The sequence below is a fragment of the Streptomyces albireticuli genome, assembly GCF_021228125.1.
Lineage (GTDB): Bacteria > Actinomycetota > Actinomycetes > Streptomycetales > Streptomycetaceae > Streptomyces > Streptomyces albireticuli.
The window spans coordinates 1-43,422 of the sequence record NZ_JAJQQS010000030.1; the positions used below are offsets into that span (position 1 = coordinate 1).

Sequence of the window (43,422 nt, forward strand, 5' to 3'; positions counted from 1 at the left end):
AGTTTCGGTGGTCATAGCGTTAGGGAAACGCCCGGTTACATTCCGAACCCGGAAGCTAAGCCTTTCAGCGCCGATGGTACTGCATGGGGGACCGTGTGGGAGAGTAGGACGCCGCCGAACAAATTTTGAAGAAAGCCCCTTGGGGACCGAATTCGGTCCCCAAGGGGCTTTCTTGCGTTTCCCCTTCTTCCCCGCCGACCCCTCTGCACGGCCCGCCCCGGGCTGAGGGTAGGGTCATGGGGCATCGTTGGTACATTTCCCCCACAGGAGGCCCCCGGGTGGAGGTCCAGGAGACGCGAGTCCAGACCGACCGTGTCCTCACCATCCCGAACATCCTCAGCATGGCGCGCCTCGTCGGTGTCCCACTCTTCCTGTGGCTGATCCTCCGGCCGGTCATCGACGGCCACAACAGCGACGGATGGGCACTGCTGGTGCTCGCGCTGAGCGGCGTCAGCGACTACCTCGACGGAAAGCTCGCCCGGCGCTGGAATCAGATCAGCAGCCTCGGCCGGCTCCTCGACCCCGCCGCCGACCGGCTCTACATCCTTTCCACCCTCGTGGGCCTCACCTGGAGGGAGATCCTTCCGCTCTGGATGACCGCGGCACTCCTCGCGCGCGAGGCGATGCTCCTGGTCATGGTGTGGATTCTGCGACGTCACGGCTATCCACCGCCGCAGGTCAACTTCCTCGGGAAGGCCGCGACCTTCAATCTGATGTACGCGTTCCCGTTGCTGCTTCTCAGTGACGGTGGCGGCTGGCTGGGCTCACTCGCCGCGATTTTCGGATGGGCGTTCGCCGGATGGGGTACAACCCTGTATTGGTGGGCAGGGATCCTCTATGTGGTCCAGGTCCGCCGCCTAGTGAAGGCGGATCGCAAGTCCGACTGACCTCGCCGGAGTTCCGGAGCCTTACCAGGGCCGGTTGCCGTATGTGAGATACGCAGACCGGCCGGGGCGCGTGCAGTCGGAAATGACCGTCGTCTCCCGAGGAGGACGCTTCCGACATGAAGGCCGTCGTGATGGCCGGCGGTGAGGGCACGCGCCTTCGCCCCATGACCTCGAGCATGCCCAAGCCGCTCCTGCCGGTGGCCAACCGGCCGATCATGGAGCATGTGCTGCGACTGCTCAAGCGGCACGGACTCACCGAGACCGTCGTGACCGTGCAGTTCCTCGCCTCCCTCGTCAAGAACTACTTCGGCGACGGCGAGGAACTGGGCATGGAGCTCACCTACGCCAATGAGGAAAAGCCACTCGGCACGGCGGGCAGCGTCAAGAACGCCGAGGAGGCGCTCAAGGACGATGCCTTCCTGGTGATCTCCGGGGACGCCCTCACCGATTTCGACCTCACCGATCTGATCCGTTTCCACAAGGAGAAGGGCGCCCTCGTCACCGTCTGTCTGACGCGGGTGCCCAACCCCCTGGAATTCGGCATCACCATCGTCGACGAGAGCGGCAAGGTCGACCGCTTCCTCGAGAAGCCCACCTGGGGCCAGGTCTTCTCCGACACCGTGAACACCGGCATCTACGTCATGGAGCCGGAGGTCTTCGACTACGTCGAGGCCGATGTGCCCGTCGACTGGTCGGGCGATGTCTTCCCGCAGCTGATGAAGGAGGGCAAACCCGTCTTCGGGTACGTCGCCGAGGGCTACTGGGAGGACGTCGGCACCCACGAGAGCTACGGCAAGGCCCAGGCCGACGTCCTCGAGGGAAGAGTCGACGTCGACATAGACGGTTTCGAGATCTCCCCCGGAGTCTGGGTCGCCGAAGGCGCGGAGGTCCACCCCGACGCCGTGCTGCGCGGCCCCCTCTACATCGGCGACTACGCGAAGGTCGAGGCCGGCGCCGAGATCCGTGAGCACACCGTCGTGGGCTCCAACGTCGTCGTCAAGAGCGGCGCCTTCCTCCACAAGGCCGTCGTCCACGACAACGTCTACGTCGGCCAGCAGTGCAATCTGCGCGGCTGCGTCGTCGGCAAGAACACCGACATCATGCGCGCCGCCCGGATCGAGGACGGAGCCGTCATCGGGGACGAGTGCCTGATCGGTGAGGAATCGATTATCCAGGGCAATGTCCGCGTCTACCCCTTCAAGACCGTCGAGGCCGGAGCCTTCGTCAACACCTCGGTGATCTGGGAGTCCCGCGGCCAGGCGCACCTCTTCGGCGCCCGCGGGGTGTCGGGCATCCTCAATGTGGAGATCACCCCGGAGCTCGCGGTGCGGCTCGCCGGAGCGTACGCCACCACGCTCAAGAAGGGCTCGACGGTCACCACGGCCCGCGACCACTCCCGCGGCGCCCGGGCGCTCAAACGGGCGGTGATCTCCGCGCTCCAGGCCAGCGCCATAGACGTCCGTGACCTGGAAAACGTCCCGCTGCCCGTCGCCCGTCAGCAGACCGCCCGGGGCAGCGCCGGCGGCATCATGATCCGTACCTCGCCCGGGGTGCCGGACTCCGTGGACATCATGTTCTTCGACGAGCGCGGCGCCGACCTCTCCCAGGCCGGCCAGCGCAAGCTCGACCGCGTCTACGCCCGCCAGGAGTACCGGCGCGCCTTCCCCGGCGAGATCGGCGACCTGTCCTTCCCCTCCAGCGTCTACGACTCCTACACCGGCTCCCTGCTGCGGTCCGTGGACACCAGCGGGGTCGCCGAGGCCGGGCTCAAGGTCGTGGTCGACGCGTCGAACGGCAGCGCCGGCCTCGTCCTGCCCAGCCTCCTCGGCCGGCTCGGCGTGGACGCCTTCACCATCAACCCCGGCCTCGACGAGGCACGCCCGACCGAGACCGCCGAGACCCGCCGCTCCGGTCTGGTCCGGCTCGGCGAGATCGTGGCATCGGCGCGGGCCGCCTTCGGGGTGCGGTTCGACCCGGTGGGCGAGCGGATCTCGCTCGTGGACGAGCGCGGCCGCATCGTCGAGGACGACCGGGCCCTGCTCGTCCTCCTCGACCTGGTCGCCGCCGAGCGCCGCAGCGGCAAAGTGGCGCTGCCGGTGACCACGACCCGTATCGCCGAGCAGGTGGCCGCGTACCACGGCACCCAGGTGGAGTGGACGACGACGTCACCCGACGACCTCACCAGGGTCGGCCGCGCCGAGACGACGATCTTCGGCGGGGACGGGCGCGGCGGGTTCATCGTGCCCGAGTCCAGCAGTGTCTTCGACGGCACCGCCGCCTTCGTACGGCTCATCGGGCTGGTGGCCCGCACTCAGCTCACGCTCAGCCAGATAGACGCCCGCATCCCCCGGGCCCATGTGCTGCGCCGGGACCTGGCGACGCCGTGGGCCGTCAAGGGGCTCGTCATGCGGCACGTCGTCGAGGCGGCCGGGGGCCGCTCGGTGGACACCACCGACGGCGTCCGGGTGGTCGAGGCCGACGGCCGCTGGGTGATGGTCCTGCCCGACCCGGCCGAGGCCGTGACACACCTGTGGGCGGAAGGGCCTGACGACGCCTCGGCCCAGGCACTGCTCGACGAGTGGTCGGCGGTCGTGGACGGCGCCGGGCGCTGACGCCCCGACCCGCCGGGCCCCGGCTCACCGGGCCCGGCGGGTCGCGTTCTTCTCCGTATCCGGGATCCGGCACGCCGGTGGGGCCATTGGGAGACGGCACCCCCGACGTGCGACGATGTGCGGCATGTCGCAGCAGCCCCCCGTTCGGAGGACGGCAACGCCGTCCCCGCGCCCCGATGCCTCGATGTCGCTGCTGACCAATGTGATGGACCACAGCCTCGACGAGGGCTACGCGGAGGCGGCCGCCCGGCGTGCCGCGGAGGGCGGGCAGAAGCTGCCCACCGCCCTGCGCGCCAAGTTGGGGCTCGCGGCCGCGCTGCTGCTCGCCGCGGTGGTGGTGACGCTGGGCGCGGCCCAGGCGCGGATATCGGCTCCGACACTGGCCAAGGAGCGCCAGCAGCTCATCGACCGGATCCAGAAGGAGTCCTCCGACGCGGACGCGCTCCAGAAGAACGTCGACACCCTCCGGGACGCCGTCGGCACCAAGCAGCGCGACGTGCTGGAGAAACACGGCGGGGACAAGGCCGACTTGGTGGCCCTGCTCGCCGGGGCCACCGCCGTGCAGGGGCCCGGCCTCAAGCTGGTCGTCGACGACGCCAAGCAGACCAAGCAGAGCGGTGCCGGCGGACCGCGCGAGAGCAGCGGCTTCTCCGACACGGGCCGGGTGCGCGACCGCGACATGCAACGGATCGTCAACGGCCTGTGGCAGTCGGGGGCGGAGGCGATCGCGGTGAACGGGCAGCGGCTGACGGCGCTGTCCGCGATCAGGGCCGCCGGTGACGCCATACTGGTCGACAACAAGCCGCTGCCGCCGCCGTACACGGTGCTGGCGGTCGGGGACGGAGAGCGGCTGGTCACGGCCTTTCAGCGGAGCGCCGACGGGCACTACCTCCGCGCTCTCCAGGAGGGCTTCGGGGTTCGCACGAGCATCTCCGCCCAGAGCGAGGTCCGGCTGCCGGCCGCGCCGAGCCTGATCGTACGTAACGCAAAGCCGCAGGGGAAGGGCACATCGTGATCGCCGTATTGGGCCTCGTCGTGGGAGTCGTGGTCGGACTTGTCGTCCGCCCCGTGGTGCCGACGGCGGTCGAGCCCTATCTGCCCATCGCCGTCGTGGCGGCACTCGACGCGGTGTTCGGCGGGCTCCGCGCGATGCTCGACGGCATCTTCGACGACAAGGTGTTCGTCGTCTCCTTCCTGTCCAACGTGGTGGTGGCCGCGCTGATCGTCTTCCTCGGCGACAAGCTCGGCGTCGGGGCGCAGCTGTCCACCGGCGTCGTGGTCGTCCTGGGCATCCGGATCTTCTCCAACGCGGCCGCCATCCGGCGGCACGTCTTCCGGGCGTGAGCGGGATGAGCACCGACGACACCCCGGAGGAGCCGGGGCGCGACGAGAAGCCCGCCGGAGCGTCCGGAGTCCGGTCCGCCGGTACGCCGGGCGGGACGGCCGCCGAAGGCCCCTCCGGGGCCCCCGGGGGCGTTCCGGCCGACGGCGCCGGGGAGGCGTCCGCCGACGCCTCTGCCGGCGAGCCCGGCGCGGAGCCGGGGAAGGAGCGGAAGGCCGCGAAGCGGCCGGGAAAGCCGGAGTCGCCGCGTCCGCCGGCGAAGGCCGGCGAGCCGGAGCGGCCGGCCGGGGCCGTAACCCCGGAGCCGGGCCGCGCAACGGAAGCGGAATCGGAGGCCGGTCCCGAGACGAAGGCCGGGCCCGAGGCCGTGCCGGGTCCCGAGCCGGTGGCCGGTCCCGCGGCCGGTCCCTCGGCCGAGGAGGATTCCGGGCCGCTGCCGGGGTCCGCGCACGAGATCCCGCCCTCACCACCCGAGGCCGTTCCCCTGACGGGCCGTCAGCGCCTGGTGAACGGTCTGTGGCCGCCGCGGGTGACCCGGGCCCAGCTGACCGTCGCCGTGCTGCTCTGCGTGCTCGGCCTCGGCCTAGCCATCCAGGTCCGTTCGACCAACGACACCAGCGCCCTGCGCGGCGCCCGCCAGGAGGACCTCGTCCGGATCCTGGACGAGCTGGACAACCGCACCAAGCGGCTGGAGGACGAGAAGCGGCGGCTGGAGGGGCAGCGCACCGAGCTGGAGAGCAGCTCCAACCAGGCCGCGGAGGCCCGCAAGCAGACCGCGCAGAAGGAACAGCAGCTCGGGGTCCTCGCGGGTACCGTGGCGGCCGAGGGACCCGGCATCGAGCTCACGGTGAGCGATCCCAAGGGGGCGGTCGAGCCGGACAAACTGCTCGACGCGCTCCAGGAGCTGCGCGCCGCGGGAGCGGAGGCGATCCAGATCAACGACGTACGGATCGCCGCCGACACCTATTTCTCGGGCGCGGCGGGGAAGGTGGAGATCGATGGCAAAAAGGTCTCCCAGCCCTACCGGTTCAAGGTGATCGGCAAGCCGCAGGACCTGGAGCCGGCCCTGAACATCCCCGGAGGAACGGTGCAGACTCTGGAGAAGGAGCGGGCGGGCATCACGGTCCAGCGGTCTGAGAAGATCATTGTCGATGCCTTGCGCCCGGCGAAGCGGCCTGACTACGCTCGGTCGTCATCGCAGTGAGGCGGGCGGGCATGGGGGCTTCACGCGGAGGCCACGAGGTTGCGGGGGGTCGGCGCACCAAGTCGAGGGTGCGTGGTGGAAACTGTCTGTTGACCACGGACGTTGTATGGATGTCCAGGTCGGACGGTGTGTGCATCGAGGGTTTGTCCTGCCCCACGGGCGGGTCTGTTTCGGTCAAGGGGAATCGCCCGTGAAGTTGTTTGCGAAGTTGTTCGGCAAGAGCGCACGCCAGGAGGGCGGCAACGCCCGCCACCGGGCGTCGCGCCCCGCGGAAGGCGGGGAAGGCACCCAGGAAGGGCGCCCGCTGTTCCGGGACCAGGTGGGTGGGTCCGGCGATGTCCAGCACGGACACGGCGGGTCCGCTGTTGACCCCGCCGCAGGTGGGCCCATAGGTTTCGGAGCACCAGCGACCTCAAGCGCGGCTGGAGGGTATGCCTTGCCGGTATGTACGAGGTGCGGCCACCGGAACGCCGAGGCCAGCCGGTTCTGCTCCAACTGCGGCGCGCCGCTGCGGCCGGGTGCCGTCGCCGAGCGTGCCTCGGAGACCACGTCGACGATCTCCATCTCCGGTCTCGAGGCGTACGACTCGGAGGCCACCGGCCAGACGCCGATCCCGACGCTCTCGCCCGAGGCGCAGGCGGCGGTCGACGCCCTTCCGCTGGGCTCCGCCCTCCTGGTGGTGCGCCGCGGCCCGAACTCGGGCAGCCGCTTCCTGTTGGACGGCGATCTGACCACGGCGGGCCGGCACCCGCAGAGCGACATCTTCCTGGACGACGTGACGGTCTCCCGGCGCCACGTGGAGTTCCGCAGAGGCCAGGACGGCGGCTTCACCGTCGCCGACGTCGGCAGCCTCAACGGCACCTACGTCAACCGTGAGCGGATCGACTCGGTCGCCCTCCAGAACGGCGACGAGGTGCAGATCGGCAAGTACCGTCTGGTCTTCTACGGCAGCCAGCGAGGCATCTGATCCTCCCCCGGACGACGTCCGGGGGGACCTCCAGGAAGGGCCATGCTTCGAACTCCGTCGGGCGGTGCCGGATCCTCCGGCACCGCCGGCCCGGGCGGGCGGCTGGTGAGCATCGGCACGGTGCTCAATCTGCTGCGTGACGAGTTCCCCGAGGTCACCATCTCCAAGATCCGTTTCCTGGAGGCGGAGGGCCTGGTGGAGCCGCAGCGCACCCCGTCCGGCTATCGCAAGTTCAGCGAGGCGGACGTGGAGCGTCTCGGTTACGTCCTGCGGATGCAGCGGGACCACTATCTGCCGCTGAAAGTCATCAGGGAGCACCTCGACGCGCTCGCCAGGGGGGAGCAGGCCCAGCTCCCCGCCCCCGGCAAGCCCCGGGACGCCCTGGGCGCCCTGGAGGCCGGGGCCGAGGGCGCGGCGAGCCTGGAGGACCCGGCGCGGGCGGGTTCGGGGCGCCCCACGGCGGCCCGGATCGGCCGCGCGGAGCTGCTGAGCGCCACCGGCGTCACGGAGAGTGAGCTGGTGGAGTGGGAGTCGTACGGCCTGATCGCCGCCCACCCGGACGGCGGATTCCACGCCGACTCCGTCGCGGTGGCGAAGCTCGTCGCCGACCTGGGCCGTTTCGGTCTGGAGCCCCGTCATCTGCGCGCCATGCGGGCCGCCGCCGACCGCCAGGCCGACCTGGTCGAACAGCTGGTCGCACCGCTGCGCAGGCACCGCAACCCCCAGACCAGGGCGCATGCGGAGGCCACCGCGCGCGAGCTCGCGGCGCTGTCCGTAAGGCTCCACGCGGCGCTTGTGCAGGCCGCTCTGCGCGCGGGTTCGCACTGACCGGCGAGTGCCCGACTACCCAAACCTGCCGGGCACGTCCTAGGGTTGCTGTGTGAACGAGCTCGATGTCGTGGGTGTCCGGGTGGAAATGCCCTCCAACCAGCCGATCGTGCTCCTGCGTGAAGTGGGAGGCGACCGTTACCTCCCGATCTGGATCGGACCGGGAGAGGCTACGGCCATCGCCTTCGCCCAGCAGGGCATGGCGCCGGCCCGTCCGCTGACCCATGACCTGTTCAAGGACGTGCTGGAAGCGGTCGGGCAGCAGCTCACCGAGGTCCGCATCACGGACCTGCGGGAGGGCGTGTTCTACGCGGAGCTCGTCTTCGCCAGCGGGGTGGAGGTCAGCGCGAGGCCGTCCGACGCCATAGCGCTGGCGCTGCGCACCGGTACGCCGATCTACGGCAGCGACGGTGTGCTGGACGACGCCGGGATCGCCATCCCGGACGAGCAGGAGGACGAGGTCGAGAAGTTCCGCGAGTTCCTCGACCAGATCTCGCCGGAGGACTTCGGCACCAACAGCCAGTGAGGCGCGCACCGGGTCGCTGAACCCGGGGCGCAGGGGCGCATTCGAGTAGCCTTTCCCGGCGCGGGGATACGTAAAACCACTCTCTGGGTGATTATCACTCGGCGTGCCGAGTGTGGCGATCGTTGACGCACCCCGGGTGACTGCCTACCGTCGTGAAGGCAGGTCAAGGACGGAGGTCGGCGTGAGAAGCATGGGCGACGGTACGGCGGTCGGCAGTCCGTTTCCGCTGTACGGGGGAGCGGTCGAACAGCCCTCCCGTCATGTCATCCCGGCAGCGGCCGGCACACCGCAGGGGCCGGAGACCGACAAGGTCGGATATCGCGGGCCGACGGCCTGCGCGGCGGCGGGGATCACCTACCGCCAGCTGGACTACTGGGCGCGTACGGGCCTGGTCGAGCCGAGTGTCCGGCCGGCCTACGGCTCGGGCAGCCAGCGGCTCTACAGCTTCCGGGACGTCGTCGTCCTGAAGATCGTGAAGCGGCTGCTGGACACCGGTGTCTCGCTCCAGAACATCCGCACGGCCGTTCAGCATCTGCGCTCGCGCGGCATGGAGGACCTGCCGCAGATGACGCTGATGAGCGACGGCGCGACGGTCTACGAATGCACCTCTCCGGACGAGGTCGTCGACCTCCTCCAGGGCGGGCAGGGGGTCTTCGGCATCGCCGTGGGCGTCGTCTGGCGGGACGTCGAGGCGGTGCTCTCCCAGCTCCACGGGGAGCGCGTGGACACCGGGGAGACCCTCGTCGGCCACAACCCGGCGGACGAGCTGGCCAGGCGGCGCAACCGGGCCGGCTGAGGAGCGCCGCGCCCCGGCCGGGGCGTGGATCCCTCGAAGCGGGCACAGACGGGCTCGGATCGGCTCGGATCGGCTCTGTACGGGCGCGGGGCGGGTGCGGGGCCGGCGTGGCGCCGGTCCCGGAACCGCCGGATTCGCCGGAATCGCCTGGCACATCAGCGCGATTGTCAGTGGTGTGCGGCAGCATCGGTGGTGTGAGAGCCGCACCGACGATTCTGCACCTGGACATGGACGCCTTCTACGCCTCGGCGGAGCAGGCGGCCAAGCCCAGCCTGCGCGGGAAGCCCGTGGTCGTCGGCGGCATCGGCCCGCGTGGCGTGGTCGCCACGGCGTCCTACGAGGCGCGGGTCTTCGGCATCCGCTCCGCGATGGCCACGGCCCAGGCCCGCAGGCTCTGTCCCAACGCCGCCTATCTGACCCCGCGCTTTCCTGTCTACCGACAGGTCAGCGAGGTGGTGATGGGGCTGCTCGGCGCGCTGTCGCCGCTGGTCGAGCCGCTCAGCCTCGACGAGGCGTTCGTCGACCTCGAGGCGGGCGGCGTCGAGCCCTCGTCGGCCGCCGTCCGGGCCGTCGGGGAGCGGCTGCGGCGCGACATCGTGGCGGCCACGGGCCTCACCGGCTCGGTGGGCCTCGCCGGGTCCAAGATGCTCGCCAAGATCGCCTCCGAGCAGGCCAAGCCGGACGGGCTCGTCCTCATCGAGCCCGGCACCGAGCGGGAGCTGCTGGGCCCCATGTCGGTGCGCGCCGTTCCGGGCGTCGGTCCCGCCACCGCCGAGACGCTGCGCCGGGCCGGGATCACCACCGTCTCCGAGACGGCCGAGGCGGGCGAGGCGGAGCTGGTGCGGCTGCTCGGCAAGGCCCATGGCTCGGGGCTGTACGCCCTGGCCACCGGGCACGACGACCGTCCCGTGGTCGCCGAGCGGGACGCCAAGTCGGTGTCCGTCGAGGACACCTTCGAGGAGGACGTGACCGACCGGACCCGGGTCCAGCTGGAGCTCGCCCGCCTCGCCGACCGGTGCGTACGGCGGTTGCGTGACGCGGGCCGGTCCGGCCGCACCGTGGTGATCAAGGTGCGGCGCTACGACTTCTCGACGCTGACGCGCTCGGAGACGCTGCGCGGGCCGACCGATGACCCCGGCGTGGTGCGGGAGGCGGCGGCGCGGCTGCTGGACGGCGTGGACACCACGGCGGGCGTGCGGCTGCTGGGCGTGGGCGTCACCGGTCTCGCCGACTACACCCAGGAGGACCTCTTCGCCCAGGCGGCGAGCGAGGCGGCCGCGGCGGAAGCGGAGCTCCCGGTCCCGCCGGAGGGTGCGGAGGCGGTGGCGGGCGAGCCGACGCCCGTGGGTGAGGGGGCGCCGGAGGCTCCTGAACGGCCCCGGCGCTGGCTCCCCGGCCTGGATGTGCGGCACAGCGAGTACGGGGCCGGCTGGATCCAGGGCAGCGGCGTCGGCCGGGTCACGGTGCGCTTCGAACAGCCCTGGTCGGAGCCCGGCCGGGTACGGACCTTCGCCGTCGACGACCCCGCGCTGGAACCGGGCGAGCCGCTCCCGCTGATCAGCCCGCGGGCCTCCGTGAGCGGGGAGGACCCTGGGGGCGCCCGGAAGCCCGTAGCCGCGGAGGGCCACCCCGCGGACCCGGAGGCGCCTGTGAGCGGGGAGGCCCCCGTGGGCACGCAGGACCCTGTGAGCGCTGAGGGTCCCGTAGGCGCGCAGGGACCGGTGGAAGTCCGTGAGGCCGCCGTGGGCGCGGAGAGCCCTGTGAGCGGAGAGGGTCTCGCGCGCACGCAGGGGCCTGCCGGGGCCGAGGGTCCCGCAGCCGCGCGGAGCCTGGTGGGAGCGCGGCGGTCCCTGGGTGCGGAGCGTCCCGCGAGCGCGCGGACGTCCGTGAGGGCGGAGGGTCCGTAGCCGCGTGGGAGTCCCGGAGACCGGTGGGCTCGCCGAGGGTGCGGGGGGTCCGTACGGCCGGAGGAGGCCACGGTCCCGGAGGCCGCCGACAGGGCCCAGGGTCAGCCGTTCGCGCCGTTGACCGTGCCGAGGCCCTCGTCGGAGGGGGCGTCCGGTGCGGGGAGGGCGAGCCCGTAGTGGTGGTAGAGCTGGAGCTCCTGCTCCGGGGAGAGGTGGCGGCCGACCCCGAAGTCCGGCGCGTCCTTGATCAGCGCCCGCTCGTAGGGGACCCGCAGGGTGTCGTCCACGACCTCGCTGGGCTCCAGCGGCACGAAGGCGTCCCGGCTGAACAGCCCCGTCCGGACCGCCGCCCACTCCGGCTCCCCGGTCGCGTCGTCCAGATACACCTCGTCCACGGTGCCGATCCTCGCGCCGTGGCGGTCGAATGCCTTGCGGCCGATCAGGCTCTGCGGATCGATATCGCTCTGCACCGTTCCTCCCAAGAGTCGCGCGAAGCCCCGAGTGCCCCAGGGGCCCCGGCCGATCCCCGGCCCCCTGGCAACGTCCCCCGACAACAACGAAAAGCCACAAAGCGGGAACCGGCCACTCGAAGGCCCTGCCCAAAGCCACGCTGGTAGGCTGGCGAATGGCCGCAGACCCCGTGCGGGAGAGTCTTCCGAGAGCCCTCACCGGCTTCTCCGGAGGCGCCGAAGGAGCAAATCCTCCCCGGAATCTCTCAGGCACCCGTACCGCATGGACGAGGTCACTCTGGAAAGCAGGGCGGGCCCGGTCAGGCACGACGCCGAAGCCCGTCCTCACCGACGGTGAAAGCTGGGCTGTGTGAGGCGGCCCGGTGAAGCTCTCAGGTTGAGATGACAGAGGGGGAGGCCGTTCGGGTACCCGCGCCGTGGTACCCCTCGCAGGTCGCAACGACCAGGAGGCCTCCGCAGATGACAGCCCACCGCATCTCCCTTTCCGACCTGGAGCGGGGCACACCCTTCGAGCAGCGCCACATAGGGCCCGACGCCGGGGCCCAGGCCAAGATGCTCGCCCAGGTCGGCTTCGGCTCGCTCGACGAACTCACCGCCGCCGCCGTGCCGGACGTGATCAAGAGCACCGAGGCGCTGGCCCTGCCCGCCGCCCGCACCGAGGCCGAGGTCCTGGCCGAGCTGCGCACGCTGGCCGACCGCAACCAGGTCCTCGCCCCGATGATCGGCCTCGGTTACCACGGCACGTTCACCCCGCCGGTGATCCTGCGCAACGTCATGGAGAACCCCGCCTGGTACACGGCCTACACGCCGTACCAGCCGGAGATCTCGCAGGGCCGACTCGAAGCCCTCCTGAACTTCCAGACCGTCGTCGCCGAGCTCAGCGGACTGCCCACCTCCGGCGCCTCCCTGCTCGACGAGGGCACCGCCGCCGCCGAGGCCATGGCGCTCTCCCGCCGGGTCGGCAAGGTCAAGCAGGGCGTCTTCCTGGTCGACGCCGACACCCTGCCCCAGACCATCGCCGTGATCGAGACCCGCGCCGAGCCCACCGGGGTCGAGGTCGTCGTCGCCGACCTCACCGGGGGCATCCCCGAGGAGATCGCCGAGCGCGGTGTCTTCGGCGTCCTGCTCCAGTACCCCGGCGCCTCCGGCGCCGTGCGCGATCTCCGTCCGGTCATCGAGCGCGCCCACGAGCTCGGCGCGGTCGTCACGGTCGCCGCCGACCTGCTCGCCCTCACCCTGCTCACCTCGCCCGGCGAGCTCGGCGCCGACATCGCCGTCGGCACCACCCAGCGCTTCGGCGTGCCCATGGGCTTCGGCGGTCCGCACGCCGGATTCATGGCCGTGCGCGAGCAGTTCGCCCGCAGCCTGCCCGGCCGCCTCGTCGGCGTCTCCGTCGACGCCGACGGCAACAAGGCCTACCGCCTGGCCCTTCAGACCCGCGAGCAGCACATCCGCCGCGAGAAGGCCACCAGCAACATCTGCACCGCGCAGGTGCTGCTCGCCGTCATGGCCGGCATGTACGCCGTCTACCACGGCCCGGAGGGCCTCGCCGCGATCGCCCGTCGCACGCACCGCTACGCCACGCTGCTCGCCGAGGGGCTGCGGGCCGGCGGTGTCGAGATCGCGCACGGCTCGTACTTCGACACCTTGACCGCCCGTGTCCCCGGCCGGGCGGCCGAGGTCGTGGCGGCAGCCCGGGCGAACGGGGTCAACCTCCGCCTGGTCGACGCCGACCTGGTCGGCATCGCCTGTGACGAGACCACCGCCCGCGCCCAGCTGGCCGCGGTCTGGGCCGCGTTCGGGGTGGCCGCGGACATCGAGTCCCTCGACGCGCTCGACGCCTCGGTGGCCGACGCGCTCCCCGAGGGCCTCCTGCGCACCGACGAGTACCTCACGCACCCGGTCTTCCACCAGCACCGCTCCGAGACCGCTCTGCTGCGCTACCTGCGCCGTCTCGCCGACCGGGACTACGCCCTGGACCGGGGCATGATCCCGCTCGGCTCCTGCACCATGAAGCTCAACGCCACCACCGAGATGGAGCCGGTCACCTGGCCGGAGTTCGGTGCGCTGCACCCCTTCGCGCCGGTCGAGCAGGCCGAGGGCTACCTCACGCTCATCACCGAGCTGGAGGAGCGGCTCGCCGAGGTCACCGGCTACGACAAGGTGTCGATCCAGCCGAACGCCGGCTCGCAGGGCGAGCTCGCGGGCCTGCTGGCCGTCCGCGCCTACCACCGCGCCAACGGCGACGAGCAGCGCACCGTCTGTCTGATCCCGTCCTCCGCGCACGGCACCAACGCCGCGAGCGCCGTGATGGCCGGCATGAAGGTCGTCGTGGTCAAGACCGCGGACGACGGCGAGGTCGACGCCGAGGACCTGCGCGCCAAGATCGAGAAGCACCGCGACGAGCTCGCCGTGCTGATGATCACGTACCCGTCCACGCACGGCGTCTTCGAGGAGCACGTCGCCGACATCTGCGCGGCCGTGCACGAGGCCGGCGGCCAGGTGTACGTGGACGGCGCGAACCTCAACGCGCTGGTGGGCGTGGCCAAGCCGGGCAAGTTCGGCGGCGACGTCTCGCACCTGAACCTGCACAAGACCTTCTGCATCCCGCACGGCGGCGGCGGCCCGGGCGTCGGCCCGGTCGGCGTCCGCGCCCACCTGGCGCCGTACCTGCCCAACCACCCGCTCCAGCCCACCGCCGGCCCGGCGACGGGCGTGGGCCCGATCTCGGCCGCCCCCTGGGGCTCCGCGGGCATCCTGCCGATCTCCTGGGCGTACGTCCGGCTGATGGGCGGCGAGGGCCTCAAGCGGGCCACCCAGGTCGCGGTGCTCGGCGCCAACTACATCGCCAAGCGCCTTGAGCCGCACTACCCCGTGCTCTACACCGGCCCCAACGGTCTGGTCGCGCACGAGTGCATCGTCGACCTCCGGCCGCTGACCAAGGCGACCGGTGTGACGGTGGACGATGTCGCCAAGCGGCTCATCGACTACGGCTTCCACGCGCCGACCATGTCCTTCCCGGTGGCCGGGACGCTCATGATCGAGCCGACGGAGAGCGAGGACCTCACAGAGCTGGATCGTTTCTGCGAGGCGATGATCGCGATCCGCGCCGAGATCGAGAAGGTCGGCTCGGGGGAGTGGGCCAAGGACGACAACCCGCTGCGGAACGCCCCGCACACCGCCGCTTCGGTGACCGGCGCGTGGGAGCACCCGTACACCCGTGAGGAGGCCGCTTTCCCGGCCGGGGTGTCCGCCGACAAGTACTGGCCGCCGGTGCGCCGCGTGGACGGTGCCTACGGTGACCGCAACCTCGTCTGCTCCTGCCCGCCCATGGAGGAGTACGAGGGCTGAGGGACCCTCGGGGTCTGACGGGTCCGGTCAGGACCCGGGTCGGGGCCGGTTCGGCGAGTGCGCCGGGCCGGCCCCTTCATGTGCGTGGTGCTGTTCTTCTGTGTGCCTGTTCTTCTGTGCGTCTGTACGTTTGCGCGTCTGTACGTTCGTGCGGTGTCGCGCGTGCGGCCGTGCGTGGATGCCGATATCAGGCAGCGGTCACCACATGATCCGCGTCCAACGGTCGGTGCGGTGCGATGATCCGGCCGTCCGGCAGCAGCTCACCGGTGTCCTCGAAGCAGAGGACGCCGTTGCACAGCAGGCTCCAGCCCTGCTCCGGGTGGTGCGCCACGAGATGGGCGGCTTCCCGGTCGGTGGAGTCGGCGGTGGGACACGCGGGCTGGTGCTGGCACATGGAAGGGATCTTTCGCTCTGATGTGGTGGCTGTCCTGCGGCTCGATGCGGTGGTCATGCCGCCCCCCGTAGGCGAATCGGTTGGTCGATACCAGTGTTGCCCCACGGGCGTGATTCCGCAGGGATTTCCCGGCAGCGCTCCTCACTGGATGAGGACGCGTCACCCGTGCGGGCGGTTGCCACCTGCCGCACCGCCACTTCGGGTGGTCCGGCATGGTCGTCACGGGCTAGTCCGCGAGGGTGAGCACAGGTGTGCGCCCCGCGGCGTGGTGGCGGGCCGCGGGGCTTCGTCGCGCGTCGGACCCGCGTCAGGCGGGCGTCTTCAGCAAGGGCGGCGGTGTGAGCCGCAGCGAGATGACGGGCAGCAGCTCGCCGAAGCGGTGCGGCCGGTGGGCGGCGATGCCCGGTGGTGCCGGGGCGAGGGGCACCAGCAGGTCGCCGGGGGCCGGCAGCCCGGAGGCGGCGTCGGCCGTGACGTCGCCGTGCAGCCAGAGCGTGAGCATGTAGAGCTCCGGCACGGACAGCAGCCGGGGCTGGTAAGGCGTCGTCAATGCCTCGGCCTGGCGCAGTGCCCGCTCGGTCGAGGCGAGGTAGGGGCCTTCGAAGAAGTGGGAGAACGCCCAGCCGTCCGCCGTCGGTGCCGTGTCGGCCGCGGCCACCGCCCGCTCGCCGCCGCGGATGAGGAAGCGCCAGCCGGTGAGCCGGGTGCGTGGGGTGCCGCCGCGGTGGGTGTCCCGCTCCAGGAGGTGGACGGGCAAGGGGAGTTCGGGCGTCAGGGGCCCCTGCGCGGATTTCAGGGAAGGCGTGCGGGCCTCGCGCACGGCGGTCGGGGAGCCAAGGGCGGTGACGATGCTCAGCAGGGCAGGCGCGGGGGCAGGGGGGACATGCAGCGGCATGGTGGGTCGCCTCTCACTTCGGAGACACGTTGTGCTGGGCAGGTGCGGACGACGCTGTCAGCGTGCGGGGTCAGAGGGGGGCCGGGGACCGTACCGACACAACCGGGGCCGGGGCGCCTGCTCTCTGCCTCGTCAACGAAGTTTATACGACACATGTTCACATGGTGTTTCGGCTAGCCGTCGTGAGTATTTCCCGCAAGAGGAAATCCGGGCCCTGTCCAGGGGGGATTTCGGGGATTCTGTGCCGGGTCCGCGCGCGTCACCTCGTATGACATCCCGGGCAGGGTAGGCCGGATCTCATCGGTGTTTATCACCAGCGGCATGCGGAAATACGGAGTTTTGTTCCTTGCCTACGGAATGTGCCAACGCGTGCGTACTGCCGAGCCTACCGGGTAGGCGGGTCCGACGGGGCGTTATCGATCACAATGGCTGGGCATCATCGACCGTGACCCGGGCGGCCGGCGCCCCGGGTGACCCGTGCCAGGAAGGACGCCGCGATGGGTGAGAAGGTCGTGGCCGACAGGTTCGCTCTCCCCGACCGGCAGCGCCACCGGGACAAGCTCCGGCAGTGCCTGGACGTGTTGGCGAGGCTGCTGGCGGAGAAGCGATTCGACCGTCCCCGGAACCTTGTGGGCCTGGAGATCGAGCTGAATCTCGCGGGACCCGACGGTATGCCGAGCATGGTGAACACCGAAGTGCTGAAACGTATCGCCAGCGGGGATTTCCAGACCGAGCTCGGCCGCTTCAACCTTGAGGTGAACATTGTTCCGCACCGGCTGTCCGGGCGGGTGCTCGATCAGCTCGCCGAGGAGTTGCGAACGGGATTGTCGTATGCCGACCGCAAAGCGATGGAGGTCGATTCCGGCATCGTGATGATCGGAATTCTGCCGACCCTCCGGGACGGTCATCTGGTCTCCGCGAACCTCTCCGAGGCCGACCGTTACTCGATGCTCAACGAACAGTTGCTGGCCGCCCGCGGGGAGCACTTCACCATCGAGATCGAGGGCGTGGAGCGGCTGACCTGCACCGCCGCCTCCATCGCCCCCGAAGCCGCCTGCACCTCCGTGCAGTTGCACCTCCAGGTCACGCCGAGGCGCTTCGCCGCCGTGTGGAACGCCGCGCAGGCCGTCGCGGCCGCGCAGATCGCCGTCGGCGCCAACTCCCCCTTCCTCTTCGGCCGGGAGCTGTGGCGCGAGTCCAGGCCGCCGCTGTTCGTCCAGTCCACCGACACCCGCCCGCCCGAGCTCAAGGCGCAGGGGGTGCGCCCGCGCACTTGGTTCGGCGAGCGCTGGATCGATTCGGCCTACGACCTGTTCGAGGAGAACCTCCGCTACTTCCCGCCCCTGCTGCCGCTCTCCGACGACGAGGACCCGGTGCGGGTGCTGGCCGAGGGCGGTGTGCCCGAGCTCTACGAACTCACCCTCCACAACGGCACGATCTACCGCTGGAACCGGCCGGTCTACGCGGTCGCCGACGGGGTGCCGCACCTGCGCGTGGAGAACCGCGTGCTACCCGCCGGCCCCACCATCACCGACGTCATGGCCAACACCGCCTTCTACTACGGGGTGGTCCGGGCGCTCGCGGAGGAGCCCCGGCCGGTCTGGACGCGGATGCCCTTCGGGGTCGCCGCGGACAACTTCGACACCGCGTGCCGCCACGGCATCGACGCCTGGCTGCGCTGGCCGAAGCCCGGCCGGGTCGGTGGGCTCACCCGGATGCCCGCCGTCCGGTTCGTACAGGAGGAGCTGCTGCCCCTGGCGGCCGCCGGGCTCGACGCGTGGGGGGTGGAGCCGGCCGACCGGGACCGCTACCTCGGGGTGATCGAGGAGCGCTGCCGGCGCCGGGTGAACGGAGCCTCCTGGCAGGTCGACACCTACCACCGGGCGCTGGAGCGGGGCCTGGACCGGGACAAGGCGCTCGCCGCGACGACGCGCCGCTACTGCGAGCTGATGCGGACGGGGGAGCCGGTGCACACCTGGCCGCCGGGGATCGCGGACTGACGCGGCCCCGGCCGGGAGGCCATGGACACGGCCCCCGCCGGGAGGCCATGGCGTCGCCGCGCGCGGGCGCGTCCCGCCGGTCGCCGCCCGGTCGTCGCGGCCCGGCGCCGGGGTCGCTCCGAGGCCCCGGCTGTCCCGCAACCGGGCCGTCGTCCCGAAGCCGTCGCGGCCGGGCGCCGAGGTCGTCCCGGAGCCCTCACTGTCCCGTACCGGGCCGTCGTTCTGCGGCCCCCGCCGTCCGGCGCCGTCCGGCGCGGGCGTACCCCCTGCCGCGCCGCCGCGCGGCCGTCGGGCAAGCTGTGACGACGGCCCGGCCTCCCGGGCGGGCCGGGGCACGCGAAGTGGAGGCGGTTGTGCGGCGGAACGCGCGGGACGAGGGCGGCATCCTGGCGGAGGCGCCGGCCGGGCCGCCGTCCGGCGCGGCGTCCCGGCGGCGCCTGCTGGGCTCCGAGACGCTGCTCGTCCTGGCGCTGTCGCTGGGGGCGAGCGCGGTGTCGTCGCTGATCAGTTTTGTCGGCGTGCTCACCAGGCCGGGCGGGCTCAAGGACCAGGCGGCGCGGCTCAACACCTCGCACGCCCCCGGCCGGCCGTGGCTGGACCTCTCCTGGCAGCTCTTCGGCATCGCGACCGCGCTGGTGCCCGTCCTGCTCGTGGCGCACCTGCTGCTGCGGGAGGACCCGTCCCGCGGTGGCCTGCGGACGCTCGGCCTCGACCGGTCGCGCCCCGGCTTCGACCTCACCCGGGGGACGGGCCTCGCGGCCGCGATCGGCGGTACGGGGCTGTTCTTCTACCTCGGGGCCCGCGCGGCCGGCTTCAACCTCACGGTGGTGCCGGAGTCGCTGCCCGACGTCTGGTGGAAGCTGCCGGTGCTGATCGCCTCGGCCCTCCAGAACGCGGTCCTGGAGGAGGTCGTGGTCGTCGGCTATCTGCTGCGCAGGCTGGGGCAGCTGGGCTGGACCCCGGCGGCGGCCCTGGCGGCGAGCGCCGTGCTGCGCGGTTCGTACCACCTGTACCAGGGGGTCGGCGGGTTCCTCGGGAACATGGCGATGGGCGTGCTGTTCGTGCTGCTCTACCGGCGGTGGGGGCGGGTGGGTCCGCTGGTCGCCGCGCACGCGCTGATCGACATCGTGGCCTTCGTGGGTTACGCGCTGCTCGCGGGCAAGGTGGGCTGGCTGCCCACGGCCTGACGCCGCGGCGCGCCCCGGGGAGCCCGTGGCACGGTCCCGGCGCCGCACGCCGGGCGAGCGGCGCGGCCCTGTGCGTCGGGTGAGCGGCCCGGCCTCGGCCGTCGGGCGGGTGGACGGACCCGGTCGGGGCCGCCTCACCCGGCCCGATCCGGCCCGGCCCCGCGCGTGGCGCGAGGCATCAGACGAGCAGGTCGCCCTCGATGACGGTGACGGCCCTGCCGGTGAGCAGTGTCCGGTCGCCGCGCAGTGAGGTGCGTACGAACCCGCCGCGGGCGGACGCCTGGAGTCCCGTCAGGTCGTCGCGGCCCAGGCGGGCGGACCAGAAGGGGGCCAGCGCGGTGTGCGCGCTGCCGGTGACCGGGTCCTCGTCGATCCCGACGTTGGGGAAGAAGCAGCGCGAGAGGTAGTCGTAGCCGTTCGCGGGGTCCTCGGCCGCGGCGGTGGCGATGACGCCGCGCCGGGAGTGCCGGGCGAGCGCCGGGATGTCGGGGTCCAGGGCGCGTACGGTCTTCTCGTCGGCCAGCTCGATCAGCAGGTCGCCGACGTGCGGGCTCGTGTCGTACGCGCCGAGGGGCTCGGCGCCGAGGGCGTCGGCGACCCCGTCGGGGACCGCGGCCGGTACGAGCTCCGAGGTGGGGAAGTCCAGTGTGACGGAGCCGTCCTGATGGGCGGTCGCGGTGAGGATCCCGCAGCGCGCGGCGAAGCGGACGGTGCCGGTGGCGGTGCCCGTGGTGTGCAGGACGTGCGCGGTGGCGAGCGTGGCGTGGCCGCACATGTCGACCTCGGTGGCCGGTGTGAACCAGCGCAGGGCCCAGTCCGCCTCCCCGCCGGCCGGGAGCCGGTGGGCGAACGCCGTCTCGGAGAGGTTGAGCTCGGCGGCGATCCGCTGGAGCCGGGTGTCGTCGGGGAACTCCTCGGTGTCGAGGAGCTGGACCCCGGCCTGGTTGCCGGCGAAGGGACGGTCGGTGAACGCGTCGACGATTCGAATCCGCATGCCCGGACCGTATCGGAGCGGGCAAAGCCGCAGGCCAGAGCCAATCTCCGGAATCTGGCCCGCAAGGCGTTGCCGAACGAGCGCTACCGATATATCGTTGATGTATCGCGACTGATCAAGAGTAGTGATCGAAGGAGTTCCGCGACACCGATCGACGAGAGGGGATGCGCCATGTGGCGTACACACACGCAGGGACACGAGCACCACGGCCGCGGCCGCCGCGGACCGGGCGATTTCGAGGGGCGCCGCGCGGCCTTCGGTCCGTTCGGGCCGGGCTTCGGCGGGCCGCCGTTCGGTGGACCACCGTTCGGCGGGCCCCGGGGCCGGGGGCGCGGCGGCCCGGGCGGCCGGGCGCGGCGCGGTGATGTCCGCGCCTCGATCCTGGCCCTGCTGAAGGACCGTCCGATGCACGGCTACGAGATGATCCAGGAGATCGCCGAGCGCAGTGGCGGCGCCTGGAAGCCCAGCCCGGGCTCGGTCTACCCCACGCTCCAGATGCTGGAGGACGAGGGCCTGATCGAGAGCGTGAGCGAGGGCGGCAAGAAGCTGTTCACCCTCACCGAGGCCGGCCGTGCCGAGGCCGACGCCGGCTCCGCCACCCCCTGGGAGGAGGTCGGCCGGGGGGCCGGCTGGGAGGGCGCCCAGGAGATCCGGCAGGCCGGCTTCCAGCTGCTGGAGGCCCTCGGCCAGGTCTGGAAGACGGGCAGCGAGGAGCAGCGCCGGAAGGCGCTCGACGTCATCAACGACTCGCGCAAGAAGCTCTACCTGATCCTGGCCGACGAGAGCTGAGCCGAGGCCCGTCCGCACGCCCGTCCGCACGGGCCCGGCCGACGGGCCGGGCCCGCCGGTGACGGCTCTCCGGAGTGCCGTCACCCCTGAGACAAATCCGCCCTCATCCTCCTCAAGGATGAGGGCGGAGCCCTGTGTGCCCAACTGTCGTCGGAGGCGCGAATGCTTCCCGCCGGGGATGACCGGACGGGTACGTGACTGATGGGGTGGGAGGGTGCAAAGCCGTACACGTGACATCGGACCGGCCGGCACCGCCTGTGAGGACCGGCTCAGCGTCGAGCTGGCCTCGGTGGTAGCGGGCGCCCGCAGGCGCGCCGTCCGCGACGGCGACCGGCAGGTCGACACCGCGCATCTGCTGCACACCCTCCTCGAGGCGGACCCCGAGACGCGCCGCGTCCTCGACGGCGGTACGGGCCGGGTCGTACGGCTGCTGGGCTATCTCGTCCAGCGCGCCATCGGCTACGGGCTGCGCTGGAGCGGCACGGCCGAGGACTCCGGGGCCCTGCCCGTCCTCGCCGACAGCCGGGCGCCCGGCTGGTCGCCGCCCGCCGCGGCCGCGCTGGAGCGGGCGTACGCCCGGGCCCGGGCGCGGGGTGCCGGCCGGGTGGCGGGCGTGGACCTGCTCGCCGCGCTCGCCCGGGACCGCGACTGCCGCGCCGCCGAGGTGCTGCGCCGGGCCGGGATCGACCCCGGGGCGCTGGCCACCGGCTTCGACGGCGCCCACGATCACGGGAGCGGCTCCGGTGGCGGCGGACACGGGCGCGCGGAGACCGCCCGGAGAACTGCCATGAGTGAAAGGGATGACGGTCCTGTCATCGGCTGACATGATGCTCCGATGCACGCGTCTGAGGTTTCCCGGGGGAGGAGCGTGGGACTGGGCCTGGCCCTGGTGTCCGCGCTGGCGTTCGGCGGGTCGGGTGTCGCGGCCAAGCCACTGATCCAGGCGGGTCTGGACCCGCTCCACGTCGTCTGGCTGAGGGTCGCCGGGGCCGCCCTGGTCATGCTGCCCGTCGCCTGGCGCCACCGCGCGCTGGTGACCCGGCGCCCCGGACTCCTCGCGGGCTTCGGCCTGTTGGCCGTCGCGGGCGTGCAGGCCTGCTACTTCGCCTCGATATCCCGCATACCCGTCGGCGTGGCCCTGCTGGTGGAGTACCTCGCCCCCGCGCTGGTGCTCGGCTGGGTGCGGTTCGTCCAGCGGCGCCCGGTGAGCCGGGCCGCGGCCGTGGGGGTCGTCCTCGCCGTCGGCGGCCTCGCCTGCGTGGTGGAGGTGTGGTCGGGGCTGAGCTTCGACGCCGTCGGCCTGCTGCTGGCCCTCGGCGCCGCCTGCTGCCAGGTGGGCTACTTCGTCCTCTCGGACCACGGCAGCGACGGCGAAGAGCCCGCGGACCCGGTCGGCGTCATCGCCTACGGGCTGCTGGTCGGCGCCCTCGTCCTCACCGCCGTCTCCCGCCCGTGGGGCATGGACTGGTCCGTGCTCGCGGGGAGCGCCGACATGGACGGCACCCGGCTGCCCGCCGCCCTGCTGCTCGGCTGGATCGTGCTGATCGCCACGGTGACCGCCTACGTCACCGGCGTCCTCTCCGTACGCCGGCTGTCGCCGCAGGTCGCCGGCGTCGTCGCCTGCCTGGAGGCCGTCATCGCGACGGTGCTCGCCTGGGTGCTGCTCGGCGAGACGCTCTCCACGCCGCAGATCGCCGGGGGTGCCGTGGTGCTCCTCGGTGCCTTCATCGCCCAGTCCTCGACGCCGAAGGCACCGGCCGAGGGGCCCGTGGAGGGCTCGGGGACGGCTCCGGAGGTACGGGGCGAGGGCCCGGCCGCGCCCGCCGAAAGGGAGTTGTCGGCCGGATCACCGCGCACGTAGGGTCCTGATCATGCCGATGACCGTTCTGCCGCCTCCCGCCGCCTAGCGCGGGCGGCCGCTCCCGGAGGACCGGGCCCGGGGTGAGGCCCCGGGCGGATCGCCGCTGCCCGCACGAGGGACACCAGGCCATCCACCACCTGTCTTCCGCGGGAGAACAGTCATGCCCGAAAACCTTCCCCACTCCGACGCGCCCTCGGCCGTGACCGGCATACCGGTCGGCCGGGGGCTGCTCTACGTCGCCGTGGCCGCCGCCTCCTGGGGCACCACCGGTGCCACCGCCGACCTGGTCATGGAGGCCGGCGGGCTCGGCCCCGTCGCGCTGACCTTCTGGCGCACGGCCGGCGGTCTTCTCCTGCTGCTGGCGGTACGGGCCCTGCGGCGGCGCGGCGCCGCCCGTACGGCCCGCCGGGCCCCGCGGGCCGCCGGGACGCTGCCGCGTGGGGCCGCGCGGATCCTCGTCACCGGCCTCGGTCTGACCGTCTTCCAGGTCGCCTACTTCGGGGCCGTGGACGGGACCGGCATCGCGGTCGGCACCGTGGTCACGCTCGGCGCCGCGCCCGTGCTCGTCGCGATCGGCGGCAGGCTCTTCATGGGGGAGCGGCTGGGCGGTGGCGGTGTGCTGGCGGTGGCCGGCGCCTTCACCGGCCTGTCCGTGCTGATGCTCGGCAACGACGGAACGGGCGCGGTGCGCCCGGTGGGGGTGGCGCTGGCGCTGCTCTCCGCCGCGGGCTACGCGGTCGTCACCCTCTACGCGCGCTCCCTCGAGCACCAGGGCCGGGCCGCCGACCCGTTCACCACGACGGTGTCGTCCTTCGTGGTGGGCACGGTGGCCCTGCTGCCGTTCGCCGCCGTCGAGGGCCTCTGGCCGCGGACGCGGGAACTCGGCCGCGTCCTGTGGCTGACGGGCTATCTGGTGACGGTGCCGACCGCGCTGGCCTACGGGCTGTTCTTCGCGGGACTCGTCGTCGTGCGGGCCACCACCGTCTCGGTGATCACCCTCCTGGAGCCGGTGACGGCCGCGGCCATCGCCGTGCTCCTGCTCGGTGAGCGGCTCACCGCCGCGACCGCGGCGGGCACCGCCGTCCTGCTGTGCGCCGTGGTGGCCCTGGCCGTCGCCGAGACGCGCGGCCGGGGTGCCCGTACGGCCGGGGTGGTGGCCGCCGGGGAGGGCTGAGGCGGCCGGGCGGCGGAGGACGGCCGTCGTACGCCGCCCCCGGCCGCCCGGAAACAACGACGGGCCGGTCACGGACGCTTCCGTGACCGGCCCGCCGAGGGCGGGGGCCTTACGGCCGTCCCGCACCGCCCGCCTTCGGCCTGCTCTGGGTGAGCGCCGCGCCCGCGAGCACGATCACGGCGCCGACCGGGGTGTTCCAGGAGAGGTCCTCGCCGAGCAGGGCCACTCCGGCCACGGTCGCGACGACCGGGATGAAGTACGTCGTCAGCGTCGCGGTCGTCGGCCCGACCTCGGCGACCAGCCCGTACTGCACGAGGAAGGCGAACCCGGTGCCGAGCGCGCCCAGGGCGAGGACCGCCAGCAGCGGCACGGCCGGGAAGGAGACCGGCAGCGGGCTGAACAGCGGGGCGACGACGGCGAGCTGGACCGTGCCGACGAGCAGCTGGCTCCCGGACGTGGCCAGGTGGGAGCAGCCGGTCGAGGACAGGTTGCGCCGGACGTAGATCCAGCCGACCGCGTAGCTGGCCGAGGCGACCAGCGCCATCAGCGTGCCCGCCGGGTCCTGGCCGGAGAAGCCCTGCCAGGCGCCGAGCACCGTGAGGACGCCGAGGAAGCCGATGCCGAGCCCGGCGACGCGGCGCCGGGTCGGCCGGTCCTCCGACAGCGCGACCAGTGAGAGCACCATGCCCCACAGCGGGGTCGTCGCGTTGCAGATGCCGGCGAGGGAGGAGGAGACGCGCAGCTCGGCGTAGGCGAAGAGGGTGAAGGGGAGCGAGTTGAGCAGGAAGGCCGCGACGGCCAGGTGACCCCAGACGCGCGGGCCGGACGGGAGCCGCTCCCGCTTGACGGCGACCACCGCGAGCAGCACCGCCGTGCCGAAGACCATGCGGCCGAGCGAGACGTACAGCGGCGCGAAGCCGTCGGTGCCGAGCTTGATGAAGAGGAAGCTGCAACCCCAGATGAGGGCGAGCGCGCCGAACCGGATCCGCCAGTCGACGCCGGACCCCTTCCGCCGGGCCGGGGGAGGGCCGGAGGGCTGCGCGGACGGGCTGGACGGCGGGGTTCCGGCGGAGGTTCCGGCAGGGGTGGCGGCGGGGCTCGTGGTGCTCATGGGCACCAGAATGACGATCGAAACCCATTAGAACAAGCAAATAATTGTAGGGTCCATCGCGTAGCATCGCTTATATGAACCTGGATCGTCTGCGGACCCTCAACGCCGTCGCCCGTCATGGCTCCGTCAGCGCCGCCGCCGACGGGCTCCATGTGACGACCTCCGCCGTCTCCCAGCAGCTCGCCAAGCTGGAGCGGGAGACCGGCCAGCAACTGCTGGCGAAGCAGGGCCGCGGCGTGCGTCTCACCGACGCCGGACGGCTGCTCGCCGACCACGCCTCCCGGATCCTCTCCCAGGTCGAGCTGGCCCAGGCCGATCTGGAGGCGCAGCGCGGGCAGGCCGTCGGCGAGCTGCTGCTCGGCGCCTTCCCCACCGCCGCCCGCGGCCTCTTCCCCGCCGCGCTCGCCGAGCTGCGCACCGCGCACCCCCAGCTGCGCGCCCGGCTGGAGGAGATGGAGCCGGACGAGGCCGTGCCGCGCGTGGTGCGCGGTGACATCGACCTCGCCGTCGTCCTCGACTGGTACAACAAGCCGCTGCCCATGCCGGACGGCCTCGCCAAGGCGCCGATCCTCGACGACCCGGCCGATGTGGCGATGCCCGCCGGTCACCGGCTCGCCGACCGCGCGGAGGTGGACCTGGAGGAGTTCGCCGACGACGAGTGGGTCTCCTGGCCGCGCGGCGAGTTCTGCCACGACTGGCTGATGCTCACCCTGCGCGGCAAGGGCATCGAGCCCCGCATCTCCCATATGGCCGAGGAGCACCACACCCAGCTCGCCCTGATCGCCGCCGGGCTCGGCGTCGCCGTCGCGCCCCGGCTGGGGCGGGGCCCGGTGCCGGACGGGGTGCGCGTGGTGCCCGTACGGCACACGATGCGCCGCCACGTCTACGCGATCTGGCGCGCGGACGCCGACCGCCGCCCGTCGATCCGTGCGGCGGTGGACGTGCTGCGCGCGGCGGGCGCCAGGATCTCCGGCGACTCCGCGGAGGCCTGAGGGATCCCGGCCGGTCCCGGGCCGCCCTCGGGCGTACGGGGCCTACCCCCGCCCCGGCGCCGCCAGTTTGCGGAAGTCCCAGGAGACGGTCGTCTCCGGTGTCAGGCGCAGCCAGGCGTGACGGCCGTCGTGCGGCATCGCGGCCGCGCCGAAGTACTTGGCCGCGAACAGCGCCTCCGGGGCGTCGAGTTCCGCGCACGGCCCGCCCCTGCGCGGCACCTCGCCGACGCGCTCGGCGGTGCCGGACAGCTCCACGCCGCGGAGCTCCCCGTACTCCCGGCCGTCGTCGACCACCACCGCGATCCGCGCGTCGCCCCGCAGGTCGGCCCACCGCCGGCTGCGCACGAGGGAGTAGAGCCACAGGGACCGGCCGTCCCAGACGAACCACAGGGCGCCGGCGTGCGGCCGGCCGTCCCGGCCCACGGTCGCCACCCGGCAGGTGCGCCGCTCCGAGAGGAAGGCGTCGAGCTCGGCCGGCGTCATCATGATCCGGCGGCCCCGCCGCTGGGTGGCGGCCATCTCCGCACCTCCCGCTGATCCCTGTGTATCTGACTGTCCGTCAGGAAAGGATGGGGCCTCTTCCGGCGCCGCGCAATCCCCGCTAGCCTCACGCGGCCGAGCACCGATCCCGCGCCCCCGACGAGGGAGCCATGCCCCCGCCACCCGACCCTTTCGCCGACCCCCTCCCCACCTCGTACGCCGACCCGCGCGCCGAGCCGCCCGACCCCGCCACCACCGTCCTGCTCACCGTCGAATGCCAGGAGGGCGTCGTCGGCACCGACAGCGCCCTGCCCGAACTCGCCGCCGCCGCGCGTACCTCCGGCGCCCTGGTCAATGTGGCCCGGCTGGTCGCCGGCGCGCACGCCGCCGGGGTCCAGGTCGTGCACGCCGTCGCCGAGCGCCGCCCCGACGGCCGCGGCGCCGGGCGCAACGCCCGCCTCTTCCGCGCCGCCGAGCGGCTGCCGGTGCGCCAGCTGGCCGGTACCAAGGCCGTCCGGGTCGCCGAGCCCGTCCCGGTCGCCGACGCCGACCTCGTCGTACGGCGGCTGCACGGCCTCTCGCCGCTCGCCGGCACCGGCCTGGACGCCCTGCTGCGCAACCTCGGCTGCCGCACCCTCGTCGTCACCGGGGTCTCGGCGAACGTGGCCGTCCCCAACGCCGTCTTCGACGCCGTGAACCTCGGCTACACGGCGGTCGTCCCCGCCGACGCCATCGCCGGGGTGCCCGCCGACTACACCGCGGCGATGATCCGGCACACCCTCGCCCTCGTCGCGACGGTCACCACGGCGGACGCCGTACTGCGCGGCTGGCGGCGCCCGCGCCGGACGCGCTGAGCCCGCGCCGCCCCGGCGGGGCACGGTGACGCCGGGCCGGGGCGGCGCGCCCGGTGCCGGGGGGCCCGGTCCACCGCTATAGCCTGGGGCAATGCTCCCCGAAGTCACCGCCACCCGGTATGTCACGCCCTTGCGTGAGGGTGGCTCGCTCCCCGGCATCGTCGAGGCCGACGATCTCGGCACCTACGTCATGAAGTTCACCGGCGCCGGGCAGGGCCGCAAGACCCTCGTCGCCGAGGTCATCTGCGGACAGCTCGGCCGGGCCCTGGGCCTGCGCGTCCCGGACCTCGCCCGGATCCAGCTCGACCCGGTCATCGGCCGGGGCGAGCCGGACCAGGAGGTGCAGGGGCTGCTCAAGGCCAGCGGCGGGCTCAACCTCGCCATGGACTTCCTGCCCGGCGCGCTCGGCTTCGACCCCCTGGCCTTCGAGACCGACGCGGCCGAGGCCGGCCGCGTCGTCTGGTTCGACGCGCTGATCAACAACGTCGACCGGTCCTGGCGCAACCCCAATCTCCTGGTGTGGCACGGACGGCTGTGGCTCATCGACCACGGCGCGACGATGATCTGGCACCACAACTGGCCCTCCGCCGGCGCCGCGGCCGGCAAGTCCTACGACGCCTCCGACCATGTCCTGGCCTCCTTCGCGCCGGACGTCGCCGGAGCGGCCGCCGCCCTCGCCCCGCTGGTCACCGAGGAACTGCTGACCCGGGTCGCCGCCGACGTGCCCGACGAGTGGCTCGTGGACGAACCGGGCTTCGACGGCCCGGACGCGCTGCGCCGGGCCTATGTCGAGGTGCTGCTGGAGCGCGCCGCGACCATCGGCGACCGCGTGGTCCTCGGTGAACGAAGCAAGGACAAGCCCTCGCAGGCGCCGGAGTGGGTGCGTGTCAGGCTCGACGGAAAGGCCGGCAAGTGACCGGGCGCCACAACGGACGCGACGTCTTCGAATACGCCCTGCTGCGCGTGGTGCCGCGCGTGGAGCGGGGTGAGCAGATCAACGCCGGGGTCGTCGTCTACTGCCAGGCGAAGTCCTACGTCGCCGCCCGCGTCCACCTGGACGAGGCGCGGCTGCTGGCCCTCGACCCGACCGCGGACGTCGCGGGCGTACGGGCCGCGCTGGGCGCCGTGGAGGGCGTCTGCCTCGGCGGGGAGCGGGCCGGGCAGGCCGCCGAGGACGCCCCGGGGCGCCGCTTCCGTTGGCTGATCGCCCCGCGTTCCACGATCGTCCAGCCGGGTCCGGTGCACACCGGGCTGACCGCGGACGCCGAGAGCGAACCGGAGCGTCTCCTCGACCTGCTGGTGCGGTGAGGGCCCCGGGCCGCGCCCGAGGGCGCGGCCCGAGGCGTTGACAGGGGGTGGCGGGGCTTCTAGCGTCTGATCCACTAGCTACTAAGCGGTTGCTCACCTGCTCGGCCGGGGTGTCGCCGCTGGAGCCGAGCCCGACGTCGACGCCGACGTCTCCGAGGTGAGGAGAGCCCCGCATGTCCACCACCGAGCAGCGCGTAGCCGTCGTGACGGGCGCGGCCCGTGGCATCGGCGCCGCGACCGCCGTCCGCCTGGCCGGGGAGGGCCGCGCGGTCGCCGTCCTCGACCTCGACGAGGCGGCCTGCGCGGGCACCGTGGAGAAGATCACGGCGGCGGGCGGCACGGCCCTCGCCGTCGGCTGCGACGTCTCGGACTCCGCACAGGTCGAGGCCGCCGTCGCCCGGATCGCGGCCGAGCTGGGCGCGCCGGTCATCCTCGTCAACAACGCCGGGGTGCTCCGCGACAACCTGCTGTTCAAGATGAGCGACGACGACTGGGACACCGTCCTGAGCGTGCATCTGCGGGGCGCCTTCCTGATGTCGCGGGCCTGCCAGAAGCACATGGTCGACGCGGGCTTCGGCCGGATCGTCAACCTCTCCAGCAGCTCCGCCCTCGGCAACCGCGGCCAGGCCAACTACGCCGCCGCCAAGGCCGGAATGCAGGGTCTCACCAAGACCCTCGCCAAGGAGCTCGGCAAGTTCGGCGTCACCGCCAACTCCGTCGCCCCCGGCTTCATCGCCACCGACATGACCGCCGCCACCGCCGCCCGCGTCGGCATGGGCTTCGAGGACTTCAAGGCCGCCGCCGCGAGCCAGATCCCGGTCCAGCGCGTCGGCGAGCCCGAGGACATCGCCAACGCCGTCGCCTTCTTCGCCGCCGACCAGGCCGGCTTCGTCTCCGGCCAGGTGCTGTACGTGGCCGGCGGACCGCTCAACTGACGGGGAGGGAAGAGGACATGACCGCACCGGACAGCGGGAAGGTCGCCCTCGTCACGGGCGCCAGCCGCGGCATCGGATACGGCATCGCCGAGGCGCTCGTCGCCCGCGGCGACCGCGTCGTCATCACCGGACGGGACGAGGAGAGCCTGGAGCGGGCGGCCGAGACCCTGTCGGCGGGCCGCCCCGGCCGGGTGCTCGGGGTGCCCGGCAAGGCCCACGACGAGGCCCACCAGGCCGCCGCCGTGGAGCGTGCGATGGACGCCTTCGGACGGATCGACCACCTCGTCAACAACGCCGGGACGAACCCCGTGTTCGGCCCGATCGCCGAGCTCGACCTGGCCGTCGCCCGTAAGGTCTTCGAGACCAATGTGATCTCCGCGCTCGGCTTCGCCCAGCGGACCTGGCGGGCGTGGCAGAAGGAGAACGGCGGGGCGATCGTCAACATCGCGTCCGTCGCCGGGCTCGGCGCGTCGCCCTTCGTCGGCGCCTACGGCATCAGCAAGGCCGCCATGGTCAACCTCTCGCTCCAGCTCGCCCACGAGATGGCCCCGGGCGTCCGCGTCAACTCCATCGCGCCCGCCGTCGTGAAGACGAAGTTCGCCGCCGCCCTCTACGAGGGGCGCGAGGCGGAGGTCGTCGCGTCGTACCCGCTCGGCAGGCTCGGGGTGCCCGAGGACATCGGGGGAGCGGCCGCTTTCCTGCTCTCCGACGCGGCCGCCTGGATCACCGGGCAGACGCTGGTGGTGGACGGGGGGATCTTCCTCAACGCGGGCTTCTGAGACGGGGCGGCGGGCGATGTCAGTGGCCGCCGGTAAGTTCTCCGGTGTAAACGGATCGAACCCCGGAGGTTGTCGACGTGACCGTCACCGACACGCTGCCCGAGTCCTGGCGCGGAGTCCTCGGCGAGGAGCTGGAGAAGCCCTATTTCAAGGAGCTCACCGACTTCGTCGAGGAGGAGCGGGCGAACGCTCCGGTGTACCCGCCGCGCGGTGAGGTCTTCGCCGCGCTGGAGGCCACGCCGTACGAGCGGGTGAAGGTCCTCGTCCTCGGACAGGACCCCTACCACGGGGCGGGCCAGGGGCACGGTCTCTGCTTCTCGGTCCGGCCCGGCGTCCGGACCCCGCCCTCCCTGCGCAACATCTACAAGGAGATGCGCGAGGAGCTCGGCTACGAGGTGCCGGACAACGGCTTCCTCATGCCGTGGGCCGAGCAGGGCGTCCTGCTGCTCAACGCCGTGCTCACGGTCCGGGGCGGCGAGCCCAACTCCCACAAGGGCAAGGGCTGGGAGAAGTTCACCGACGCGGTCATCCGCGCCGTGGCCTCCCGCCCCGACCCGGCCGTCTTCGTGCTGTGGGGCAACTACGCCCAGAAGAAGCTGCCCCTGATCGACGAGGCGCGCCACACGGTCGTCAAGGGCGCGCACCCGTCGCCCCTGTCGGCCAAGAAGTTCTTCGGCAGCCGCCCCTTCACCCAGATCAACGAGGCGGTCGCGGCCCAGGGCCACGAGCCGATCGACTGGCGCATCCCGGACCTGGCGGTCTGAGCCCGGCCCGCGCGTGAGGGTGTACGGGCGCGGGCGCGGCGCCTGCCCGGCTCAGTGCCCGTACACCTGGCCGCAGATGCGGTTGGCGTCGTCGCCCTGCTGCCAGCGGCCGTAGTCGCGGCCCATGGCGCACACATTGCCGCCGCCCTTGGCCGGAGCCGGGGCGGGGGCGGGCGCCTCCTTGCGGGGTTCGGAGGCGAGGCCGCTCGCGGGCGGGTCCGAGCGCTGCTGGGGGGCGGGGGTGTCCTGGCGCGGCGTGGACCGGTCGGGGGAGGCCGCCTGGTGGCCCGCGTCCCGGGAGGGTCCGGACGAGCCCGGTCCCGAGGGGGACGAGGAGCTCCGGCCGGACGAGCGGCCGGAGGGGCCCGTGGAGCCGGCCGGTCCGGAAGGCCCGGCCGGTCCGGAAGCGCCGGACGAGCCGGAGGGGCCTGAGCGGGCCGGGTGGTTCGAGCGGCCGGAGGGGCCGGCGGAGCCGGAGGGGATGGAGGGGATGGAGGGGCTCGACGAACCGAACGGGCCGGACGGATCGGAGGGACCGGCCGGGCCCGACGGATTCCAGAACCTCTCCAGGTTCCGGGGGCCCCCGGGGCGCGAGGGGTCGGACGGGTCCCAGAACGTCGGCGCGCCCAGGAGGCCCGGATCGCCGTCGCGTCCGTCGGCTCCGTCCCGCCCACCGCGGAGGCCGCCGCCCGGGCCGTCCGGTCCCGTCGTGACCAGTGCCTCGCGGGCCGGCCCCTGGCCGACGCGGGGAGGGGTGCCCGACCACCGCGACGAGCCAGCAGGGGCGTGGGTGGCGGTGTGCGGGGACACGGATACGCAGCCGGCGGAGGCGACGATCGTGAGCACCGTCAGGGCTGCCGCGGCGGGGATTCGATGCATTCGCTCAACTCTGCTGCCCTGGTGAGTGGCTTGGGAATGCCCCGTAGGGGTGACGTGTGATCATCCGCCCGCCGCGCGGGGCGTTTTCCCCGGCCCCGCCCCTTCCCGAATCCGGGGAGATCCCCGGGCCCCCGATTCCGCGCTTCGCGCGGTGGCCTCAATCGCCGACCGGGCTGGATTTCGCCCCTGTCCGAAGTTGCCTTTCCAGCCCGGTTCCGGGCGACGACTCAGCCCGTCCGGCGATCGAGGACCGGGGCCCGGGGCGGAGCCCCGGTTCGGGAAGGGGCGGGGTGGGGAACAAGCCCGCCGCAGGCGCCTACCCCCGCCCCAGCACCCCCCGCAACAACTCCCGCGCACTCACCCGCAACAACTCCAGCCCCGGCACCTCCGCGTGGTACGACCCCGCCGCGCACGAGAACATCAACCCCTCGCACCACGCCAGCACCGACAGCGCGTGCCGCTCCGGCGCCTCCGAGCCCGCCGCGGCCAGCAGGGCGACGAGGGGCTCGCGGAAGGCGCGCCCCTCCAGGTCGTAGATGGCCCGCAACTCGGGGCGCCGGGAGGCCTCCAGGGCCAGTTCGTAGCGGGCGATCAGCAGGCCGCGCCGGCCGGTCAGGGTGCGGTGCAGGGCGAGCGCGATCGCGTCGGCGAGAGCCTCGGGGCCGCCCGCCGGATCGGGCAGCTCCTTCAGGGACAGCACCTCACCCTCGCGCACGGCGAGCCGCCGCACCGCGATCTCCAGCAGGGCGAGCCGGGTCCGGGCCTGGTTGGACGTCGAGCCGGTCGGCAGGCCCGCCGCCTCGTCGACGGCCCGGTGCGTCAGCCCGCGCATGCCGCGCTCGGCGAGCAGGTCGAGGGCCGTGTCGGCGATCAGCCGGCCGCGTGCGGCTCCGGCGGGCAGCCGCACCAGCGGCTGCCCCGGGTACTGCTCGGGTTCCTTCTCCACTGACATGCCCTCAACCTACCGCGCACTACAGAGGTAGTATCGTCAGGCGAACTACGGATGTAGTCACATGGAGGTAAGCCATGCGCAAGCTCCGCGCCGTCGTCATCGGCGGCGGTACAGGCGGCCTCGCCGCCGCTGCCGCCCTGCACCACCGCGGCTGGGACGTCACCGTCCTCGAACGCGCCGCCTCGCTCGAACCGGTGGGCGCCGGCATCGCCCTCGCCGCCAACGCCCAGCGCGCCCTTGACGCCTTCGGCGCCGGCGACGCCGTGCGCGCCCTGGCCGTCCCACTGGACGGCGGACTGCGCCGCCCTGGCGGGCGCCGGCTCTCCCGTACGGACAACGCGGCCGCCGCCCGGCGCTTCGGCGGCCCCGTCGTCGTCGCCCACCGCGCCGACGTCATCGCCCTGCTCGCCTCATGCCTCCCCAAGGGTGCCGTACGCACCGGGGTGCGCGGGGAACTCACCGACCCCGGCGGGCCGGACCGTCCCGCCCGCGTCACCACCCCCGGCAAAGTCCTGGAGGCCGACCTCGTCGTCGGCGCCGACGGCATCCACTCCGCCGTCCGCGCCACGCTCTTCCCCGGCCACCCGGCACCGCGTTACACCGGCTTCACCACCTGGCGCTTCGTCGTCCCGGCCACCGCCCTGCCGCGGGGCGCGGCCACCGCCCACGAGACCTGGGGACCCGGCCGGCTCTGGGGCACCGTCCCCTTGCGCGACGGCCGCGTCTACGCCTACGCCCAAGCCACCGCGCCCGCCCGCGCGCAGGCCCCCGGCGGCGAACTCGCCCAGCTGCGCCGCCTCTTCGGCGACTGGCACCACCCCGTACCGCGGCTCCTCGCCGCGGCCGACCCCGCCGCCGTACTGCGCAACGACGTCCACAGCGCCGCCGATCCGCTGCCCGCCTACCACCACGGCCGGGTCGCCCTCCTCGGCGACGCCGCCCACTCCATGACGCCGAACCTCGGACAGGGCGCCTGCCAGGCCGTCGAGGACGCGGTCGTCCTCGCCCACCTGGTCACCGAGGCCGCCGCGGGGCCCGGCGGCGACCCGCTGTCCGCCCTGCCGCGCTACACCGCGGAGCGGCTGCCCCGCACCACGGCGATCGTCCGCCGCTCCGCCCGCGTCGGCCGCCTCGCCTGCCTCTCCTCCCGGCCCGGCCGCGCCCTGCGCGACGCCGCCCTCGCCGCCGCGGACCGGCTGGCGCCCCACCTCGCCCTGCGCGGCCTCGACGGAGTGGCCGACTGGCACCCACCCGTACACCCGTATGCTGCTCAAACGGGAACGCGTACCAAGGAGGCTCAGTGAAGGTCGGCTGCATCGGGCTCGGCGACATCGCGCAGAAGGCGTATCTGCCCGTGCTCACCACACAGCCGGGGCTCGTACCCCACCTCCACACCCGCACGCCCGAGACCCTCCACCGCGTCGCCGACACCTACCGCGTCCCCGACGCGCACCGCCACACCGACCTCGACTCGCTGCTGGCCGCCGGCCTCGACGCGGCCTTCGTCCACGCGGCCACCGCCGCGCACCCCGAGATCGTCACCCGCCTCCTGGAGGCGGACGTGCCCGTCTACGTGGACAAGCCCCTCGCCTACGACCTGGCCGGCAGCGAGCGCCTCGTCCGCCTCGCGCGGGAGCGCCGGGTAAGCCTGGCCGTCGGCTTCAACCGCCGCCACGCCCCCGGCTACGCCCAGTGCCTGGACCACCCGCGCGACCTGATCCTGATGCAGAAGAACCGCGTCGGACTCGCCGAGGACCCGCGCACCCTCGTCTTCGACGACTTCATCCACGTCGTCGACACCCTGCGCTTCCTCGTCCCCGGGCCCGTCGAGCACATCGACGTCCGGGCCCGGGTCCGGGACGGCCTGATGCACCACGTGGTGCTCCAGCTGTCGGGCGACGGATTCACCGCCATCGGCACCATGAACCGGATGAGCGGCTCCACCGAGGAGATCCTGGAGGTCTCCGGCCAGGACACCAAGCGGCAGGTCGTGAACCTCGCCGAGGTCGTCGACCACAAGGGCCAGCCGAGCGTCCGTCGCCGCGGCGACTGGGTGCCCGTCGCCCGCCAGCGCGGCATCGAGCAGGTCGTGGGGGTCTTCCTCGACGCGGTGCGGGCGGGCGAGGTGCTGGACGCCGAGGACGCGCTGCGCACCCACGAGCTGGCCGAGCGGATCGTCAACGCCGCTCTGGAGCAGGCTTCCTGACGCCCTCCCGGGAACGCCTCCGGAGCAGCGCCCGCGCGGCCGTGGCGGCGGCGTAGCAGACCAGGACCGTCACCGAGCCGAGGACGGCCAGGTCGCCGGTGCGGACGTACGGGCTGGTGCCCCGGGCGAGAGGGACCTCGTAGACGGCGGAGGCGCTGCGCTCCGTGCCCAGCGTGGTGCCCACCGCCTCCCCGCGCGGGCCCGCGACCGCGCTCACCCCGGTCAGCGTCGCGTGCACGACGGGCCGCCAGGTCTCGGCGGCCCGCAGCGCCGCCAGCGAGGCGTGCTGCCGCGGTGCCCAGCTGTGCTGGAAGGTGGAGGTCGCCGACTGGGCGACGAGCACCTGCGCGCCGTCCCGCGCCAGCCTCCGGCTCATGTCGGGAAAGGCCGACTCGAAGCACACCAGCGGCCCGATCCGCAGTCCGGCCGCACCGGCCCCGCCGGCCGGCAGCCGCATCACCACCGGCCGTTCGCCGCGCCGCCGGTCCTCGCCCGCGGCCTTGCCCACCGACGTGGCCCAGCCCAGCAGCGAGCGCGCCGGAATGTACTCCCCGAACGGCACCAGCCGCATCTTGTCGTACCGGTCCCCGGTGGGGCCGCCGGGGCCGACCAGCACGGAACTCTTGAAGATCCCGGGCCGGTCCGCGCGGCGGGCGTCGACGTTCACCAGCAGATCCGCGCCGACCTCCCGGGAGAGCGCGGCGAGCCGGTTCCGCAGACCGGGCCGCCGGTCCAGGTCGTCCCCCACGCTGCTCTCGCCCCAGACCACCAGGTCGAGGCGCTGCCCGGCCAGTCGCCGGGTCAGCTCCTCCTCACGGTCGAAGCGCCGCTGCGGGCTGTGGGCGCCGGAGATCACACCCGGCTGGACGACGGCGATCCGGACGGTGCCCGCGTCCTGCGGCCGCGGGGCCCACAGCCACCCCCCGGCGGCGACCGCGGCGCACACGAGCGCGCCCACCGCCCCGGTGGCGCGTGCGCGCGGGGCACAAACCAGCGTGGCGAGGGCCGCGTTGAGGGCCACGAGGAGGAAACTAACCAGCCAGATCCCGCCCAGGGAGGCCAGTCTGAGAGCGGGTTGCACCTGCCACTGACTCGCACCGAACAGCCCCCAGGGGCCACCCAAGTACTCCCACGAACGGACAAGTTCGACCATCAACCACGCGGAGGGGACCACGACGAGAGCCGCCGCGCACCTGCCGGGGCCGGGTGATCCCCCCAGCAGACGATGCACCACCAGTCCCCACGGCGCCCACAACAACCCCAGCAGCGCCGCGAGTACCAGAATGAAGACATGCAGACTCGGCAGCAGCCAATGGTGCACCGCGAGCAGGAACCCCGCCCCGCCCAGCCATCCCTCGAGCGCCGCCCGGCGCGCCGTGGCGGCCGAGCGGACCAGCAGCAGCCACGGGACGAGGGCCACGTAGGCGAGCCACCACAGCGCCGGAGCGGGAAAACACAGGGCGGGCAGCGCGCCCGCCGCCACCGCCAGGGCGCCGCGGCGCCGGGGCCCGGCGCGGAGCGCTCCGTACCGCCGGACCGACGATGCCATCGCCATGCCATGCCTCCCTCGGGCTGGACGATCACCGGTGCCGGGGATCGTCGATCATTCGTCCCTGCCACGCGTGAGCGGGATCCGGCCATCCCTCAGTTTTTCGAACAGCGGAGGATCATGAGGAAAAAACCCCGACAACGGTGTGCAATATTCAACCGCTCTTACCCTTCCGCAGGGCGTCTTTGGCTCGGTTCGATCGAAAACGATCCGAAGTGAACCTTGCGTCCCGTGCTGGAAAGGTGTGACCGGATATGCGCAACGGGTTATCCGCGGTCCGCCCTGGGCAGGTACCGCGCAAAAGTGGACAGGAACGCTGCGAGTCGGCCCGGGGAGGCGGCGTGACAAGCGTGCGAGACCGCATAACAGTCCAGCCCTTGGAGATCGTGCCTTTCTACTGTCCGATACCACCGGCGGTCCATCCCCGGGTGCGGGAGATCGACGACGCCTCGGTGGACTGGATGCTGCAGCAGGAGCTCGATACCTCCTCCCATCAACGGCAACGCCTCATCCGGTGCGACTTCGGCGGTCTCACGGCCAGCACCATGCCCTACGGGCAGGCGCGCCCGCTGAAGGTGGTGGCGAAGCTGCACGCGGTGCTCTTCTCCCTGGACGACGCCCTCTGCGACGAGGCGGGCGCCACGGCCCACGGCCTGGCCCATACGACCTCCCGCATCATGCGCGTCCTGGAGGCCCCGACACCGGCGTGGCCGGACGACTCGCCCCACACGGCGGCGCTCCGCGCCGTCCGCCTGGAGCTGGCCGAGCACGCCACGCCCGGTCAGTTACGCCACTGGACCGAGGGCATGCGCACCTATATGTCCGGCCTGGTGTGGGAGGCGGCGTGCCGTCGCGACCGGGCCCTGCCGTCCGTCAACGACTACGCCGCCATGTGGATGCGCGCCATCGGCATGGCACCCTCCACCGCCCTCATGGACATCGCCGGCGGGTACGAGCTCCAGGACCAGGACCTCGACCGCCCCGAGATCCGGGCCATGACCGAGATGACCTGGACCCTCGTGGCCTGGGACAACGACTTCTACTCACGGAACAAGGAGATCCAGCGGGCCGGTGACAACCTCAACCTGATCGACGTCCTCGCCCAGGAACGGGACTGCGCGCCCGCCCGCGCGCAGGAGGAGGCCATGGCGATGCGCGACCGCGTCATGACGCTCTTCCTGCGCTTGCGCGAGCAGCTCTGGCCACGCTCCGGTGTCGAGCTGCGCTGCTACCTCGTGGCGCTCGGGCAGTTCGTCCGCGGCCACCTCGACTGGGCCTCCGCCTGCGCCCGTTACGCCGACCCCTACGGGGCCGGCGAACCCGCGCGGTGGTGGAAGACCGAGCCGGCCGACGACAGCCTGGAGCCGCTGCCCCTGCCCGCCATCGCCTGGTGGTGGGACCAACTCGAATCCACCCCCTACCCGCGCCGCAGCCAGCGGCGCAACGACCTCCACCACGACGTCCGGGACGGCGCCGCCTGGCCGGACGGCGCCGGTGTGGCCACCGGCTGTTCGGGCCGCTCCGGCTGAAGGGAGGAGACCGGTCCTTCCGGTGCGCGGTCCTCGGCGGGCTCCGGGGGCAGCGGCGGCTGTGCCGCGAACTTCACCGGAAGGGCCGTCAGGTGGCGGGACATCAGCGCGGAGGCGTAGACCAGCTCGGACTCCTCCACCGCGAGGGTGAGGTCGGGCAGCCGCAGCAGCAGGGCGTCGATGCCCGTGTCCGCGATCGCCCGGCCCACGTCCTGCCCGGGGCACTCATGGGCGCCTCCGCTGAACGCCAGGTGGGAGCGGTTCCCGTGGATCGGCAGATCCGGGTCGGGGCGGACCACCGTGTCCATGTTGGCGGCGGCCAGCCCGAGCACCAGGGCGTCACCCTCCTTGATCTGCTGCCCGGCCAGCTCGGTGTCCTGGGTGGCCCAGCGGCCCAGGATGGTGATGAAGGGCGGCTCGTCCCACAGCACCTGCTCGACCGCGTCGGGCAGTGTCATATGGCCGCCCGCGAGCGAGGCCCGGAAGCGGACGTCGGTGAACACCATCTTCAGGGTGTTGGCGATGAGGTTCGCGGTGGTCTCGTAGGCGGCGATGAGCACCAGCCGCAGATGCTGCTGCACCTCGTCGTCCGTGAGCCCCGAGGGGTGCTCCAGCAGCCAGCTCGTGAAGTCCGAACCGGGCTCCACCCGCTTGCGGGCCACCAGCTTGCGGAGCGTCTCCTGGACGAACTCGTTGCTCGCGACCGCCGTCTCGGTGCCCTTGATCATGTCGCGGGCCGCGTTGACCAGCCGGGTGTCGTACGCCTCGGGCATGCCCAGCAGCTGGGTCATCGCCATCATCGGCAGGTGCTCCGCGAACTGGTGCACCAGATCCGCGCGGCCCTCCTGGCAGAAGCGGTCCACCAACTGGTTGGCGAAGCGGGTGACATGGCGCCGGATGCCCCGCTTGTCGAAGCGCGCGATGCCGTCGTTCACCGCGCCGCGCCAGCGCTCGTGCTGCTGCCCGTCCGCGAAGACGCAGATGGGCTGCCAGGTGGTGATGGGCGTCAGCGGGTGATCGGGCGCGATCCGGCCCTCGCGCGCCTCGCGCCAGAGCCGGGAGTCCCGCGAGAACCGCGAGGGCGTGCGCGCGACGTCGAGGTTCTCGCGGTAGCCGAGGACCAGCCAGGCGGGCACGTCGCCGTGCAGCAGGACGGGCGCCACCTGGCCGTGCTTCTCGCGCAGCCGCTCGTACAGCGCCATGGGGTCGGCCTCGGCGTCCGGACCGTAGAGCCGGGTGACACCGCCCGGGCCGTGGGCGGGGCACTGCGGGGGCGGCACGACCATGGAGTCGGCGCGGGAGTGTTCGGGGGGGAGGGTCACTGGGGCTCCGGGGAAGCGGTCGTGAGGGTGTACAGATAGCGCATGAGGGTCAGCAGGGTGTCGCGGCAGGAGCCGCGGTCACGGGCGTCGCAGTCGACCATGGGCACGGAGTCCTCCAGATCCATCGCCGCGCGGAGCTCCGCCATGGGGTAGGTGGGGGAGCCGGGGAAGCGGTTGACGCCCACGACGAAGGGGACGCCGCGCTCCTCCAGGCGGCCGATCACGTCGTAGCTCACCTCCAGCCGCCGGGTGTCGAGCAGCACCACCGCGCCGAGCGCCCCTTCGAAGAGGCCGTTCCACAGGAACCAGAAGCGCTCCTGGCCAGGGGTGCCGAAGAGGTACAGCACCAGCTGCTCGTTGATGCTGATCCGGCCGAAGTCCATGGCCACGGTGGTCTCGGTCTTGTGCTCGACCCCGGCCAGGTCGTCCACGCCGACGCCGGCCTGGGTCATGGTCTCCTCGGTGGTCAGCGGCCTGATCTCGCTGACCGCGCCCACCAGGGTCGTCTTTCCCACCCCGAAGCCGCCGACGATGACGACCTTGACGGCCGCGGTCGCGGACGCCGGCAGGACGTCCTCGCGCCGTGGGCCCGCGGGGGTGTCGGGGCCGTACGGGGAGGCGTACGGGTCAGAGCTTCTGTAGTCCATTCATCACCGCCTCCAGAAGTCGGACGTCGGGCAGGGCCGCCGCCGGGACCGGGGGACGGGCCTCCACCTGTCGGCCCGTCAGCAATTCGGTGAGGAGCTGGGTCAGCGTGCTGACCGGCAGCTCCAGATAGGCGGATATCTCCGCGACCGAGAGCGGGTAGTGACACATCCGGACGATGGCCGCGTGCTCGGGCTGCAGACCGGCCTCGGACTCCGTCCGGGACACGATCAGGGTGACCAGATCGAGCTCGGTCCGCTGCTCCGCGTGGTCCTGGGTGCCGGTGAGGATGTACAGCCGGTCCGGACTGCCGGGCGCTGTCGCTGGGTCGGGTCCGGCCCCGTTCATGTCACCGGCCCGCCGACCCGCGGGGGACTGGTGAGGTGCGAGCCGATCCGGGCCACCAGGTCCCGCATCCGCAGGCCCATCAGCTCGGCGTCCACGTCGTCGTCGGCCAGCACGGCGAGATACGCTCCGGCCCCGGCGGCCATGAGGTAGAAGAAACCGCCGTCGACCTCGATGACGACCAGCCGCATCTGTCCGTCCCCGCGCGGATTCGGGAACTCCGCGGCGATGGCGGCGGACAGGCTCTGCAGTCCGGCACAGGCGGCGGCGAGACGGTCGGCGACGTCAGGGTCGGTGCCGTGCTGGGCCATGCGCAGGCCGTCCGAGGACAGCACGATCACGTGCCGGGTCTGCGGAACGCCCGTTGCCAGGTCCTTGAGCATCCAGTCCATGTTGAACCGCGGCTGCGTCACTTGGCTACTCTTCCTTGTCTGACGAGAGATCACTGTTCGGCCGGTCGCGATCCGGCTCCGGGAGCTCCCCGTTGATGCCTCTGGTGAAGGCCGCGAGCCACATGCCGGGCTGCTTGGGCGGCTGCTCCGGGAGGTCGCGCTCGGGTCCCGGCTGCACCGGGACGCTCGGCCGGGTGCGCATCGCCTGCTCCCGCTCCCGTTCCCGCTGGGCGGCCGCGGCCCGGCCGAAGGGGAGCGGCGCGGGGCCGCGCCGCCGCCGGCGCTGAGGCAGCCCGCTGTCGCCCAGCGGCGGCGGGATGGGGTGCTCCATCATGGGCGGCGGCGTCTCGGGGCCGGGCGCGGGGATCCGTTGGCCGGGGCGCCGCTTGGACTTGAAGGGGGGCAGCTTGGGGGCGCGGGCGATGTCGCCGCCGGGGTGCTTGCTCGCGGTGATCAGGTCCATGGGGATGACCAGCACCGCCCGTACGCCGCCGTAGGCGGAGGGCCGCAGCGACACCAGGAAGTTGTACGAGCGGGCGAGCCGGGCGACGACCGCCAGGCCCAGCCGGGGCGCCTCGCCCAGGTCGTCGAGGTCGAGCTCGCTCTCCTTGGACAGCACCCGGTCGGTGCGGCGCCTGGCCTCGTCGGTCAGGCCGACGCCGGCGTCCTCGATCTCGACCGCGATGCCGGACTGGATGTCCACGGCGGTCAGGTGCACCCGGGTCTGCGGCGGGGAGTAGCGGGTGGCGTTGTCCAGCAGCTCGGCCAGCGCGTGGATCACCGGCTCGACGGCGGGGCCGACCACGGCGACGTCCGCGACGGAGTGCAGGTCGACGCGGCGGTACTCGAGGATCCGGGACATGGCGCCGCGGAGCACGTTGTAGAGCGGGATCTCGTTCTTCCACTGGCGGCCGGGGCGGGAGCCGCCGAGCACGGCGATGCTGTCGGCGAGCCGGCCGGTCAGGGCGTTGCCGTGGTCGAGGTGGAGGAGGTCGCCGAAGACGTCCGGGTCGTTGCCGTGCTTGTGCTCCATCTCCCGGATGTCATAGGCCTGTTGGTGGACGATGGCCTGCACCCGGCGGGCGATGTTGACGAAGGCGCGCTGCGCGGAGTCGCGCATGCTCTCCTCGGCCTGGACCGCCTCGATGACGGACTTCAGCACCGAGCGGTGCGCCGCGGCGTAGCCCGGCTCCAGGTCGTGCGTCGGCAGCGTGTGCCGCAGGATCACCTCCGTGGGCTCGCCGCGCTTGAGCAGGCGGACCGCGCGGGGCAGCAGCTCACGGGCCAACCGGAGGGTCTCCGCCTCGTGTTCGTCGAGCCGGTAGCGCAGCGCGGTCTCCTGCTCGGCGCACCGGCGGCGCAGGCCGGTGATCACCCGGCCGCGCCGGGCGGCCTCGGAGGCCGCCAGCGCCACCGCGACGGTGGCCGAGGACCCGCACCAGCCGACGGGGACGCGTGCCTCCGGGGTCACGACGGCCACCGCGGTTCCCGTGCACACCGCCAGCACCAGAGGTGAGATCAGCCATATCAGCGCGGAGACGGGCCGTCGCCGGTCTGACGAGCCAGTACCAACCATCGGGATCCTCGAACTCTTGAAACGCAGGAGAAAAAGGGGCTGGGTGCCGGGGCGCGGCGGTCTTCGCGGTCTCGCGGAGAACAGGCGACGGGGCGGCACTCGTCCGCAGCGTGCGATGGGCGTGCACTGGTTGTGCAGCAGCCGTGCACCGGCCACAACCCGCTGCGCGACATGGAGCGTAGCCGGTCGTCGAGGTGCTCCGGCGCGAAGTTGTCATATTCGCGGATTGGCCTGACGAGGGAATTGGCAAGGCCTCATAATGACCCCACGTCACAAATACCGAATGTGTTTCCGCATTTCATGGATGAATGTTCGATCATTCCGGGGTGAGAGGGCCCCGGCGGCCGGAACCGCGCTGGAGTCACCCCCGCCCCGCACCGGAGTCACGGGGGTGCTGTACGCGCGGCGCCACCGGATGGTTGCGGGCACGGCTCGAAGGTCACGCTCCCGGGTGGTGCGTCCGGCGAACCCTGCCCCTGCTCCGGCCGACGGGACTAGGGTCTGTATTGAGTCGTGATCACTGAGTGGTTCGGGTGAGGTCCTTGATCCAGATCATGGAGGCGCGGAGGTGGACTCCGGCGAGGTAGCTCTCGGGGGTCTTGTCGTAGCGGGTGGCGATC

General features: G+C 72.7%; 41 protein-coding genes, 1 rRNA gene and 1 riboswitch. Of the genes, 28 read left to right on the forward strand and 14 right to left on the reverse strand.

Annotated elements, in window-relative coordinates; translation table 11 throughout:
• Positions 1-3: 3 nt before the first annotated feature.
• The 11 genes from rrf to LUZ64_RS34495 all read left to right on the forward strand — a co-directional run bounded on the left by rrf (position 4) and on the right by LUZ64_RS34495 (position 11,069).
• A 5S ribosomal RNA gene (gene rrf / locus LUZ64_RS34445) occupies positions 4-120 on the forward strand.
• Between the two features lie 158 nt (positions 121-278).
• Positions 279-887 carry a cardiolipin synthase ClsA gene (gene clsA, locus LUZ64_RS34450; RefSeq protein WP_095583805.1) on the forward strand — a complete coding sequence of 203 codons (609 nt, stop codon included), beginning with the start codon at positions 279-281 and terminating at the stop codon, positions 885-887.
• Between the two features lie 116 nt (positions 888-1,003).
• Complete coding sequence (locus LUZ64_RS34455) at positions 1,004-3,499, forward strand: mannose-1-phosphate guanyltransferase (RefSeq protein WP_095583806.1); 2,496 nt, start codon at positions 1,004-1,006, stop codon at positions 3,497-3,499.
• 115 nt (positions 3,500-3,614) lie between these two features.
• Positions 3,615-4,514 (forward strand): DUF881 domain-containing protein, encoded by a 900-nt coding sequence (locus LUZ64_RS34460; protein ID WP_211305132.1) that lies wholly within the window; start codon positions 3,615-3,617, stop codon positions 4,512-4,514.
• On the forward strand, positions 4,511-4,843 hold the full coding sequence (locus LUZ64_RS34465) for a small basic family protein (RefSeq protein ID WP_049715989.1): 333 nt from the start codon (positions 4,511-4,513) through the stop codon (positions 4,841-4,843). The genes LUZ64_RS34460 and LUZ64_RS34465 overlap by 4 nt, the downstream gene beginning before the upstream one ends.
• Positions 4,844-5,208: 365 nt before the next feature.
• A complete protein-coding gene (locus LUZ64_RS34470) occupies positions 5,209-6,045 on the forward strand; it encodes a DUF881 domain-containing protein (RefSeq protein ID WP_095583823.1) in 837 nt (278 codons plus the stop codon).
• Positions 6,046-6,151: 106 nt separating this feature from the next.
• Positions 6,152-7,012 (forward strand): double zinc ribbon and FHA domain-containing protein, encoded by an 861-nt coding sequence (locus LUZ64_RS34475; RefSeq protein ID WP_095583808.1) that lies wholly within the window; start codon positions 6,152-6,154, stop codon positions 7,010-7,012.
• A 42-nt stretch (positions 7,013-7,054) separates the two neighbouring features.
• Positions 7,055-7,840, forward strand: a complete 786-nt coding sequence (gene ftsR, locus LUZ64_RS34480; protein ID WP_095583809.1) for a transcriptional regulator FtsR — start codon at positions 7,055-7,057, stop codon at positions 7,838-7,840.
• 52 nt (positions 7,841-7,892) lie between these two features.
• Positions 7,893-8,366, forward strand: a complete 474-nt coding sequence (locus LUZ64_RS34485; RefSeq protein WP_030874883.1) for a bifunctional nuclease family protein — start codon at positions 7,893-7,895, stop codon at positions 8,364-8,366.
• A gap of 181 nt (positions 8,367-8,547) precedes the next feature.
• Complete coding sequence (locus LUZ64_RS34490) at positions 8,548-9,162, forward strand: MerR family transcriptional regulator (protein WP_095583810.1); 615 nt, start codon at positions 8,548-8,550, stop codon at positions 9,160-9,162.
• Positions 9,163-9,356: 194 nt separating this feature from the next.
• On the forward strand, positions 9,357-11,069 hold the full coding sequence (locus LUZ64_RS34495; protein ID WP_095583824.1) for a DNA polymerase IV: 1,713 nt from the start codon (positions 9,357-9,359) through the stop codon (positions 11,067-11,069).
• A 101-nt stretch (positions 11,070-11,170) separates the two neighbouring features.
• Here LUZ64_RS34495 and LUZ64_RS34500 read toward each other — a convergent pair whose 3' ends face one another.
• Positions 11,171-11,551 (reverse strand): PRC-barrel domain-containing protein, encoded by a 381-nt coding sequence (locus tag LUZ64_RS34500; protein ID WP_170116894.1) that lies wholly within the window; start codon positions 11,549-11,551, stop codon positions 11,171-11,173.
• 151 nt (positions 11,552-11,702) lie between these two features.
• Positions 11,703-11,810, forward strand: a riboswitch (glycine riboswitch).
• 188 nt (positions 11,811-11,998) lie between these two features.
• Between LUZ64_RS34500 and gcvP the strand changes: the two genes are divergently transcribed.
• Positions 11,999-14,890: an aminomethyl-transferring glycine dehydrogenase gene (gcvP, locus tag LUZ64_RS34505; protein WP_095583812.1), complete on the forward strand. Its 2,892-nt coding sequence runs from the start codon at positions 11,999-12,001 to the stop codon at positions 14,888-14,890.
• Between the two features lie 187 nt (positions 14,891-15,077).
• On the opposite strand, the gene LUZ64_RS34510 is transcribed toward gcvP, so the two are convergent.
• On the reverse strand, positions 15,078-15,284 hold the full coding sequence (locus LUZ64_RS34510) for a DUF5999 family protein (RefSeq protein ID WP_276522629.1): 207 nt from the start codon (positions 15,282-15,284) through the stop codon (positions 15,078-15,080).
• A gap of 307 nt (positions 15,285-15,591) precedes the next feature.
• The gene (locus LUZ64_RS34515) at positions 15,592-16,179 is read right to left on the reverse strand and encodes a hypothetical protein (RefSeq protein WP_095583813.1); all 588 of its coding nucleotides are present in this window, start codon (positions 16,177-16,179) and stop codon (positions 15,592-15,594) included.
• Positions 16,180-16,676: 497 nt separating this feature from the next.
• On the opposite strand from LUZ64_RS34515, the gene LUZ64_RS34520 reads away from it, so the two are divergent.
• Both LUZ64_RS34520 and LUZ64_RS34525 read left to right on the forward strand, forming a co-directional pair.
• The gene (locus tag LUZ64_RS34520; RefSeq protein WP_095583814.1) at positions 16,677-18,179 is read left to right on the forward strand and encodes a glutamate-cysteine ligase family protein; all 1,503 of its coding nucleotides are present in this window, start codon (positions 16,677-16,679) and stop codon (positions 18,177-18,179) included.
• Positions 18,180-18,562: 383 nt separating this feature from the next.
• Positions 18,563-19,366, forward strand: a complete 804-nt coding sequence (locus LUZ64_RS34525; RefSeq protein WP_095583825.1) for a CPBP family intramembrane glutamic endopeptidase — start codon at positions 18,563-18,565, stop codon at positions 19,364-19,366.
• Positions 19,367-19,544: 178 nt separating this feature from the next.
• On the opposite strand, the gene LUZ64_RS34530 is transcribed toward LUZ64_RS34525, so the two are convergent.
• Entirely contained in the window at positions 19,545-20,360 is an 816-nt protein-coding gene (locus LUZ64_RS34530) for a PhzF family phenazine biosynthesis protein (protein WP_095583815.1), read from the reverse strand.
• Positions 20,361-20,531: 171 nt separating this feature from the next.
• Here LUZ64_RS34530 and LUZ64_RS34535 point away from each other — a divergent pair, with 171 nt between their 5' ends.
• From LUZ64_RS34535 to LUZ64_RS34550, 4 genes are all read left to right on the forward strand, one after another.
• Positions 20,532-21,149: a PadR family transcriptional regulator gene (locus tag LUZ64_RS34535; protein WP_095583816.1), complete on the forward strand. Its 618-nt coding sequence runs from the start codon at positions 20,532-20,534 to the stop codon at positions 21,147-21,149.
• 214 nt (positions 21,150-21,363) lie between these two features.
• Positions 21,364-21,972, forward strand: coding sequence for a Clp protease N-terminal domain-containing protein (locus LUZ64_RS34540; RefSeq protein ID WP_095583817.1), 609 nt, complete (start codon positions 21,364-21,366; stop codon positions 21,970-21,972).
• A gap of 12 nt (positions 21,973-21,984) precedes the next feature.
• A complete protein-coding gene (locus LUZ64_RS34545) occupies positions 21,985-23,010 on the forward strand; it encodes an EamA family transporter (protein ID WP_095583818.1) in 1,026 nt (341 codons plus the stop codon).
• A gap of 160 nt (positions 23,011-23,170) precedes the next feature.
• Positions 23,171-24,184, forward strand: coding sequence for a DMT family transporter (locus LUZ64_RS34550; RefSeq protein ID WP_095583819.1), 1,014 nt, complete (start codon positions 23,171-23,173; stop codon positions 24,182-24,184).
• Positions 24,185-24,293: 109 nt separating this feature from the next.
• Here the strand turns inward: LUZ64_RS34550 and LUZ64_RS34555 are convergent, their stop codons facing one another.
• Entirely contained in the window at positions 24,294-25,295 is a 1,002-nt protein-coding gene (locus LUZ64_RS34555; RefSeq protein ID WP_232390592.1) for a DMT family transporter, read from the reverse strand.
• A 74-nt stretch (positions 25,296-25,369) separates the two neighbouring features.
• On the opposite strand from LUZ64_RS34555, the gene LUZ64_RS34560 reads away from it, so the two are divergent.
• The gene (locus LUZ64_RS34560; RefSeq protein WP_095583821.1) at positions 25,370-26,287 is read left to right on the forward strand and encodes a LysR family transcriptional regulator; all 918 of its coding nucleotides are present in this window, start codon (positions 25,370-25,372) and stop codon (positions 26,285-26,287) included.
• A gap of 42 nt (positions 26,288-26,329) precedes the next feature.
• On the opposite strand, the gene LUZ64_RS34565 is transcribed toward LUZ64_RS34560, so the two are convergent.
• Positions 26,330-26,806, reverse strand: a complete 477-nt coding sequence (locus LUZ64_RS34565) for a pyridoxamine 5'-phosphate oxidase family protein (RefSeq protein WP_095583822.1) — start codon at positions 26,804-26,806, stop codon at positions 26,330-26,332.
• Between the two features lie 131 nt (positions 26,807-26,937).
• Here LUZ64_RS34565 and LUZ64_RS34570 point away from each other — a divergent pair, with 131 nt between their 5' ends.
• From LUZ64_RS34570 to LUZ64_RS34595, 6 genes are all read left to right on the forward strand, one after another.
• Positions 26,938-27,621: a cysteine hydrolase family protein gene (locus LUZ64_RS34570; protein WP_232390593.1), complete on the forward strand. Its 684-nt coding sequence runs from the start codon at positions 26,938-26,940 to the stop codon at positions 27,619-27,621.
• Positions 27,622-27,712: 91 nt separating this feature from the next.
• Positions 27,713-28,537, forward strand: coding sequence for a HipA family kinase (locus LUZ64_RS34575; RefSeq protein WP_095583361.1), 825 nt, complete (start codon positions 27,713-27,715; stop codon positions 28,535-28,537).
• Positions 28,534-28,929, forward strand: a complete 396-nt coding sequence (locus LUZ64_RS34580; RefSeq protein WP_095583362.1) for a DUF3037 domain-containing protein — start codon at positions 28,534-28,536, stop codon at positions 28,927-28,929. The genes LUZ64_RS34575 and LUZ64_RS34580 overlap by 4 nt, the downstream gene beginning before the upstream one ends.
• A 173-nt stretch (positions 28,930-29,102) precedes the next feature.
• On the forward strand, positions 29,103-29,864 hold the full coding sequence (gene fabG / locus LUZ64_RS34585) for a 3-oxoacyl-ACP reductase FabG (RefSeq protein WP_095583363.1): 762 nt from the start codon (positions 29,103-29,105) through the stop codon (positions 29,862-29,864).
• A gap of 17 nt (positions 29,865-29,881) precedes the next feature.
• Positions 29,882-30,643, forward strand: a complete 762-nt coding sequence (locus LUZ64_RS34590) for an SDR family oxidoreductase (protein ID WP_095583364.1) — start codon at positions 29,882-29,884, stop codon at positions 30,641-30,643.
• Between the two features lie 77 nt (positions 30,644-30,720).
• Positions 30,721-31,407: a uracil-DNA glycosylase gene (locus tag LUZ64_RS34595; protein WP_095583365.1), complete on the forward strand. Its 687-nt coding sequence runs from the start codon at positions 30,721-30,723 to the stop codon at positions 31,405-31,407.
• Between the two features lie 51 nt (positions 31,408-31,458).
• Here LUZ64_RS34595 and LUZ64_RS34600 read toward each other — a convergent pair whose 3' ends face one another.
• Both LUZ64_RS34600 and LUZ64_RS34605 read right to left on the reverse strand, forming a co-directional pair.
• Positions 31,459-32,286, reverse strand: a complete 828-nt coding sequence (locus tag LUZ64_RS34600) for a hypothetical protein (RefSeq protein ID WP_232390594.1) — start codon at positions 32,284-32,286, stop codon at positions 31,459-31,461.
• A 316-nt stretch (positions 32,287-32,602) separates the two neighbouring features.
• Complete coding sequence (locus tag LUZ64_RS34605) at positions 32,603-33,238, reverse strand: TetR/AcrR family transcriptional regulator (protein ID WP_170116778.1); 636 nt, start codon at positions 33,236-33,238, stop codon at positions 32,603-32,605.
• A 74-nt stretch (positions 33,239-33,312) separates the two neighbouring features.
• Between LUZ64_RS34605 and LUZ64_RS34610 the strand changes: the two genes are divergently transcribed.
• Together LUZ64_RS34610 and LUZ64_RS34615 are read left to right on the forward strand one after the other, a co-directional pair.
• Entirely contained in the window at positions 33,313-34,542 is a 1,230-nt protein-coding gene (locus tag LUZ64_RS34610; RefSeq protein WP_095581966.1) for an FAD-dependent monooxygenase, read from the forward strand.
• Positions 34,539-35,444, forward strand: coding sequence for a Gfo/Idh/MocA family protein (locus LUZ64_RS34615; protein WP_095581967.1), 906 nt, complete (start codon positions 34,539-34,541; stop codon positions 35,442-35,444). The genes LUZ64_RS34610 and LUZ64_RS34615 overlap by 4 nt, the downstream gene beginning before the upstream one ends.
• On the opposite strand, the gene lnt is transcribed toward LUZ64_RS34615, so the two are convergent.
• On the reverse strand, positions 35,416-36,999 hold the full coding sequence (gene lnt, locus LUZ64_RS34620; protein WP_095581968.1) for an apolipoprotein N-acyltransferase: 1,584 nt from the start codon (positions 36,997-36,999) through the stop codon (positions 35,416-35,418). The two genes, LUZ64_RS34615 and lnt, sit on opposite strands and share 29 nt — an antisense overlap.
• 380 nt (positions 37,000-37,379) lie before the next feature.
• Between lnt and LUZ64_RS34625 the strand changes: the two genes are divergently transcribed.
• Positions 37,380-38,522: a terpene synthase family protein gene (locus LUZ64_RS34625; RefSeq protein ID WP_232390595.1), complete on the forward strand. Its 1,143-nt coding sequence runs from the start codon at positions 37,380-37,382 to the stop codon at positions 38,520-38,522.
• On the opposite strand, the gene LUZ64_RS34630 is transcribed toward LUZ64_RS34625, so the two are convergent.
• From LUZ64_RS34630 to LUZ64_RS34650, 5 genes are read right to left on the reverse strand one after another with little or no spacing between them, the layout of a single operon-like run.
• On the reverse strand, positions 38,411-39,844 hold the full coding sequence (locus tag LUZ64_RS34630; RefSeq protein ID WP_372472087.1) for a cytochrome P450: 1,434 nt from the start codon (positions 39,842-39,844) through the stop codon (positions 38,411-38,413). The genes LUZ64_RS34625 and LUZ64_RS34630 overlap by 112 nt on opposite strands.
• Complete coding sequence (locus LUZ64_RS34635; protein ID WP_087929138.1) at positions 39,841-40,491, reverse strand: GTP-binding protein; 651 nt, start codon at positions 40,489-40,491, stop codon at positions 39,841-39,843. Before LUZ64_RS34635 ends, LUZ64_RS34630 begins: the two co-directional genes overlap by 4 nt.
• The gene (locus tag LUZ64_RS34640; RefSeq protein ID WP_095581970.1) at positions 40,472-40,837 is read right to left on the reverse strand and encodes a DUF742 domain-containing protein; all 366 of its coding nucleotides are present in this window, start codon (positions 40,835-40,837) and stop codon (positions 40,472-40,474) included. Before LUZ64_RS34640 ends, LUZ64_RS34635 begins: the two co-directional genes overlap by 20 nt.
• Complete coding sequence (locus LUZ64_RS34645; protein ID WP_221505784.1) at positions 40,834-41,226, reverse strand: roadblock/LC7 domain-containing protein; 393 nt, start codon at positions 41,224-41,226, stop codon at positions 40,834-40,836. The genes LUZ64_RS34640 and LUZ64_RS34645 overlap by 4 nt, the downstream gene beginning before the upstream one ends.
• Positions 41,227-41,251: 25 nt before the next feature.
• Positions 41,252-42,802, reverse strand: a complete 1,551-nt coding sequence (locus LUZ64_RS34650) for an ATP-binding protein (RefSeq protein WP_095581971.1) — start codon at positions 42,800-42,802, stop codon at positions 41,252-41,254.
• Positions 42,803-43,422 lie beyond the last annotated feature (620 nt).

Excerpts from the sequence above, each read along its gene's own strand:
- LUZ64_RS34455 (WP_095583806.1), top strand. The coding sequence starts at position 1,004 with ATGAAGGCCGTCGTGATGGCCGGCGGTGAGGGCACGCGCCTTCGCCCC.
- LUZ64_RS34460 (WP_211305132.1), top strand. The coding sequence starts at position 3,615 with ATGTGCGGCATGTCGCAGCAGCCCCCCGTTCGGAGGACGGCAACGCCG.
- LUZ64_RS34475 (WP_095583808.1), top strand. The coding sequence starts at position 6,152 with ATGGATGTCCAGGTCGGACGGTGTGTGCATCGAGGGTTTGTCCTGCCC.
- ftsR (WP_095583809.1), top strand. The coding sequence starts at position 7,055 with ATGCTTCGAACTCCGTCGGGCGGTGCCGGATCCTCCGGCACCGCCGGC.
- gcvP (WP_095583812.1), top strand. The coding sequence starts at position 11,999 with ATGACAGCCCACCGCATCTCCCTTTCCGACCTGGAGCGGGGCACACCC.
- LUZ64_RS34510 (WP_276522629.1), bottom strand. The coding sequence starts at position 15,284 with ATGTGCCAGCACCAGCCCGCGTGTCCCACCGCCGACTCCACCGACCGG.
- LUZ64_RS34515 (WP_095583813.1), bottom strand. The coding sequence starts at position 16,179 with ATGCCGCTGCATGTCCCCCCTGCCCCCGCGCCTGCCCTGCTGAGCATC.
- LUZ64_RS34520 (WP_095583814.1), top strand. The coding sequence starts at position 16,677 with ATGGGTGAGAAGGTCGTGGCCGACAGGTTCGCTCTCCCCGACCGGCAG.
- LUZ64_RS34530 (WP_095583815.1), bottom strand. The coding sequence starts at position 20,360 with ATGCGGATTCGAATCGTCGACGCGTTCACCGACCGTCCCTTCGCCGGC.
- LUZ64_RS34535 (WP_095583816.1), top strand. The coding sequence starts at position 20,532 with ATGTGGCGTACACACACGCAGGGACACGAGCACCACGGCCGCGGCCGC.
- LUZ64_RS34545 (WP_095583818.1), top strand. The coding sequence starts at position 21,985 with ATGCACGCGTCTGAGGTTTCCCGGGGGAGGAGCGTGGGACTGGGCCTG.
- LUZ64_RS34550 (WP_095583819.1), top strand. The coding sequence starts at position 23,171 with ATGCCCGAAAACCTTCCCCACTCCGACGCGCCCTCGGCCGTGACCGGC.
- LUZ64_RS34555 (WP_232390592.1), bottom strand. The coding sequence starts at position 25,295 with ATGAGCACCACGAGCCCCGCCGCCACCCCTGCCGGAACCTCCGCCGGA.
- LUZ64_RS34560 (WP_095583821.1), top strand. The coding sequence starts at position 25,370 with ATGAACCTGGATCGTCTGCGGACCCTCAACGCCGTCGCCCGTCATGGC.
- LUZ64_RS34565 (WP_095583822.1), bottom strand. The coding sequence starts at position 26,806 with ATGGCCGCCACCCAGCGGCGGGGCCGCCGGATCATGATGACGCCGGCC.
- LUZ64_RS34570 (WP_232390593.1), top strand. The coding sequence starts at position 26,938 with ATGCCCCCGCCACCCGACCCTTTCGCCGACCCCCTCCCCACCTCGTAC.
- LUZ64_RS34575 (WP_095583361.1), top strand. The coding sequence starts at position 27,713 with ATGCTCCCCGAAGTCACCGCCACCCGGTATGTCACGCCCTTGCGTGAG.
- fabG (WP_095583363.1), top strand. The coding sequence starts at position 29,103 with ATGTCCACCACCGAGCAGCGCGTAGCCGTCGTGACGGGCGCGGCCCGT.
- LUZ64_RS34590 (WP_095583364.1), top strand. The coding sequence starts at position 29,882 with ATGACCGCACCGGACAGCGGGAAGGTCGCCCTCGTCACGGGCGCCAGC.
- LUZ64_RS34600 (WP_232390594.1), bottom strand. The coding sequence starts at position 32,286 with ATGCATCGAATCCCCGCCGCGGCAGCCCTGACGGTGCTCACGATCGTC.
- LUZ64_RS34605 (WP_170116778.1), bottom strand. The coding sequence starts at position 33,238 with ATGTCAGTGGAGAAGGAACCCGAGCAGTACCCGGGGCAGCCGCTGGTG.
- LUZ64_RS34610 (WP_095581966.1), top strand. The coding sequence starts at position 33,313 with ATGCGCAAGCTCCGCGCCGTCGTCATCGGCGGCGGTACAGGCGGCCTC.
- lnt (WP_095581968.1), bottom strand. The coding sequence starts at position 36,999 with ATGGCGATGGCATCGTCGGTCCGGCGGTACGGAGCGCTCCGCGCCGGG.
- LUZ64_RS34635 (WP_087929138.1), bottom strand. The coding sequence starts at position 40,491 with ATGGACTACAGAAGCTCTGACCCGTACGCCTCCCCGTACGGCCCCGAC.
- LUZ64_RS34640 (WP_095581970.1), bottom strand. The coding sequence starts at position 40,837 with ATGAACGGGGCCGGACCCGACCCAGCGACAGCGCCCGGCAGTCCGGAC.
- LUZ64_RS34645 (WP_221505784.1), bottom strand. The coding sequence starts at position 41,226 with ATGGACTGGATGCTCAAGGACCTGGCAACGGGCGTTCCGCAGACCCGG.
- LUZ64_RS34650 (WP_095581971.1), bottom strand. The coding sequence starts at position 42,802 with ATGGTTGGTACTGGCTCGTCAGACCGGCGACGGCCCGTCTCCGCGCTG.